Source organism: Dyella sp. (assembly GCF_035685805.1).
In the GTDB taxonomy this organism is placed as follows: Bacteria; Pseudomonadota; Gammaproteobacteria; order Xanthomonadales; family Rhodanobacteraceae; genus Dyella_A.
Genome location: NZ_DASSAB010000036.1, coordinates 1 through 54,605 on the forward strand (window position 1 = coordinate 1; position 54,605 = coordinate 54,605).

Annotated in this window: 45 protein-coding genes; 21 read left to right on the plus strand and 24 right to left on the minus strand. The window is 69.2% G+C overall.

Features of this window, described 5'->3' with window-relative positions:
- A partial coding sequence (locus VFG40_RS09450; RefSeq protein ID WP_324897100.1) for a hypothetical protein occupies positions 1-601 on the plus strand: 601 nt, incomplete at its 5' end.
- 285 nt (positions 602-886) lie between these two features.
- Here VFG40_RS09450 and VFG40_RS09455 read toward each other — a convergent pair.
- The 3 genes from VFG40_RS09455 to VFG40_RS09465 all read right to left on the minus strand — a co-directional run bounded on the left by VFG40_RS09455 (position 887) and on the right by VFG40_RS09465 (position 4,249).
- Entirely contained in the window at positions 887-2,092 is a 1,206-nt protein-coding gene (locus tag VFG40_RS09455) for an HD-GYP domain-containing protein (RefSeq protein WP_324897101.1), read from the minus strand.
- A gap of 407 nt (positions 2,093-2,499) precedes the next feature.
- Positions 2,500-3,813: a PQQ-dependent sugar dehydrogenase gene (locus VFG40_RS09460; protein ID WP_414649280.1), complete on the minus strand. Its 1,314-nt coding sequence runs from the start codon at positions 3,811-3,813 to the stop codon at positions 2,500-2,502.
- Positions 3,806-4,249 (minus strand): DUF2231 domain-containing protein, encoded by a 444-nt coding sequence (locus VFG40_RS09465; RefSeq protein ID WP_324897102.1) that lies wholly within the window; start codon positions 4,247-4,249, stop codon positions 3,806-3,808. The genes VFG40_RS09460 and VFG40_RS09465 overlap by 8 nt, the downstream gene beginning before the upstream one ends.
- 377 nt (positions 4,250-4,626) lie before the next feature.
- Here VFG40_RS09465 and VFG40_RS09470 point away from each other — a divergent pair, with 377 nt between their 5' ends.
- Positions 4,627-7,548: a ligand-binding sensor domain-containing diguanylate cyclase gene (locus tag VFG40_RS09470; protein WP_324897103.1), complete on the plus strand. Its 2,922-nt coding sequence runs from the start codon at positions 4,627-4,629 to the stop codon at positions 7,546-7,548.
- Positions 7,549-7,576: 28 nt separating this feature from the next.
- Here VFG40_RS09470 and VFG40_RS09475 read toward each other — a convergent pair whose 3' ends face one another.
- On the minus strand, positions 7,577-8,899 hold the full coding sequence (locus VFG40_RS09475; protein WP_324897104.1) for an MFS transporter: 1,323 nt from the start codon (positions 8,897-8,899) through the stop codon (positions 7,577-7,579).
- A 178-nt stretch (positions 8,900-9,077) separates the two neighbouring features.
- Here VFG40_RS09475 and VFG40_RS09480 point away from each other — a divergent pair, with 178 nt between their 5' ends.
- The gene (locus tag VFG40_RS09480) at positions 9,078-11,024 is read left to right on the plus strand and encodes a M61 family metallopeptidase (protein ID WP_324897105.1); all 1,947 of its coding nucleotides are present in this window, start codon (positions 9,078-9,080) and stop codon (positions 11,022-11,024) included.
- Between the two features lie 61 nt (positions 11,025-11,085).
- On the opposite strand, the gene VFG40_RS09485 is transcribed toward VFG40_RS09480, so the two are convergent.
- From VFG40_RS09485 to VFG40_RS09505, 5 genes are all read right to left on the minus strand, one after another.
- Entirely contained in the window at positions 11,086-11,220 is a 135-nt protein-coding gene (locus VFG40_RS09485; RefSeq protein ID WP_324897106.1) for a hypothetical protein, read from the minus strand.
- Positions 11,221-11,475: 255 nt separating this feature from the next.
- On the minus strand, positions 11,476-13,275 hold the full coding sequence (locus tag VFG40_RS09490; protein WP_324897107.1) for a tetratricopeptide repeat-containing diguanylate cyclase: 1,800 nt from the start codon (positions 13,273-13,275) through the stop codon (positions 11,476-11,478).
- Between the two features lie 22 nt (positions 13,276-13,297).
- Positions 13,298-13,582 (minus strand): hypothetical protein, encoded by a 285-nt coding sequence (locus VFG40_RS09495; RefSeq protein WP_324897108.1) that lies wholly within the window; start codon positions 13,580-13,582, stop codon positions 13,298-13,300.
- A gap of 75 nt (positions 13,583-13,657) precedes the next feature.
- The gene (locus VFG40_RS09500) at positions 13,658-14,500 is read right to left on the minus strand and encodes an SAM-dependent methyltransferase (RefSeq protein WP_324897109.1); all 843 of its coding nucleotides are present in this window, start codon (positions 14,498-14,500) and stop codon (positions 13,658-13,660) included.
- Between the two features lie 126 nt (positions 14,501-14,626).
- A complete protein-coding gene (locus tag VFG40_RS09505; RefSeq protein WP_324897110.1) occupies positions 14,627-15,172 on the minus strand; it encodes a peroxiredoxin in 546 nt (181 codons plus the stop codon).
- A gap of 253 nt (positions 15,173-15,425) precedes the next feature.
- Between VFG40_RS09505 and VFG40_RS09510 the strand changes: the two genes are divergently transcribed.
- Positions 15,426-16,241, plus strand: a complete 816-nt coding sequence (locus tag VFG40_RS09510; RefSeq protein WP_324897111.1) for a polysaccharide deacetylase family protein — start codon at positions 15,426-15,428, stop codon at positions 16,239-16,241.
- Positions 16,242-16,268: 27 nt separating this feature from the next.
- Here VFG40_RS09510 and VFG40_RS09515 read toward each other — a convergent pair whose 3' ends face one another.
- The 3 genes from VFG40_RS09515 to VFG40_RS09525 all read right to left on the minus strand — a co-directional run bounded on the left by VFG40_RS09515 (position 16,269) and on the right by VFG40_RS09525 (position 19,728).
- Complete coding sequence (locus tag VFG40_RS09515) at positions 16,269-17,180, minus strand: class I SAM-dependent methyltransferase (RefSeq protein ID WP_324897112.1); 912 nt, start codon at positions 17,178-17,180, stop codon at positions 16,269-16,271.
- 92 nt (positions 17,181-17,272) lie between these two features.
- Positions 17,273-17,731, minus strand: coding sequence for a hypothetical protein (locus tag VFG40_RS09520; RefSeq protein WP_324897113.1), 459 nt, complete (start codon positions 17,729-17,731; stop codon positions 17,273-17,275).
- Between the two features lie 188 nt (positions 17,732-17,919).
- Complete coding sequence (locus VFG40_RS09525; RefSeq protein WP_324897114.1) at positions 17,920-19,728, minus strand: DUF885 domain-containing protein; 1,809 nt, start codon at positions 19,726-19,728, stop codon at positions 17,920-17,922.
- 167 nt (positions 19,729-19,895) lie between these two features.
- Here VFG40_RS09525 and VFG40_RS09530 point away from each other — a divergent pair, with 167 nt between their 5' ends.
- Positions 19,896-20,657, plus strand: a complete 762-nt coding sequence (locus VFG40_RS09530; protein ID WP_324897115.1) for a tetratricopeptide repeat protein — start codon at positions 19,896-19,898, stop codon at positions 20,655-20,657.
- A gap of 32 nt (positions 20,658-20,689) precedes the next feature.
- Here VFG40_RS09530 and VFG40_RS09535 read toward each other — a convergent pair whose 3' ends face one another.
- Positions 20,690-20,998: a hypothetical protein gene (locus VFG40_RS09535; RefSeq protein ID WP_324897116.1), complete on the minus strand. Its 309-nt coding sequence runs from the start codon at positions 20,996-20,998 to the stop codon at positions 20,690-20,692.
- An 84-nt stretch (positions 20,999-21,082) separates the two neighbouring features.
- On the minus strand, positions 21,083-22,678 hold the full coding sequence (locus VFG40_RS09540) for a tryptophan halogenase family protein (RefSeq protein ID WP_324897117.1): 1,596 nt from the start codon (positions 22,676-22,678) through the stop codon (positions 21,083-21,085).
- Between the two features lie 123 nt (positions 22,679-22,801).
- Here VFG40_RS09540 and VFG40_RS09545 point away from each other — a divergent pair, with 123 nt between their 5' ends.
- Complete coding sequence (locus VFG40_RS09545; RefSeq protein ID WP_324897118.1) at positions 22,802-23,287, plus strand: YciI family protein; 486 nt, start codon at positions 22,802-22,804, stop codon at positions 23,285-23,287.
- A 23-nt stretch (positions 23,288-23,310) separates the two neighbouring features.
- Here VFG40_RS09545 and VFG40_RS09550 read toward each other — a convergent pair whose 3' ends face one another.
- Positions 23,311-24,198, minus strand: a complete 888-nt coding sequence (locus tag VFG40_RS09550) for an MBL fold metallo-hydrolase (RefSeq protein WP_324897119.1) — start codon at positions 24,196-24,198, stop codon at positions 23,311-23,313.
- A gap of 186 nt (positions 24,199-24,384) precedes the next feature.
- Between VFG40_RS09550 and VFG40_RS09555 the strand changes: the two genes are divergently transcribed.
- The gene (locus tag VFG40_RS09555; protein ID WP_324897120.1) at positions 24,385-24,780 is read left to right on the plus strand and encodes a hypothetical protein; all 396 of its coding nucleotides are present in this window, start codon (positions 24,385-24,387) and stop codon (positions 24,778-24,780) included.
- A gap of 88 nt (positions 24,781-24,868) precedes the next feature.
- A complete protein-coding gene (locus tag VFG40_RS09560; protein ID WP_324897121.1) occupies positions 24,869-25,417 on the plus strand; it encodes a hypothetical protein in 549 nt (182 codons plus the stop codon).
- A gap of 9 nt (positions 25,418-25,426) precedes the next feature.
- Here VFG40_RS09560 and VFG40_RS09565 read toward each other — a convergent pair whose 3' ends face one another.
- The gene (locus VFG40_RS09565; RefSeq protein ID WP_324897122.1) at positions 25,427-26,086 is read right to left on the minus strand and encodes a glutathione S-transferase family protein; all 660 of its coding nucleotides are present in this window, start codon (positions 26,084-26,086) and stop codon (positions 25,427-25,429) included.
- Positions 26,087-26,325: 239 nt separating this feature from the next.
- Here VFG40_RS09565 and VFG40_RS09570 point away from each other — a divergent pair, with 239 nt between their 5' ends.
- From VFG40_RS09570 to VFG40_RS09580, 3 genes are all read left to right on the plus strand, one after another.
- Positions 26,326-31,260 carry an alpha-2-macroglobulin family protein gene (locus VFG40_RS09570; RefSeq protein ID WP_525931240.1) on the plus strand — a complete coding sequence of 1,645 codons (4,935 nt, stop codon included), beginning with the start codon at positions 26,326-26,328 and terminating at the stop codon, positions 31,258-31,260.
- Between the two features lie 358 nt (positions 31,261-31,618).
- On the plus strand, positions 31,619-33,997 hold the full coding sequence (gene pbpC, locus VFG40_RS09575) for a penicillin-binding protein 1C (protein ID WP_324897124.1): 2,379 nt from the start codon (positions 31,619-31,621) through the stop codon (positions 33,995-33,997).
- Positions 33,998-34,349: 352 nt separating this feature from the next.
- Positions 34,350-35,846 (plus strand): amidase, encoded by a 1,497-nt coding sequence (locus tag VFG40_RS09580; RefSeq protein ID WP_324897125.1) that lies wholly within the window; start codon positions 34,350-34,352, stop codon positions 35,844-35,846.
- Between the two features lie 4 nt (positions 35,847-35,850).
- Here VFG40_RS09580 and VFG40_RS09585 read toward each other — a convergent pair whose 3' ends face one another.
- A complete protein-coding gene (locus VFG40_RS09585; protein ID WP_324897126.1) occupies positions 35,851-36,462 on the minus strand; it encodes a hypothetical protein in 612 nt (203 codons plus the stop codon).
- 46 nt (positions 36,463-36,508) lie between these two features.
- Between VFG40_RS09585 and VFG40_RS09590 the strand changes: the two genes are divergently transcribed.
- Positions 36,509-37,153: a glutathione S-transferase N-terminal domain-containing protein gene (locus VFG40_RS09590; RefSeq protein ID WP_324897127.1), complete on the plus strand. Its 645-nt coding sequence runs from the start codon at positions 36,509-36,511 to the stop codon at positions 37,151-37,153.
- A 3-nt stretch (positions 37,154-37,156) separates the two neighbouring features.
- Here VFG40_RS09590 and VFG40_RS09595 read toward each other — a convergent pair whose 3' ends face one another.
- The 3 genes from VFG40_RS09595 to VFG40_RS09605 form a co-directional block, all read right to left on the minus strand.
- Positions 37,157-38,119: a zinc-dependent alcohol dehydrogenase family protein gene (locus VFG40_RS09595; RefSeq protein WP_324897143.1), complete on the minus strand. Its 963-nt coding sequence runs from the start codon at positions 38,117-38,119 to the stop codon at positions 37,157-37,159.
- Positions 38,120-38,280: 161 nt separating this feature from the next.
- A complete protein-coding gene (locus VFG40_RS09600; protein WP_324897128.1) occupies positions 38,281-39,159 on the minus strand; it encodes a hypothetical protein in 879 nt (292 codons plus the stop codon).
- Positions 39,160-39,252: 93 nt separating this feature from the next.
- Positions 39,253-40,329 (minus strand): DUF1615 domain-containing protein, encoded by a 1,077-nt coding sequence (locus tag VFG40_RS09605; protein ID WP_324897144.1) that lies wholly within the window; start codon positions 40,327-40,329, stop codon positions 39,253-39,255.
- 243 nt (positions 40,330-40,572) lie between these two features.
- On the opposite strand from VFG40_RS09605, the gene VFG40_RS09610 reads away from it, so the two are divergent.
- The 6 genes from VFG40_RS09610 (at position 40,573) to VFG40_RS09635 (ending at position 47,485) form a co-directional block, all read left to right on the plus strand.
- Entirely contained in the window at positions 40,573-41,370 is a 798-nt protein-coding gene (locus tag VFG40_RS09610) for an SAM-dependent methyltransferase (protein WP_324897129.1), read from the plus strand.
- A gap of 173 nt (positions 41,371-41,543) precedes the next feature.
- A complete protein-coding gene (locus VFG40_RS09615) occupies positions 41,544-41,861 on the plus strand; it encodes a hypothetical protein (RefSeq protein ID WP_324897130.1) in 318 nt (105 codons plus the stop codon).
- Between the two features lie 51 nt (positions 41,862-41,912).
- On the plus strand, positions 41,913-43,691 hold the full coding sequence (locus VFG40_RS09620) for a tetratricopeptide repeat-containing diguanylate cyclase (protein WP_324897131.1): 1,779 nt from the start codon (positions 41,913-41,915) through the stop codon (positions 43,689-43,691).
- Positions 43,692-43,844: 153 nt separating this feature from the next.
- On the plus strand, positions 43,845-44,111 hold the full coding sequence (locus VFG40_RS09625; protein ID WP_324897132.1) for a DksA/TraR family C4-type zinc finger protein: 267 nt from the start codon (positions 43,845-43,847) through the stop codon (positions 44,109-44,111).
- 115 nt (positions 44,112-44,226) lie between these two features.
- Positions 44,227-46,623 (plus strand): glycoside hydrolase family 3 N-terminal domain-containing protein, encoded by a 2,397-nt coding sequence (locus VFG40_RS09630; RefSeq protein WP_324897133.1) that lies wholly within the window; start codon positions 44,227-44,229, stop codon positions 46,621-46,623.
- A 226-nt stretch (positions 46,624-46,849) separates the two neighbouring features.
- Positions 46,850-47,485: a glycosyltransferase family 2 protein gene (locus VFG40_RS09635; RefSeq protein ID WP_324897134.1), complete on the plus strand. Its 636-nt coding sequence runs from the start codon at positions 46,850-46,852 to the stop codon at positions 47,483-47,485.
- A 25-nt stretch (positions 47,486-47,510) separates the two neighbouring features.
- On the opposite strand, the gene VFG40_RS09640 is transcribed toward VFG40_RS09635, so the two are convergent.
- The gene (locus tag VFG40_RS09640; protein WP_324897135.1) at positions 47,511-47,969 is read right to left on the minus strand and encodes a TspO/MBR family protein; all 459 of its coding nucleotides are present in this window, start codon (positions 47,967-47,969) and stop codon (positions 47,511-47,513) included.
- A 504-nt stretch (positions 47,970-48,473) separates the two neighbouring features.
- On the opposite strand from VFG40_RS09640, the gene VFG40_RS09645 reads away from it, so the two are divergent.
- A complete protein-coding gene (locus VFG40_RS09645; protein ID WP_324897136.1) occupies positions 48,474-49,796 on the plus strand; it encodes a carbohydrate-binding protein in 1,323 nt (440 codons plus the stop codon).
- A 179-nt stretch (positions 49,797-49,975) separates the two neighbouring features.
- Positions 49,976-50,902, plus strand: a complete 927-nt coding sequence (locus VFG40_RS09650; protein ID WP_324897137.1) for a DMT family transporter — start codon at positions 49,976-49,978, stop codon at positions 50,900-50,902.
- On the opposite strand, the gene VFG40_RS09655 is transcribed toward VFG40_RS09650, so the two are convergent.
- Both VFG40_RS09655 and VFG40_RS09660 read right to left on the minus strand, forming a co-directional pair.
- Positions 50,883-51,260 (minus strand): DUF5329 family protein, encoded by a 378-nt coding sequence (locus tag VFG40_RS09655; RefSeq protein WP_324897138.1) that lies wholly within the window; start codon positions 51,258-51,260, stop codon positions 50,883-50,885. The genes VFG40_RS09650 and VFG40_RS09655 overlap by 20 nt on opposite strands.
- Positions 51,261-51,292: 32 nt before the next feature.
- The gene (locus tag VFG40_RS09660; protein ID WP_324897139.1) at positions 51,293-52,867 is read right to left on the minus strand and encodes a phospholipase D family protein; all 1,575 of its coding nucleotides are present in this window, start codon (positions 52,865-52,867) and stop codon (positions 51,293-51,295) included.
- A 132-nt stretch (positions 52,868-52,999) separates the two neighbouring features.
- Between VFG40_RS09660 and panE the strand changes: the two genes are divergently transcribed.
- A complete protein-coding gene (panE, locus tag VFG40_RS09665) occupies positions 53,000-53,941 on the plus strand; it encodes a 2-dehydropantoate 2-reductase (RefSeq protein ID WP_324897140.1) in 942 nt (313 codons plus the stop codon).
- A gap of 198 nt (positions 53,942-54,139) precedes the next feature.
- Here the strand turns inward: panE and VFG40_RS09670 are convergent, their stop codons facing one another.
- Positions 54,140-54,466 carry a hypothetical protein gene (locus VFG40_RS09670; RefSeq protein WP_324897141.1) on the minus strand — a complete coding sequence of 109 codons (327 nt, stop codon included), beginning with the start codon at positions 54,464-54,466 and terminating at the stop codon, positions 54,140-54,142.
- Positions 54,467-54,605: the final 139 nt, after the last annotated feature.

Here is a 54,605-nt window from a genome sequence, read left to right on the forward strand (position 1 = left end):
CACTCGCTCCATGAGTGTCGGCTGCGGCTACTACCCGGCCAGCGTGGGCTACTACACCCCCACCAACCGGCTGAGCATCCTGTGGAGCAACAGCGCCAGCGACCTTTATCTGTGGGACGACCTTGACACGAAGGTGCGCGCATACCACTTGTCCGGCCTGCTGACCAAGCTCGGCGTGGGGTCACCCAGCCAGGCCAACATTTGGGCGTTTGGCGGCGGCTACGCCGGCAAGGGCTTGGGCATCGAATGGCTCGACGCATCCACCGGCGTCGGTTTCGGTGCATCGTTCGACCGCAGCTTCGGCGCCAACGGCCTGCAGAGCGGCGCAAGCACCTCCCTGCTCTGGGGCGGCAATGTCTCGATCGTCAATCCGGGAGCGGGTGGATATCTGATCAGAGGGGCGACGGTGAATGGGACCTCCCTCTACACCATCGATCAGTCCACAGTGTCCATAAGCAACGGTGGCCTGCTGAGTACGAACGGTGATGCAAGCCAGGCAGGAAGCGCTCCTAGCCCCACAGGGGGGCTCTATGACTATGTCGATGGCTGGTATGTCGTGGGCGCAACGGCCAACGGAGCTGCGCCGTTGCCCTGGAAGTAACTCGCCTCTCCGGCGCGATGGCCCTATCGCGCCGGAATTGGCATCAGGGCACGTCAGGGGTTTTTCTTTGGAGCGGAATGTCCGCGGTCAACCCATCACGGATCTCACCACCGCTGCCGGCACCACGCTGATTGGCATTGGGGACCGTTGACGCGCCGGTCGTTTGCTATCTCGTCCGCCTCCTCCGTCGAGCTACCGGCTCTGGCCCGGCATTGGAGACACTGGGCAGCGGCTCCTTGCCCGCCGCAGGAGCATGGGCGGCCCGGTTCCTGCTGGCGTCGGAATCTACTGCCGCAGCACGTTCGGAATGTGCAGGTCCCACGCGGTGGGATCTTCAATGCCCACGATGGTGTCGTCCGACTCCTGCAGATCCAGCACCACCGGGTCCAGGTCGTCGTTCGAAGGCAACGCGCGCAGCACGCGCACGATCGGATTGAGCGAACTGCTGTTGCCCTGCACCAGCACCACCGCGAGCCGCTCGGACGACAACCGCACCAGCGTGCCGGTGGGGTAGATGCCGATCAGCTTGACGAAGGCGTGGAAGATGTCGCGGTCGAAGTGGCCGTCCTGCCACTCGGCCATGCGCCGGATCGCCTCGGCCGGCTCCCAGCCGCGCTTGTACGGCCGGTCGGAGGTGATCGCGTCGTACACGTCGCAGATCGCGCCCATCCGGGCGGCGCGGCTGATTTCGGCGGCGGGCAGCTTGTCGGGATAGCCGCTGCCGTCGGTCTTTTCGTGATGGTGCAGGCACACATCCAGCGCCACCGCGCTGGCCGCCGACTCGCGGCTCAGGATGTCCCAGCCGATCTGCGGATGCAGGCGCACCGAGGCCATCTCCAGCGGGCTCAGCCGGCCCGGCTTGTTCAGCACCGCATCGGACACGCCGACCTTGCCGATGTCGTGCAGCAGCCCGCCCACGCCCAGCTCCTTCAGCTCGTCCCCGTCGATGCCCAGGCGGCGGCCGAGCGCCATCATCAGCGCCGAGACGGCCACCGAATGCAGGTAGGTGTAGTCGTCCTTTTTCTTCAGTCGCAGCACGCTGAGCATGGCCGCGGTGTTGCGGGTGATGGCGTTGTTGATCTCTTCCACGATGCCGGCGGCCGCGTCCATGCTCAGCGCCTTGCCCATGCGTGCATCGCCGAACATGGCCATGACCACGGCCTTGGCGCGGTCTCGGACGGCCTCGGCGTGGGCGATGTCGTCGCCGAATGCAGTGCGCGGGTGGGGTGGCAGTGCCGCCACGGCGGGTGCCGGCTCGAGCACTGCCGCGTTCGCCGCCACGGGCGCGGCAGCCGGCACGTCCAGGCCCCGGTCGGTATCGATCCACACCTCCTGGTTGCCCAGCGAGCGCAGCGTGGCCAGGGTCTTGGCGTCCTCGACCGCGAACGAACCTTTCCAGAACGGGTGGTCGAGCCACTTGCCGCAGATCTTGTGCACGTACATGCCCCGGGTGACCTGGGCGATGGTGATTTTCTTCAGCGGCGAGCTCATGGTGCTGTCGTGACGCCTCTCGTCGGTGCGTGCGGCCATCCGTCCCCGCTGTTCGTGTTGCCTCGCCCCGGACCGGTGCGGGCGCTCAGGTGCTGCCCGCATCGACGGGCGGCGCGCGCAATGCGTTCACTGTCATCGGCGGGGTGGGGCTGAACTTGAGCGGTCTCGAGCATGCCGTTTTGACGGGACGCCGCAAGCGGCGGCGCGGGTCCCGCAGCCGGCGGATAGCCGCCGGGGCCAGAGCCGCAATGTGCCAGGGAGCTTCGCTTGCTACGGCAATACGGCGAGGGCGTGCGACAGCCCGATCATGACAACCAGCACGCTGGAATGGGCGCAGACGGCGTCTGAGCGCGCCCGCAGGCACGGGTTACTGTCTGCCAGCGCCCCGAGGCGCTGGCGCGCGGTCGCTACGGCGTGGCGCTGGTAACGCGCCAGACGGTATTGCCCACGTCGTCGGCAATCAGGATGGCGCCGTCCTTGTCCTGTGCCAGCCCCACCGGCGCGCCGTACAACTGCTCCTCGTCATCCGAGTGGAAGCCCGTCACCACCGGCACCGGCTTGCCGACTGGCCTGCCGTCGCGGAAGGCCACGTGCACCACCTGGTATCCGCTCAGCGGCGAGCGGTCCCAGCTGCCGTGCTCGCTGACGAACGCACCGTGCTGGTAGGCCGGCGGCAGCGCGTTGGTCTCGGAAAACAGCAGGCCCAATGCAGCGACATGGGAGCCAAGCGCGTAGTCCGGCGCGATCGCCTTCTTCACCAGGTCCGGTCGCTGCGGCTTGACCCGGGTGTCCACGTGCTGGCCGTAGAAGCTGTAGGGCCAGCCATAGAACGCGCCTTCCTTCACCGAGGTGAGGTAGTCCGGCACCAGGTTGTCGCCGATCTCGTCGCGCTCGTTGGCGATCGCCCAGAGCGTGCCGGTCTGCGGCTCCCATTGCAGGCCGGTGGGGTTGCGGATGCCCGAGGCAAAGATGCGGCTTGCGCCGGAGGGCACCTCCACCTCCAGCACGTCGGCGCGCCGGTACTCCACCGCCATGCCGTTCTCGGTGATGTTGCTGTTGGAGCCCACGCCGACGTACAGCTTGCTGCCGTCGGGGCTGGCCAGCAGCGCCTTGGTCCAGTGGTGGTTGATGGTGCTGGGCAGGTCGGCAAAGTCGGTGGCCGGCGCGGTGATCTGCGTCTGCCCGGTGACGTAGGGAAAGCTCACGATGCCGTCGGTGTTGGCCACGTACAGCGTGTTGCCGATCAGCTGCACGCCGAAGGGCGAGTTCAGGTGTTCGACGAAGAGATGCTTGTCCCAGCCGCCGCTGGCATTCCTCCGCAGCAGGGTAATGCGGTTGCCGCCCTTGCCACCCTTGCCGGATAGGTTCTTCACCTTGCCGGCGATCAGCTGCTTGGGTGTGGTTACCGGTTCGGTACCCGGCCCGTTGGCCTCGACCACCAGCACGTCGTCGTTGGGCAGCACGTAGAGCTGGCGCGGATGCATCAGGCCATCGGCGATCTTCTCGATGTGCAGGCCAGCGGCGACTTTCGGCGTCTGCCCCTGCTTCCAGCGGACCCCGTTCGGAACCTTCATCGGCGGCACGAGGAAATCCTTCGGCTGGGGCAGCGGCGGCGTCTGGCCGGCCTGCTCCACGGGGCTCATCGATGGCTTGTCGCTGCAGCCGCCCAGGACGGCCGCGAGCGTGAGTGCAAGTGCGCCGCGGCGCAGGAACTTATTCATGGACAACACTCCGCGGGGTGGAAAGATCGACGGCCAGCACGACCCGGCCGATGGCCAGCAGCAGCACCGTGCACGCTGACAGCCACACCCCGGCCGGCACCACGCCATAGGCATCGCGGCTGTGCACCAGCGCATTGAAGATCGCCGCGATGATCGCCAGCAGGTTGAGCCAGAAGTCGACGTACTCGCCTCGCGGCGTGATTCGTCGGGAGGTGATCCACACCTGCACCAGGTTCACCACGCGCGGCACGATGGCGAACAGCAGGCCGATCACGATCAGCCACGACGACGCCTTGGTCCAGAGGATGGTGGCGGTGTTCACATAGAGGATGTCGAAGATCAGCGCGGCGACGAAGCAGCCGAACGGGATCGGATTCAGCAGGCCGTAAACGGCATTGGCCACCGCGGAGCGGCGGGGGTCGGCTCGATAGCTCATGGGCGGCAATCTCGATGAGGGGAGGCAGGACGGCGCCAATGCGCGGGGTGACCGGAGGGGCCGTCAACACGACCCACGCTAGTGGCGGTGATGTCCATGGCGCGTCAGCGGCAGGTGGTCGTGGCCTGGCGGCGAGACGTTCCCGAGCCCGGTGCCGCTCCACCGCGGCTGCCGCGCCGGTCATGGCGCCGGCAGCGGGCGGTCGCGAACCGGGCACGAGGGCGCCGCGGCGCTAGGTGGCAACCGCCCTTCGTGTCAAAGTATTCGTTGGGGCGTGGGGTGAGACAGCGATGAGCACAGTACGGGTGCCGGACGGGGGTAGGGCGCGCTTGCGCGCGTATTTGCGCGCGCGCCGCCCGGGGCTGCGAAGCATCCTGATGACCCTCGCGCTCGCGCTGATCGGCCTGCCGGGTGCGCACGCATTGCCGCTGGCGGACCGGTTCGTGGAGGTATGGACCACGCGTGACGGGCTGCCGCACAGCACCGTGCACGGCATCGGCCAGACTCCCGACGGGTTTCTCTGGCTGGCCACGTGGGAGGGGCTGGTCCGGTACGACGGCCACGACTTCCACCTCTATCGCCGCAGCGACATCCCGGGCCTGCTCGACGACGGCGTGCGCGCTCTGCACATCGGCGCCAGCGGCGACCTGTGGGCGGGCAGCGCCCGCGGCGGCATCGTGCGCTGGCACGCTGGCCACTGGCGCGCACTGGCGCCCGTGCACAGCCTGGTCACCGATCTCCTCGATGCCGGTGACGGCACCCTGTGGGTGGCTACCCTGCACGATGGCGTGGTGCGCATCGACGGCGCGGGCCGGCGCAGCGCCATCACCGTGGCAGACGGCCTGCCTGGCGAGACGGTCAATGCGCTCGCCCGCGACAGCGCCGGCCAGATCTGGGCCGGCACCAGTCAGGGGCTGGTGCGGATCGAGGGCGCACTGGCGCGGCCCGAGGGCGTCGGCAGTCTGCCGGCGGGCCCGGTGTTCTCGCTCAAGGCGATGCCCGACGGGCGGCTGCTGGTAGGCACCGAGCACGGCGCCTATGTCGGTGGTGCGCGCGGCTTTTCTTCGCTGCACCCGGCGCTGGCCGCGTTCGCGATCACCCGCCTGTGGCGCGACGCCGATGGCAGCGTGTGGGCGGGCACCAACAGCAACGGCCTGGCTCGGGTCGTTGGTGACCGGCTGGAATGGCTCGACACGGGCAAAGGGTTGCCGAACAACCGCGTGCTGGCGCTGCAACGCGACCGCGAGGGCAGCCTGTGGGTGGGCACCAACGGCGGCCTGGCGCGCGTGCGCGTGGCGCCGATCCACACCTATACCCGCGCCGACGGCCTGGCCGACGACTTCGTCCGCACCACCCTGGTGGACCGTGCGGGGCAGCTGTGGATCGGCAGCGGCCAGGGGCTGGACCGGCTCGATCCGCGCACCGGCGCCATGGGCCGCGTCGACCTCGGCGCCCGGCTGGCCGATGTCTCAGTGCTGTCGCTGGCGCAGGACGCCGGTGGCGACGTGCTGGCGGGCACCTTCCACGATGGCCTGCTGCGCCTGCATGAGGGGCGCCTGGTGGCCACGCTCACGATGCGCGACGGCCTGCCGGCCAACGAAGTGCGGGCGATCCTGCCGGCGCGCGACGGCCGGCTGTGGATCGCCACCAAGCAGGGCCTGGTACTGCGCGACGGCACCCGCAGCCGCACCTACACGACGCGCGACGGGCTGCCGTCGGACTTCGTCCAGGCGCTCTACGAGGACTCTGACGGCACGGTCTGGGCGGGCACCGCGGCTGGCGCGGTGCGCTTCGTGCGCGATGTGCCGCGGGCGGTCGACATGGGGCGCAGCGATGCGCTGTATGTCTACGGGTTTCTGCCGTCGGTGGATCGCCAGGCGCTGTGGCTGGCCACCGACCGCGGGCTGGTGCGGGTGCCGCGGCAGGGCGACGGCCCGGCCGTGCCGGTGGGGCGCGAACAAGGGCTGCCGTTCGAGAAGATCTTCAGCATCGTTGCCGACCCGCACGGGCGCCTGTGGCTCACCGGCAACGAAGGCGTGGTCGGGCTGCGACTGGCCGACATCGAGGCGGTTGCGGCCGGCCGCAGCGCCTCGGTGGAGGCGCGGCTTTATGGCCGCGCCGACGGCATGGTTTCGGCGCAGGCCAACGGCGGCTCGATGCCCGCGGCCAGCCTTGATGGCGATGGCCACCTGTGGGTGGCGACCGCGCAGGGCGTGGCCAGGCTCGATCCGACGACCCCGGTGTACCCGCCCGTCCCGCTGCCGGGAGTGAGCGTGGAAAGCGTGGAGGTGGATGGACGCGCGGTGGATCCGGCCGTGTCACCGTTACTGCCGCCGGGCGAGCACCGCATCGTGGTGCGTTTCGTCGATCCGGCGCTGCTCAGTGCGCCGCGGGTGCGCTATCGCTACCGGCTAGGCGGCGCGGGTGCATCGTGGATAGAACTCGGCACCAGCCGCGAGGTGCAGCTCACCCACCTCGACCCGGGCCGTTTCACGCTGGAACTGCAGGCCTGGCTGCCCGGCGAGCCGGGCCGCTCCAGCACCCGGTTTGCCTTCACCCTGCAGGCGCACTGGTGGCAGCGGCCCTGGGTGTGGGGAGCGCTGCTGGCCGCGCTCGCGCTGATGATATATGCCGCGTTCCGCATACGTGTGCGCCAGTTGCGGCGCAGCGAGCGCCGGCTGCGCGCACAGGTGGAAGAGCGCACGGCCGAGCTGCAGGTGCAGACGCAGATCGCCGAGCAACTGGCGCGCACCGACACCCTGACCCTGCTAGCCAACCGCCGCGCCGTCGACCAGGCGCTGGCCGCCCATGCACAGCCCGGCCGCGAGCCGGACCCGGTAAGCCTGATCCTGCTCGACGTGGATGGCTTCAAGCCGATCAACGACCAGTTCGGACATGCGGCCGGCGACATCGGCCTGCGCCACGTGGCGGAAGTGCTGCGCGAACATGCGCCGCATCCGCATCTGGCGGCGCGCTGGGGCGGCGACGAGTTCGCGGTGCTGCTCGATCAGTGCGATCTGGCACAGGCCGTGGCGTTGGCCGAGGCGATCCGCGCGGCGGTGCAGGCGATCGACTGCAGCGCATTCGCGCCGGGCATCACCATCACCGCCAGCCTCGGCGTGGCGTGCGCCGAGCCGCAGCGGGGCGATCGGTCGCTGGCCACGCTGGTCGCGCGGGCCGATCGTGCCGTCTACCAGGCCAAGCACGAGGGCCGCAACCGGGTGCGCGCGGCGGCGCCACTGGCAAGCCCGGAGGCCTCACACGACCTGCCGGCGAACCCGCGGGCGATCGACGCCTGAGCGCCGCCGCCGGGGCGCGCCGTGCGGCTCAGCGAGCCAGATCCGCAGCGCCTTGATCGTCGCTGGAGCGCCCTCCGGGCGTGGGCCGGGTCTCCGGCATGCGCAGGAACACCGGCAGCACCGCAAGCGCCACCACCGCGATCATGGCGCCGGGTACCGAGCGCCAGCCGGTCTGCCCGACCAGCAGTTCTGCCAGGAACGGGGTCAGCCCGCCGAAGATCGCGGTAGCCATGGTGACTCCCAGCGCCAGCCCGCTGAGGCGTCCCTCGCCGGGAAACTGTTCGGCCGTGGCGGGCGCGCCGACCGCGCTGACGCCGCCGGCCAGGCACGCCAGCACGAGCGCACCCACGCCGATGCCCAGCCCGCCGCCCCGCGCCATCAGGCCGAACATCGCCAGCGGCAGCAGCACGGCGGCGACCGCCAGCCAGACCAGCAGCACCTTGCGCCCGGTGCGGTCCGACAGCGCGCCGGCCAGCGGCGTCACCAGGATCACCGCCACCGCGGCCAGCGTCGACATCCACAACGAGCGCCCCTCGGCGAGGATGCCGGCCGAGCTCAGGAACGCCGGCACGTAGGTGATGCCCACGTAGTAGGTGATCGAGCCCAGCGCGGAGATCGCGAAGGTGCGCGCCAGCGCCGGGCGGTGGTGGGTGAGCGTGTATCGCAGCGGTGCCTCCGGCACGCTCTGGCGCTCCAGCTGGCGCAGGAACTCCGGCGATTCTTCCATGGTGGAACGGGCCAGCCATACGCCCCCGGCCAGCGCCGCACCAACAAAGAACGGAATACGCCAACCCCAGGCGTCCAGGTGCGCTGCGCTGAGGGCGCCAACGGTGAGCGCAGAGATCGCCACTGCCAGCAACGCACCGACTTCGCTGGCCGCCGAGGCCAGCGAGGTGATCAGGCCGCGCCGCTCCGCCCGCGCCCCTTCGAGCAGATAGGCCACCACGCCGGTGTACTCGCCGCCGACCGAAAACGCCATGAAGCAGCGCAACACCATCAGCAGCACGCCGGCGGCCGGACCGATCGTGGCGAAATCGGGCAGCAGCGCCGTGGCCAGCATCGCCAGCGTCATCAACATCATCGAGAACAGCAGCGTGCGCTGACGCCCGATGCGGTCGCCGATATGGCCAAACACCACAGCGCCGAGCGGACGCATGGCGTAGGAGATGGCGAAGCCACCCAGCGTCGCCAGCAGCGAATGCGCGCCGCCGCCGAAGAACACCCGCGAGAGCACGGTGGCGAAGTACAGGTACAGGGTGAAGTCGTACCACTCCACCACCGTCGACAGCGCGGCGACCGCCATCGAGGTGCGGGAGATCTCGGGAGTGTGCGCGGTGTCGCTCGAACTCATGCGGCAGAAGGTCCGTCAGCGTGCGGACGCCCATCCTAGCGAGTTCGCACCGCCAGGTCGGTCCGCTGCGCAGGCCGCTGTCCTGCGTTGCACCTGCCGAGCTTGCCCATGCGGGCGCTCTGCCGGCGAGGGTTCCCGGTGCTAAGTTGACGGTTTCCACAATCAGCCGGAGCCCGCCATGTCCCGTGATCCCTTGCCCAAGCGGCCGCTCACCCTGTGCCTGCGCGCATCCGTGGCACTGGCGTTGACGTTTGGCTTTGCGACCGCGGCGGCAGCACGCGGCAACGACGGCGCACAGGTGCCGCCGCCGCGGGATGCGGCCTACCCGGGCAAGTTGACCCTGCACGTGGACGCCAGCGATACCGGGCAGGGCATCTACCGTGTGCACGAGACGATTCCCGTGCAGCCGGGCGCACTGACCCTGCTTTATCCGCAGTGGATACCGGGCGACCACTCGCCCACCGGGCCCGTCGCCATGCTCGCCGGCCTCACCGTGCGCGCCGGCGGCAAGCCGCTGCGCTGGCACCGCGACGCGTACGACGTCTACGCGTTCCACCTCGACGTGCCCGCCGGCGTGACGCAGCTGGACGTGGACTTCCAGTACCTGTCCGATCGCCGCGGCGGCTTCGAGATGACCGACCGCATGCTCGACCTGGAGTGGAACAAGGTGGCGCTGTATCCGGCCGGGTATTTCTCACGCGGCGTCACCGTGCAGCCCAGCGTGACGCTGCCGGCCGGCTGGCAGTTCGGCACGGCGCTGGAGCCGGTCGCCGCATCCGGTGGCCACACCACCTTCAAGCCGGTGCCGTTCAACACGCTGATCGATTCGCCGATCTACGCCGGCCGCTACTTCAAGCGGGTGGACCTCACGCCGCCCGGCGGCGCACCGGTGCACCTGGACGTGGTGGCCGATGCACCGAAGTATCTGCAGATGACGCCGGAGCAGGTGAGTGCGCATCGCAATCTGGTGCAGCAGGCGACCACGCTGTTCGGCTCGCACCACTACGACCATTACGACTTCCTGTTCTCGCTGTCGGACCAGCTCGGCGGCAACGGCCTGGAGCACCATCAGTCGAGCGAGAACGGCCTGGGCGCCGACTACTTCACCGCATGGAAAGATGCCGCGCCGGGGCGCGATCTGCTGGCGCACGAGTACGCCCATTCGTGGAACGGCAAGTTCCGCCGCGGGGCCGATCTCGCCACGCCCAACTTCAACGTGCCGATGGGCGATTCGCTGCTGTGGGTGTACGAGGGCCAGACGCAGTACTGGGGCTACGTGCTGACCGCGCGTGCCGGCCTGTGGAGCGCCCAGCAGTTCCGCGATGCGCTGGCGATGGTTGCCGCCAACTACGACCGCAATCGCGAAGGCTTCCAGTGGCGCACGCTGGAGGACACCACCAACGACGCCACTGCCGCACGCCGCGCTTCGCTGCCGTATCGCAGCTGGCAGATGAGCGAGGAGTACTACAGCGCCGGCCAGATGATGTGGCTGGAGGTGGATGCCAAGATCCGCGCGCTGACCGGCGACCGCAAGTCGCTGGACGACTTTGCCAAGGCGTTTTTCGGCATCGACAACGGCAGCTACGTCACCCGCCCCTACACCTTCGACGAGGTGGTCGCCGCGCTGAATGGCGTGGCGAGCTACGACTGGGCCAGCTTCCTGCACCAGCACGTGGACACGCTCGATCCGCCGCTGCTCGACGGGCTGCAGGGCACCGGCTGGAAGCTCGTGTACACCGACCAGCCGAGCGACTTCGAGCAGCAGTACAACAGCCGGCCCGAGTCGCCGCGGCACCTGTACAACTTCACCTGGTCGATCGGCCTGACCATGGGCCAGGACGGCGAGATCAACGACGTGCGCTGGAACGGCCCGGCGTTCAAGGCGGGCGTCAGCACCGGCGCCACGATCGTGGCGGTGAACGGGCAGGACTACAGCGACGAGGTGCTCAAGCAGGCGATCGGCGCAGCAAAGAAAGACACTGCACCGGTGAACCTGCTGCTCAAGTACCAGGGCGGCTTCCGCACGGTGGCCGTGGACTACCACGGCGGCCTGCAGTATCCGCACCTGCAACGGGTGCCGGGCACGCCGGACTATCTGAGCGAGATCATCGCGGCCCGGCACTGACGCGCCGCGGACGGCTGGCGCCCGCCCGCGACCGGGCGGGTGAGGCCGGGGCGGGCCTCGATCAGGCGCTGGCGGATTCCTTCATCATGTCGCCATGGGGCACCACGCGATTGCGGCCGTCCCGCTTTGCCTGATAGAGCGCGGCGTCGGCGTCGGCGTCGGCGCGCTCGCGCGAAACGGGCGGCAGGCCAGCCATAGCACCGCGACCAGCGCTGCAAACGACCACAAGGGGCCCCTGACGATCACCACCGCGGCGCCTCGTGCTTACATCGGGATCCGCTGCCACCGCCTGGCGACCGCGGCAAACAGAGCCGCGGCATCGCTCTCGACGGGGCTGCATGGTCTTCGTGGCCCACCTCATTGCTGGCTTGTGCATGAAACGTCTGTCGGGAGCGTGCGGACGCCGCGCCAGAAGATTCAGGGCGAGACGCGTCGCGCCCCGGGGCAGCAATCAAGCGAGCGCGAACTCACTGTCCTCGGCATCCGTCATTACGCGATTACGTCCCGCCCGTTTGGCCCTGTAGAGCGCCGCGTCCGCATCCATGCAGAGGTGCTGCAGCCCAAAGCCGGAGCGGCTGGTACAGGCAAGGCCCACGCTGGCAGAAATCCAGATGGTTTTACCATCGCGTTCGATGGGAGTTTCGCCAATGGCCTTCCTTAGGCAGTGAGCGATCTCCAGCGCCTGCTCGCGGGAGCACTCCTGCAACAGAACGCCGAACTCCTCCCCGCCCAGGCGCCCGAAAAGGTCGCTCGCGCGCAGCTGCAGCTGGCAGATGCGCACGGCTTGCTTTAGGACCTCGTCGCCCATGGCGTGCCCGTAGGAGTCGTTCACCTGCTTGAAGTGGTCCAGGTCGATCGAGACCAGGCTCAGATCGAATCCCTTTTTCTCGGCCAGGCGCAGCAGTCGTTCGGCCTCTCCCATGAAACGCTGATGGTTGAGGATGCCGGTGAGGCCGTCGTGGTTGGCAAGCTTCTTGAATCGCATCTGCAGACGCATGCTGCGCACCAGCCAGAGTGCGATCACCGCGACGAGGATAATCAGCAGCGTGATGTAGAGGCGACTCGTCTCGGCTGCCTTGGCATCCAGCGCCTGCTGCAGGGTGAGAATGCTGTTCTGCTTGCTCAGCTCTTCGGTCTCGAGTTTGCGGGTCAGGACCTGCTGTTGCACGGTCTGGTACGCCATGGCTTGCGCGGCAGCGTCGTCGACCGCGCTCTTTTGTTGCGCCACGTAGTGCTCGTAGTAGTTCAGCGCCGACGCAGCGTCTCCGTCACGCTTGGCGATCCTGTAGAGCAGCAGGTCGGCTTCGGCGAGAAAGTTGTCGACGTCGTTCGGGGCGGCCATGGCCAAGGCGGCGAGGGCAGTACGCTTGGCGTCGTCGTCCCTGCCCAGTTGTTCGTAGGCCTGTGCCCTCTGTACCTGCGCCGAGAGGATGTGCGGGTAGTACTGGTTGCTCCGGATCTGCGGAGTGATTCGATCCACGAGGGCGAGCGCCTGCGCGGGACGCTTTTCCTCGAGTAAAAGCGTGCTCAGGATCAGTTCGGCCGCCGCCTTGACGATAGGTTGCTTGGCCTCTCCGCAAATCGCTATGGCCTGCTTCAGGTCATTGTCAGACGAGTGCAGGGCCTTCGCGCTGTAACGAATGGCCAACAGGGCAACGCGTGGGGTGCAAAGACTGGCGCCCGCAGGCGCAGACTTCTCCATCATCTTTGCGTACTGGATTGCCAGATCAGTTTGTCCGGCGAGATTCAGCATCTGGGACAGGTAGCTGAGCACCTGAAAGCGCACTGGTCGGTCCTGAATCTGCGGGAGTTCGGCCGTGAGCTGGTGGGCGATCGTGAAAGCCTTCAGGTAGCTACGCTGAATGGCCAGGTTGTGCATGAGCAGCGCCGAGGCCTTAGTGACCAAGAGTGGGTCGTCCGCGTGGTCGATCACCTGTTGCAGCACATCGTCGGCGCGGGCATAGCTGCCCTGGAGCGAGGCTTCAAGCGCGTCCAGATAGCGCAGCTTCCAGCGCAGCGCTGGGCTCAGCGCAGGCGCCTCGCGGTGGATCTGCGCCAGCCGGCGCGAGAACTCGGCGTGATTGCTTACGCGGACTTTCTCGATCTGGTCGAGAAAGTCGGCCGGATCTTTAATGGTGAGCGCCTCATTAGTACGATCGGGAAAGGCAAGAACAGGGCCCTGCATCCCGAGGAGCAGGCACGCGGTCAGGCTCGCCAGTGCGAGCAGTGACCGTGCGCCTGCCCTGCTCATCGGATCGGCTCCACCAAGTTGATCAGTGCTTCAGGGTCTTGACGGGCGGCGCTTCGCGCGCGGGGATTTCCTCCTCTTCCTCCTGCTCCTCTTCCTCATGCGCCGGCGTGTTGAACACCTGGGGCGCCTGATTCATGCGAGAGCCCAGTTCGGCAGACAACAAAGCACGATCGTCGGCAGCCACCGCTGCCCTCAAAGCCGCCGATGCGCCGGCGTGCTCAAGAGCGGCAGTGAGTTCGTCTTTGGCGGCATGACGCAAGGAGGCGTTCTTGCCGATGGAGTCCAGCAGTTCGATCGTATCCGACATGTTTTCTTTCCCCTGTAAGTGCGTGATTCTCGCGTGTTCGACCGACGAAACTGCGACGGCCTAAGCGCGACGCCGTCACGTTGCGGCGGAAATGGCATCAAGCGCTGCGAGACGCTTCCGAATCGCGGCATTCTGCTTCAAAGGCTCGGCCGGGGGCAGTACTACGGTCTCCTCCGCGGTCAGTTCGACCTGCGGCAGGTCCCCGAGCAGTAGGTGCCTGATTCGTGGCCGCTCAATGGGCAGCGTGGCGGCACGGTAGACAATTACCCCATGGCTCAGCGGATAGTCCTCACTCAACAGGTCCACGAGCACCTGCCGGTATGCCGGGCCGGTGCTGAACTTCTTGAGTGACAAGTCTCCGACAAGCCCCACCTGCCACAACATCAGGTACCCGCTGGCGTCGATGCGGCGCTTGTAGAACAGCAGCTGGCTCGCCTCGAAGTGCTGGCAGCCGAAGCGGCCGGGATCGATGCCCAGGTCGGCGTACAGGCAGTCCTCGGCCGAGATGCCCGGCTCCATGTGCGCCTGGAAGCCTTCCGCCCGTGCCACCTCGATGATCTTGTGGGGCGACCACGCAAAGACCCCGGGGTGGCCATAGAACACGCCGCAGACCTTCTTGCCCGCGCGCACCTCGGCCATCATGACGTCCACCCATTCGCGGTAAGTGGTCAACCGCGATTTGCCCTCGGCGTAATAGCCTTGCAGGCTGCGCACGTCCGGGTGCATGCGTTCCAGCCACATCTCGACGATGCCGTCGGAGAGGGCGGCAAAGACCACGTCAGCCTGCTCGATCTGGCTGCGTGCGAGCGGCGTGAGGTGGGAGCCCAGGGTCATGCCGAGGCCTACGCATGCAATGCGCCCCCGCGCGGGGGGCGCAGCGGGGGCGGGGGCGTCGGGCGATCCGGTCGTAGCGGTCATCACGCGATCTTAAGGTGAATCGGGGGTGGATGTCCCCGTGTGTGCACGACTTCACAACATGGATCCAAAAAAAAGGGCGGCGCACCGTTTCCGGCGCGCCGCCCAGGCCGCAACGGCCGGGCCTGCTTACTTCTCTAGCGCCTTCACCGCGGCCAGGGTCTCCTCGACGTGCTTGGTCGGGCTGAGATCCGAATAGACGTGGGTGATCTTGCCGGACGGAGCGATCACGTACGAGGTGCGGTCGGACCAGCCCGGCCGCATCATCAGCGTGGCGTCGTACTGCTTGGCGATCTTGGCGCCCTTGTCGGCGGCGACCGGGAACTTGCCGCCGCAGTGCTCGGTTTCCTTGGAGAAGTCTGCCAGTTCGTCCAGGTTGCCGGCGGTGACGCCGATCACCGTGGCGTGCAGCGCCTTGAACTGGTCGATGGCCTCGGAAAACAGGTGTGCCTCGACGTTGCAGCCGGACGTGTGCGGGGCGGGAAAGAAGTACACCACCACCGGGCCCTTCTTCAGCGCGTCGGCGAGGTTGAAGTTGAAGGCGTTGCCGGCGAGATAGGCCGGCGCGGTGAAGTCGGGCGCCTTGGTGCCTTCCTTGAGTGCGGCAAAGGCGGGCGAGGCCAGGGTGGCGGCACCGGCGAACGCGAGTGCAGCGAGCTTCATCGAAATCTTCATGGGCAGGTTCCTGGGTGGCGGATCAGCAGCAAGCTTATACGCCCCACGTGCCCGAACGGATGCCTGGCCCATGCCGCTGCGCGCGATACGTCCGCGATGCCGCGGGGGCAGGCGCCGCCGCAGGCCTGCCCGGCGGCTGGTCCGCGCGAGCGCTGGCACCAGCCCATGCGGTGGGAGAGCGTGGCCGGGTGCGGGCGCTTGAGCTGGCAGCGCCAGCAGCGCAGGATCCGGGTTCGGACCCGGAGGACGATCGATGAGACATCTGCTCGTGGCGGTGGTGCTGGCCTCCTTGTTGGCCGCTCCGACGGCGCACGCTACCCAGTGGCCGAACGGCGCGCGGGCGGCGGTCGTGTTGACCTACGACGACGCGCTGAGCTCCCAGCTTGACCACGTCGTGCCGGTGCTGAACCGGGCCGGTTTCAGCGGCACGTTCTTCCTGTCCAACGTGAAGCGGGCCGACGTGGCGCGATGGCGACAGGCCGCCGCGCAAGGGCATGAGCTGGCCAACCACACCGTTTTCCACGCCTGCGCCGCGGCGCAGTTCCCGGCCGACCCACGCTACACCACCGAGGCCTACACGCCTGCCAGCATGCTCACCGAGATCGAGCAGCAGAACGTGTTGCTTACCGCCATCGACGGGCGTGCGAGGCACGGTTTCGGCACCCCTTGCGGCAAGACCCTCGCCGGTGGCGTCGACTACCTGCCGGCACTGCGCAAGGCGGGACTGGTGAGCTACGTGCGGGCGCCGCTCGATTCGCTCGACGATCTGGGCGCAGACGTGTCGCGGATCGATCCGATGCACGTGCCATCCAGCGACTTCCCGGACGGCGTGCAGCGCAGGCCGCTGATCGCGTTCGTGCAGCGGGCGGTGGCCGGCGGCGGCATGGCCGTGCTGGTGTTTCACGGCGTAGGTGCGGACTACCTGCAGGTATCGGACGCCGAGCACCAGGCACTGATCGACTGGCTGATCGCGCATCGTCATGAGGTCTGGGTGACTACCCTGCAGGACGCGCTGGACTGGGCGGCGAGCCATCCGGGTGTGCCGCGACCGGCGTCCTCCAGCAGGTGAAGCCGCCCGCGGCGGACCGCGGCATGACTATCGACGCGCCGTGTTGCGCCTCGTACCGAACACGCCGTCCAGCGCCAGTTCCGCAGCAAAGCCCGCCTTGGCCAACCGCTTTGCCACCTCGCGCGGCACATCGCGGCCGCTGGTGAGCTTGTTCGGGCTGCCGGTGTAGTGGAACAGCCGCCCGCCGGGACGCAGCACGCGGGCCAGCTGGTCGTAAAAGGCCTGCGAGTAAAGCTCGCCGGCGATGCCGAAGCGCGGCGGATCATGCAGCAAGGCGTCCACCGACGCATCGCCGAGTTGCCCGATCGCCTCGGACACATCGGCGTGGGCAAGGCGCAGGCGACCGCCGTGCTCCGGCGCTTGCGGATCCGGCGACCACGGGTTGAGTGTGCGCAGCCACAGCACGTCGCCGTTCTTCTCGAACGACTCGATACATGCCGCGCCGGCTTCCAGGCAGCAGGCGGCGAAGTAACCGAGCCCGCCGCAGGTGTCGAGCACCCACTTCCCCCGCGGCTCGATCAGCGCCACCTTGCGGCGCGCATCCTCGAACGGTGACGCCTGCGCCGTGGGCAGCATCTTGATGCCGTCGATCTCGAAGGTCGGTGCGCCCCATTCGGTGGGCACCAGCTTGATCAGCGAGCCGGAAAAACGCGACGCGGGGGCGAATTCCTCGCCGTCCCACCAGTAGATCGTGCGCTCCTTGAGCTTGCCCGGGTAGGCGTAGTGCCGGCCGCGCCACAGCCACCCGTCGGCCTGGAGCAGGGCCTCGTCGGTGGAGCGGCCCAGATCCAGCGAGCCCCGCCACGCGGCGTCGCCACGAGCGACGGCGCCGAGCAGCGCCGTGCCGGTATCGCGGGTCAGCAGGGGGCCGGTGTAATGCGCCAAGAAAAAGCTCCGCAGCCGTGGGCCGGCCGGTGGTGATCCGGAAGGGGCCGGCATGTTACCGCACGGCTTGGCATCTCCCGCTCGCCGCCGCGGATGCGAAGGATCCCGCCAGTTTCCCGCGGGATGTCGTCAAGCGACAGCCGGGTCTACCGCAGGGACCTCGGCGAGCCGAGCCGACGTACAGCTGCCAGCGTGTGCACCAGTTCGCGATAGCTGGCGGCGAGCTGGTCGTAAAGCGTGGCGGTGGCGCGCCGCCCGGCGTCGGCCACGCCCTGGTAGGCGGCGCGGCCGATGTCGATGTAGTAGCCCACGCTCACGCGGCGGCGTTCGGCAACGTCGGGAAACAGTCCCGCGACGAGCAGGCACCGGTCGCCCACGTCGCGCAGGGCATCACCGCGGGCGGCGCCGACCAGTTCGAGCGCATCCAGCCAGTCGACGCCGTGGGTGTGGGCGAGCAGGTGCGCGTCGCGCTGGAAGCGCAGCAGCACGAAGACCAGATAGCTCTCGCGCGTTTCATCGAGCGGATGTCCCGCGCGCTGGCCCGCTTCGTGTACCAGTGCCTGCCACAGTTGTACCGGTGTGCCGTGCTGGATCGTGTCGATCATGTCGCCTGAACCCCCTGCTGGTCGTCGACGGCGCCAGCCTAGCGCGGCATTTCGCGCAACGCGCGGCAGCCGGGCAGGCGGAGTGCTGACAGGGGCCTCGGATACGGCCAGACTCGTTGCTGCCCGCAAAAAGACGAGGGGCGCCCCGGCAGGAGGCGCCCCTCGCATCACGTGCAGCGTCGGCCGGATCAGTGCGCGGCGGTGCTGGCCGCCGCGGCGGGCTGAGTCCGCAGCTTCGCCTCCACCGGGCCGCCCAGCATCTGCGCACGCACCAGCGGGATCGGCGGGCCGCCGTAGCTGAGGAACTGGTCGTGGAAGGCCTTCAGCGCGTCGGCACCGGGATGCTTGGCGACCCAGTCCTGGCGCAACTGCATGATCATCAGCTTGCCCAGCGTGTAGTTGAGATAGGCCGGGTCGTAGGTGCCGCGGGCGGCCTGCTGGCGCGCGCTGCCGGGGTCCTGGAAGGCCTTGTCTTTGAACATCTGCTCGGACTGCGCCATGGTCATACCGCCGGTGTGCAGGCCGATCGCGGACAGGTAGCGCACGTCGCGCAGCAGGGCATTGGTGAGCTGGCCGATGTGCACTTCGGGGGTGGCGCCATCCACGCCCTGGTCGAACATCATCTCCTCGGCGTAGTGCGCCCAGCCTTCGGCAAAGGCATAGCCAACGAACAGGCGCCCGAACATCCACTGCGCCCGGTTGGCGTGTAGGAACTGCAGGAAGTGGCCCGGCCACACCTCATGCGAAGAGACAAATTCCAGCGCCGCCTTGCCGGGCACGTACGCGGCCTGGTCGGCCTTGCTCCAGTTCGGGTCCGGCGGGGCGATGTAGTACACCGAGGGCAGGTTCTTCTCGTACGGCCCGGGAATCTCGATGTAGGCGAAGTTCCAGCGGTTGAACGGCGGGGCTTCCTCCACCTTGGCCTGCTCGGTGCCGGGGATGGTGACCAGGTTCTTGTCCGCCACGAACTGGCGCAACGAGGCGAGCTGCTTGCGCGCACCCTCCACCGCGCCGCCTTCGGGCTTGTCGGCCGCTTCCTTGGCCACGCAGTCGGCCAGCGATTTGCCGGGGGCGAACTGGTCGCAGGCGGCCTTCAGCGCGTCGAGGTTGCGTTGCAGGTCGGCCTCGCCAATCGCCTTGAGCTGGTCCAGCGGCACGTCCACGCGCTCGGTGGCGTGGAGCATGGCGGCGAACTTGTCCGCGCCCAGCGCGTAATCCTGCGTCGCCTTTGGCTGCTGCGCCTTCAGCCAGTCGGCCAGCTCCTGCGAGGCCTTGATCGCCGCGGCATTGGCTTTATCGAACCGCGCCTGCAGGGCCGGGTCTTTCACGCTGGCGAAGATCCCGGGTACGTCGTTCTTGAAGAACGCTGCAAAGCCGCCGAACGAGTTGATGCCCAGGGTGAGGTACGAGGCCGGCAGCGGCGTCTTGAGGTTGGCCTTCACCTGGGCCAGCGCCTTCGGCAGCGCTTCCTCGTAGGTGACGAAAGCCGCCATGCGGTCGGCCAAAGGGGCGTACGGGCGGGTCAGGTACATGCTCGGCGAGAGGTCGCCGGTGTAGAAGGCCGGGTTGGAATACGGGAAGCCCGACTGCTCCAGCCAGAACAGCTGGCCCTCGATCACGGCCAGCACGTAGTCGCGCTGGAAACGCCCTTGCGCATCGAGAGCGTCGTCGCCGAAGGCCGCGAATGCGTCGTGCTGGGCGTGCAGCCAGTCGGCCGTTGCCTTGAGCCCTTCGGGACTGTAGTCGGGCAACTTGCCGTCGTACTCGTGCTTGCCGGCGTTGGCGGCGAACACCGGGTTGTGCTCGAACATGCCCTGGATGAAACCATCGACCGCCGTGCCCAGCGCGGCGGTCTTGTCGGCGTCGTGCGCCGCCGCGGTGGCGGCTGGCGCGGGAGTCGCCGCGTCGCCTGGCGGTGCGGCCTGCTCCTTGGAGCAGCCGGCCAGCAGGGCGGCGGTGATGACGGCAGACAGCGTGAGAACGCGCAGCGATCGCATGGGTCGACTCCCCTCGTAGACAGAGCGTCGAGAGTAGGCGTTGCCGTGACGGCGGGCAATCCGCGGGCACGGTCGCTCGCCGGGGCTTGCGGATGCGCCGCCGCGCTGGCATACCGCGGACGGGGCCCGGCACCGCGGCGGAGCCGGCGCATCGGGAGAACGACGGGATGAGGATGTCCAGAAAGACGGTGCTGCTGGGTGGGCTATGGATGCTGCATGGCTGCGCCAGCGCGCCGGTGACGCAGCCACGCCACGAGGTGCGGATCGTCCAGCCGTCTCCCGAAGAGGCGGCGCGCGAGGCGGCCGATGTGCAGCGCGTGGTGGAAGGCGTGCGGATGATCCAGCACGGACAGATCATGGCGGCCATTGATGGCCCGTTCGATGAAGTGGCGCGCCGCTACGAAGCGCAGTACCGCGGCAGCCCGCAGGTGATCTTCAGCGCGCGGGGGATGGCCGACGCCCTGCTTTACTCGACCACGGCCGCCAGAACCAGGCCCGGGGTGGCGACCATGGTGATCGGCCCGGCCTGGGCGATGGCGTACTGGGGACGCGGTTACGCCTACAACGAGATGGCGCGCTACGACGACGCCATCGTCGCTCTGGACAAAGCGCTCGCGCTGGCTCCGTTCGACGCGCAGTACAACATCGAGATCGGCTTCGCCTACCAGCGCAAGTCGGCCTGGCAGGAATCGCTGGGGCACTACGAAACCGCCGAGGCCTTCGCCAGCCTGACCACCGACGAGAAGGCGGTGGCCGACGTCACCTGCAAGGCACTGCGCGGCAAGGGCTACGACCTGGTCGAGCTGCACCGCTACGACGAGGCGCGCGCCGCGTATCGCGGCTGCCTGAAGCTGGTGCCGGACGAGCCGAAGTCACTGGACGAGCTGAAGTACATCGATCGGGTGGTGCAGCGGGCACCAGCCGGTTAGGCGTCGCGGGCTCGGCGCTCCGCGCTCCGCGCTCAGCGCCGGCGCTTCCAGCGGACCCAGCGGATCCAGCGGCGTTCCGCCCAGATCAGTCCACGACGCACCGGGCGCCGCAGGAACGGCAGATCCTGTGCCAGCAGCAGCAGGCCCAGCGGCAGCATCCACAGGCCCAGCACGGGTAGCACGCTGAGCAGGCCGCCGACCACCAGCATCAGCCCCAGCGGAATGCGCAGCCAGGCCGCGCCGGGCGCACGCAGCCACAGCAGCACGCGATGCAGCCGTGCCGGCAGCGCCCGCTCCAGGCGATCCAGTTGATGATTGAGCCGTTGCTCGTCGCGGTTCACGGTGAGGTCCTTTCGATACCGGCAACGAGGTTAGCGGTTACAGCTTTATCGGTGCCGAACGCGTGGCGGGCGTCGATGGGACCCTCACCAGAAATAGACCTGCAGCGATTCCTCCCGCGGCCGCGGCGGGATCGCGTCGAGCAGCTCGCGGTGGTCGGGGAAGTTGAGCGCGCTGCGCTGGATCAGGTTGTCGATGGCCGCCACGCTGTGCGGTGGCTGGCCGGGCGGGCGAAGTTCGCTGTCGTGAGGGAACAGTCCCATGCCGGCCAGCAGGCTGTACCACGACATCACCGGGTAGCCCTGTCCGAATGTGCTCTGCTGGATGCCGCCCACCAGCGGCCGGCGCGCCAGCCAGGTCTTGAGCAGGCGGGTGAGCGGTTCGGACAGATGCGTGTTGGCGGCGTTGGCGCGCCAGTAGTCGGTGTCGGTGCGGGTGTTGGTCTTGTAGTGCGCCACGATGTAGTCGCGGGTGCCGTCGAACTGCGCGTTCACCGCCGCGTTGAGGGTGGCCTGCGTCGACGCGCCGAGGTCGCCCTTTTCCAGCGCGTCCACGAACAGGCTGGCGGTGCGCTGCACCAGCATCAGCGCGGTGGCTTCCAGCGGCTCGATGAAGCCCTGGGCCAGCCCCACCGCCAGACAGTTGCGATGCCAGTGCCGCTCCACGCGGCCGGTGCGCATGCGCAGGTGCTTCGCCGGCACGTCGGCGTCGAGCAGGCCCAGGTGGGTTCGCAGTTCCGTCTCGGCCTGCTCGGGCGTGCAGTGCGCCGTGCTGTAGACGTAGCCGTTGCCGTAGCGCTGGGTGAGCGGAATGGTCCACGCCCAGCCGTGGCGCATGGCGGCGGAGATCGTCTGCGACATGATCGGCCCGTCCAGCGGCGTGGGCATCGCCACCGCGGCGTCGTTGAACAATGCATCGGCGTAGGAGACGTAGGGCGTTTGCAGGGTCTGCTCGATCAGCAGGCCGGCGAAGCCCGTGCAGTCGACGAAGAAATCCGCGGCCAGCGTGTCGCCGCCTTCCAGTTGCAGCGCGGCAATGTCGCCCCGCGCGTCGCGCTCCACCGCCACCACGTGGCGCGGCAGATGCCGGATGCCGCGCTCTACCGCCTTGCGCTGCAGGAACGTGCCCAGCAGCACCGAGTCGAAGTGGTAGCCGTACCAGACGTCGAACGGGAATTCGCGCCGCGGCCGCGGCGCACGGCACTCGCGAGCCAGCCGGGTGGCGAGGAAGTAGCGGTCCGGATGGGCATCCACGTCCTCGCCGTCCAGCCGCCGATGCACGTGGTCGACGAACTGGGTCATGGTGAGGTTGTCGAGCATCGAGGCGAAGGCGTGGAAATAGCTTTCATGCCCCGGCCGCGTGGACCAGCCGTCGAAGCGGATGCCGCTCTTGTAGGTGGCGTGGCAGGCGGGCATCCATTCGGATTCCTCGATGCCCAGCTCCTCGAAGAACCCGCGCAGCCACGGCGTGGAACCCTCGCCCACGCCGATGATGCCCACCTGCGGCGACTCCAGCACGGTGACTTTGAGCCGCTCGCCGTAGCCGGAATGCGCCAGCAGCAGCGCCGTCATCCAGCCGGCGGTGCCGCCCCCGACCACCGCAATGTGTTTCACCGGCGGCTCGCGGTCGATCGGGGGACGTGCGGCGCTGCGGCCGCGATAGACGGTGGCGGTGTCGGTCATGCGCGGTGGCTGCCGGCGAGGAGGGAGCGGGCAGGTTAGTGCGGCCCTTGGCGGCGTGCTACCGGCGCCGGCCATCCGGCATCCGGCGTAGCCTGTGGCCACCATTGCTGCGGAGAGTGCGCCATGAAAGGTCTGCTGTGTCTTGCCATCGCATGCGGCGCGCTCACGCTTGCCGGCGTCTCGCGCGCGGGCGAATCCACGCCGGCGCCGTACGACGCGGCGTTGGCCAACCGCCTGGGCGCGGATGCGCGCGGCATGCGGCCCTACGTGCTGGTGATCCTGAAAACCGGGCCGAAGCACGTGCCCGAAGGGAAGGCGCGCGATGCGATGTTTGCCGGGCACTTCGCCAACATCCAGCGTCTGGCCGACGCGGGCAAGCTGGTTACGGCGGGGCCGTTCGACGATGCGGGCGGCGACTGGCGCGGGCTGTTCCTGTTCGCCGTGGAGTCGGTCGACCAGGCCATGGCGCTGGTGGCGACCGACCCGGTGATCGCCCACGGCGAGATGGTGGCCGAGTACCACCGCTGGTATGGCTCGGCGGCAGCGATGATGCTGCCGCAGATCCATCGCAGCCTGACGGCGCCGGTACCCGGCAGCACCGCGCACTGAGCGGGTGCTGCGGTACCGCGGCCTTACTGCGGCCAGGCCATGTCGCCCTTGACCACCCTGGCGCCCAGCTCCAGCCAGCCGCGCTCGGGCAGGTCGGGGTAGGCCGTTTCCATGGCGGCGACCAGCGCCTCCGCAGTGCCTGCCTTGACGGCCTGGGCATCGAACGTGGTGAGGTAGTCCGCATTGAAACGCACGGCGGCGAGCCCGGCCGGCGCCAGGCCCAGGTAATGCCCGGGCACCACGCGCACCGGCTTGAGCGCCTCGATGGTCTTGAGCGTGGCCTGCCACTGCTGGCGCGACGCGGCGGTCGGCGTGTCGGCGACCCACACGTGCGAGCCGCTGAACACCACCGCCCCGCCGAGCACGGTCTTCAGCGAGGGAATCCAAACGTAGCTGCGCGCGGGCGTGGGGCCGTCCAGACCCTTGATCTGCAGGCGATGGCCTTCCAGTGTGAGATGGTCGCCCTGGAGCACCTGCGGCAACACCAGCGCCTGCGGCTTGTTGTCCTTCAACTGCGGACCCCAGAACTCGAGCTTGCGTTGCATCAGCGACTTCATCGCCGCGACGGTCGGGGCGGTGGCGACAATGCGTGCGTCGGGGAAGGCCGCGTGGATGACGTCCAGCCCGAAGTAATAGTCCGGATCGCTGTGGCTGATGTAGACGGTGGTGAGGGTCTTGCCGCTGGCACGGATGGCCTCCACCAGCGCCTGGGCGTCGTTGCGCTGGAACTGCGCGTCGATCAGCACGGCGTCGTGCGCACCGCTGATGATCTCGGAGGACACCGGAAACATCGACCTGGCGCCGGGGTTGTAGACCTGCAGCGTGAGCGGCGCAGGCGCAGTGGCTGCGATGGCGGTGGTGGCGCCGAAGCACGCGAGCAGTGCGAAGACCAGAGTAGTGCGACGAAGCATGGTGACGATTCCTGATGTGCGCCCGGGCGGCGACAACGGCCACGATAGGAAGCCCCCGGCGATGGAAAAACCTCACGCGAGAGGACGGTCTGTTGCGTCATCCGTCGCAATCGCTGGCGCAGGCGTTGCCGGCCCCGCGGCGGGCCCGCTACGCTCGCGCTTCATTCCAATCAGGCAGGGCAGCGCGTGACCGATCCGGCATCGACACCGCAGCAGGAGTCCAAGGCAGGAGCCGATGACGCCGTATATCGGCAGGGCTGGCGCGCCGGCGTGCTGGCAGGGGCGGCGGTGCTGCTGTTTCTGGTGCCCTGGTGGCTGCAGCGCGAGACGTCGTCCGGCTGGATCGTTCCCGCCTACGTAGGCCTCATGGTGTGGCCGTTCGTGGTGTTCTGGGCCGGGGTCGAGCTGGCGGCCGGCGCCGTCGTCTACATGCGCCGTCGCGCCGGGCGTCCCTGTGACCTGGCGCGCGCCCGGCGCATCGGGCTTCTCGTGATGTGTGGCCTGTCTGCGGCGCTGGTCGCGTGGGGAATGGCGCTGGACCATGCGTACCTGGCGATGCCGTTTGCCCCGGCGAGTGGCTGATGCGCGGGCACCGCGTTGCGGTCCCGCGGCCATCGGCGCTTAATGGGTCTGCGCCCGCCGCGCATGACATGACCCGGAGGATTCCGCCATGAAATCGCTGACCACCCTTGTTGCAACCGCCACGCTGGCCCTTGCCAGCGCTGCCGCCGGCGCCGACTCGATGTCGCTGACCCATTTCCGCGAGCACGTACTGCCGGTGTTGGTAAGGGTCGACGCCCATGGCAAGGTGACCGATCTGTCTCCGGCCGTGGAACTCACCCCCGCATTTACCCGTCTGTTGCGGCAGACGGTGGATCAACTGATCACCGGCCCTGCAACCGACCATGGCAAGCCGAGGTCCAGCCAGTTCGTGATGAAGCTCGGCCTTCAGGCCACCGCACGCGCCGATGGCAGCTACGATACGCGCTTCATTTATCTGTCCAGCGCGCCGGTGCCTTCAGGGCGATGGTTCTGGCAGAACGAAGACGGGCATCGCCTGGCGCTGGTGAGGGCGGACGGGTTGAACTACCGCAGCTCGCGCGATCGTCGCCACGACCTTCCGACCTGGCGCGAGCCCTGGAGCCACGAGCGCTCGGTGCGCGAGGCGCCACCACCCGCGCCGGGGCAGGTTGCACCCAGCGGCCGCCACGGCCGCTGATCGCGCCGCTCAATCGCGGTCGGGCGCACCCAGCGGGAAGTAGTGGCGATAAGGGCGCGCCTCATCCACCGCGCGGGCGAACGACGGCCGCGCCAGCAGGCGCCGCCGGTAGGCGTGCACGTTGGCAAAGGTGGCGTCGATGGGGTGCGTCCAGTCCGCATAGAACAGGAACGGCGCGGCTCCGCAGTCGGCCAGGCTGAAGCGCTCGCCGACCGCCCAGGTGCGCCCGGCCATGCGTTGATCCAGCCACGCGTAGGCGGTGTCGAGCATGGCGCGGGCCTCGGTGACGCCGTAGCGGTCGCGCTGGTCTTCGGGCCGGATGCGGTCGAGCACCACCTTCTGCTGCGGCGTGGAGATGTAGTTGTCGAAGAAGCGGTCGAGCATGCGCACTTCCAGCACGGCGTCCGCGTCGTCCGGCAGGAAGCGGGTGGCGCCGGGGTAGTGCCGGTCCAGGTGTTCGATGATGCAGGTCGCCTCAAGGATCGTGCGCTCGCCGTCGACCAGCACCGGAAAGCGCTTGATCGGCCACCGCGCGGCCAGCTCGGCCTGCGCCTGCGGGTCTTCCAGCGTGCGTAGCTCGAACGGCGTGCCGTTTTCGTAGAGGGCCACCAGCACCTTCTGGCAGTACGAGGAGAACGGGTGGGCATAGAGCTGGGGCAGGGCGGGCATCGGTGCGTTTCTCCAGGAGGGTTTCGCTGACGACGAGCGGCGGCGTTCCGGATCGACGCGGATCGATGCGAGCGTTCCCGGTCATGTCAGAATTTCCGGCGCAGCGCGCCCCGCGGCCGCCATCCGGCCGCCACGAATGGCCGCCATACTGTTGCCATATCCAGGGAGAGGTTCTCATGTCACGTCTGTCGAATTCGCGGCGCCGGCCAGTCCGGTGGCTGCGGCCGCTGCTTGTCCCGATGGTTTGCCTGGTGCTGCTCGCCGCCTGTGGGCGCAGCGAGGGTGACAAGCCCGCACTGCAGGGCGCACCGGCCGGTTCCTCGACCACTGCCCGGGCCGGCGACAAGGCCGGCTTCATGCTGATGTCGGGAAGCTCCTCGGTGCGCAACGACCGCACCCAGCTGGAGCTGGTGTTCAACGCCAAACTGGCCTCTGCGCAGGCCTTCGACGACGTGCTTGCGGTCACCGGTCCCTCCGGCGAGCCGGTGAGCGGCAGCTGGGGCCTGAGCGACGACGGCACCACGCTGAGCTTTCCCTACGTGGCGCCGAACACGCGCTACGCCGTGGCGATCAAGCCCGGTCTGCTTGCCGCGGACGGCCGCACGCTCGGCCATGCGGTGAAGCGCGACATCTACTCAGGCAATCTGCCCGGCGCCGTGGGCTTCGCCTCGCACGGCAGTGTGCTGCCGGCGCGCGGCACACGCGGCCTGCCGCTGGTCTCGGTGAACGTGCACGACGCCGACGTGGAATTCTTTCGCGTGCACGAGGACGCGCTGTCGGACCTGTTCTGCTCCTACCCGCGCAACGGCCACCGCGACAGCTACGAGCTGGACCACGACCCCTATACCTACGATGCCTGCGGCCCGAACGGCAGCCGCAGCAAGCGCGCGCTCACGGACATGGCCGACTCGGTCTATGCCAACCACTACGCGCTCAAGGGCGGGCCGAACGAGCGCACCGTGACCTACCTGCCGGTGCAGAACATCCGCGAGCTGGCCGAACCCGGCGTGTACATGGCGGTGGTCAAGGCCGCCGGCACGTTCAAGGGCGGCTACGACACGGCGACCTTCTTCGTCAGTGATCTCGGCCTGCACCTGCGCGTATACCGCGACAACGTGCTGCTGCACGTGGCCTCGCTGCGCGACGGCGCGCCGGTGGGCGGGGTCGCCGTGGAGATCCGCGACGAGGCCGGCAACCCCACGCTCAAGGCCACCACCGACGATGCCGGCAACGCGCTGATCGCCTACAAGGTTCGCGATTCGGACGTGCTGGTGGCGCGCCACGGCAAGGACATCTCGGTGCTGCCGTTCAACCGGCCGGCGCTGGACGTGTCCAACTTCGACATCACGGGGCGCAAGCAGGCGCCGTTCGAGGTGTACGCGTGGTCCGGCCGTGACCTGTATCGCCCCGGCGAGACGCTGCGCGCCTCGGCGCTGCTGCGCGATGCCGACGGTCAGCCGATGAAGGCCCAGTCGCTGTTCGTGCGCGTGCGCCAGCCCGATGGCCGCACCTTGCAGGACACCCGGCTGGAGCCCAAGCAGCTCAACTACTTCGAACTCAGCGAGGCGATTCCGGCCGATGCGCCCACCGGCCTGTGGCAGCTGGAGTTCCGCCTCGACCCGGCCAGCAAGGCCTCGGTGCAGGCGTTTCCCTTCCACGTCGAGGAGTTCCTGCCCGAACGGCTGAAGGTGACGCTGGACAGTCCGCAGCCGCGCCTGGCGCCGAATGAGCCGCTGCAGCTGAAGGTAGCCTCGAGCTATCTCTACGGTGCGCCGGCCGACGGCAACCGCTTCACCGCCAAGCTGCTGGTGGCGCCGGAGGTGCATCCGGTGGACGCCATGAAGGACACCTTCTTCGGCGACCCCACGGTCGATCTGCCCAAGTCCGCCGACGACGTGATCGACGCCACGCTCGACGCGCAGGGCCAGCTCGCCCAGGACGTGCCGCTGCCCGATGACGTCAAGCCGGTGGCCCCACTGGCGGTGACGCTGTCCGGCAGCGTGTACGAGAGCGGCGGTCGCGCGGTGACGCGCCTGCTCAAGCGCACCTACTGGCCGGCCGACGCGCTGGTCGGCGTGCGGCCGGAGTTCGATCCCAAGCAGGGCGCGGAGAGCGAGAGCCCGGTCGGCTTCGAGATCGTGCGCGTGGGCGCCGATGGCAAGCGCGTCGCCGGCAGTCACCTCAAGGTGCGCCTGCAGCGCGAGCTGCGCGATTTCTACTGGCTGTACGAGCGTGACGGCGGCTGGAAATCCGACGCCAACCAGCGCCTGCAGCTGATCGACGAGAAGGACGTCGACGTCAGCGCCACTACCAACACCCGGGTCGAGTTCCCGGTGGAGTGGGGCAGTTACCGCGTCGAGGTGTACGACGCGGCTACCAAGCTCACCACGGTGTTCCCGTTCTTCGCCGGCTACAGCTGGGACGACGAGAACCTCGGCAAGGAAGCGCGCCCGGACAAGGTGAAGCTGGCGCTGGACAAGGCGCGCTACCGCGCCGGCGACACCATGAAGGTGACCGTCACCCCGCCGCACGACGGTCCCGGCGTGCTGCTGGTCGAGTCCGACCATCTGCTCTACACCAGGAACATCGACGCCAAGGCCGGCGCCACGTTCTCGATTCCGGTCACCAAGGACTGGGAGCGCCACGACGTGTACGTGGTGGCGCTGGTGTTCCGTGGCGGCGAGGCGGTGGAACACACCACGCCGGCACGCGCGATGGGCGTGGAATACGTGGCGATGGATCGCAGCGGCCGCCGCATCCCGCTCACCCTGAAGGCGCCCGCGCTGATGCGCCCGGGCAACCCGCTGGATGTCACCGTGCAGGCGACCGGGCTGGCGGGCAAGCAGGCCTACGTGACGGTGTCGGCGGTGGACCAGGGCGTGATCAACATCACCGACTACGCCGTGCCTGATGCCTGGTCGTGGATGTTCGCCAAGCGTGCGCTGGCCACCGAGGCCTATGACCTCTACAGCCGCCTCATCGAGGCGATGGACGGCGATACCGCGCGCCTGCGCTACGGCGGCGACATGAGCGGCGATGCGCTGCCCAAGGCCGCGCGGATCAACCCGAAGGTGCAGATCGTCGACCTGTTCGCCGGCCCGGTCGCCTTCGACGCGCAGGGCAACGCGCAGGTGCACCTGGCTGTTCCGGACTTCAACGGCAGCCTGCGGGTTAGCGCGCTGGCCTATACCGACAGCCGCTTCGGCAACGCCGATGGCGCGGTCACCGTGCGCGCGCCGCTGGTGGTGGAGCCGAGCACGCCGCGCGTGATGGCCGGCGGAGACAAGGCGGTGATCAGCCTGGATCTGAAGAACCTCTCCGGCAAGGACGGCACGGCCAAGGTGCGCGTCACCGGCACCGGCCCCATCCGCATTGAGCACGGCGAGCAGGCCATCGCGCTCAAGGACGGCGGCGGTACCACGCTGACCTTGCCGGTGACCGCCGGTGCCGGGGCGGCGGTGGCGGGCGTCGACATCCACGCCCAGCTCAACGACTACCAGGTCGACCGCCACTTCGAGTTCGCCGTGCGCCCGGCCTGGCCGGAGGTGCTGCGCAACCAGCCGCTGGCGCTGGAGGCGGGCAAGGCACTGAGCATCGGCAGCGAACTGCTGGCCGGGCTCATCCCCGACACCGTGCGGGCGCGCCTGAGCCTGAGCACGCTGCCGCCGTTGCCGTACGGCGCTGCGCTGCGCGACATGCTGCGCTATCCCTACGGCTGCATCGAGCAGACCACCAGCAAGGGCTACGCCGCGCTGATCATGGACACCGCCACGGCCAAGGCGCTGGGCGTGACGCCGATGGACGATGCGGTGCGCAAGGCCGCCGTGGACAGCGCGATGGATCGCATCGCCTCGTTCCAGGCGAGCAACGGCCACTTCAGTTTCTGGGGCGGCACCAGCCCCATCGTCACCTTCACCACGCCGTACGTGGTCGACTTCCTGCTCGACGCGCGCGACGCCGGCTTCGCCGTGCCGCAGGACGTGCTGCAGAAATCGCTGCAGCGCCTCAGCGACGATCTGCTGGGCGGCGGCCACGCGTATTACAGCTACGAGCACCACGACCACATGCGGCTGGCCGACGAGGCGTATTCCGGCTTCGTGCTCGCCCGCGTCAACCGCGCGCCGCTGGGCACGCTGCGCGCGATCTTCGACAACGAGCGCAGCAAAGTGGTGGCGCCGCTGCCGCTGGTGCACCTGGGCGTGGCGTTCAAGCTGATGGGCGACAACGAGCGCGCGCAGAAGGCCATTGCCGAGGCCTTCGCCTGGGACAAGGAGCGCCCGTGGTACGTGGGCGACTACGGCTCGGACCTGCGCGACCTCGCGCTGATGGTGGCGCTCACCCACACCTACGGCCTCAACAAGCCCGAGTACGACGCCAAGCTGATCGACTGGGCGCGCAACGTGGACAGCCACGTGCGCGAGCGCCAGAAGCAGGACGCGCTGTACCGCTGGTCGTGGTCGTACCTCAGCACGCAGGAGCAAGCCGCGATCGCCCGCGTCGCCAAGGCGTTCGGCGCGGCGGAGGCCGCGCCGCTAGCCGCCACACTGAGCGTGGGCGGCAAGACGGAGGCCTCGCCCGATCGCCGCGTGTGGAGCCGCGACCTCACTGCCGCCGAGCTGAAGTCCGGGGTGAGCCTGCAGTCCACCGGCAGCGCGACCATCTTCGCCACGCTCGACGTCGCCGGCGTCACCCAGCAGGCACCGCCCGCCGACGACAGCCAGATCGACGTACGCCGCAGCTGGTTCACCACTGACGGCAAGCCGTGGGAAGGCGGCACGCTGAAGGAGGGCGAGACGCTCATCGCCGAGCTCACCATCGAGGCGCGCATGGACATCCCCGACGCGCTGGTCACCGACCTGCTGCCGGGCGGGCTGGAGGTCGAGAACCTCAATCTCTCCGGCGCCCAGCAGTGGTCCGGCGTGGTCATCGACGGCATCGACATGGACCAGCACGATTCCGCCGCCAACGTGGTGCACGAGGAATATCGCGACGACCGCTACGCCGCCGCACTGAAGCTCGAGCGTGGCGACGCGGCCCACGTGTTCTACCTCGTGCGCGCCGTGACGCCGGGCATCTACGCCGTGCCGCCACCGCTGGTGGAAGACATGTACCGCCCGGCCCTGCGCGGCATCGGCAAGGCCGAGCCGGTGAAAGTCACCGTGGTGGAGCCGTGAGATGAGCGCGGTGCGTCCACGCAGTCGCCGCGCGCGCCCGCGTTTTTCGGTCGCGCGCAAGGAGTGGCTGGCACCGCGTTCCAAATGTCCGCGTTCCAGACGTTGTTGAATCATCCGTATCCGGACGTATGCGCAGCATGCTCACGCCACCTCGCCGTCATTCCCGCGAAAGCGGGAGGCGCCTCTCAACGGCGGATGCCGGTCATCCACCCTGCAATGATGCAAAGGCAACATGGATCCCCCCTTTCGCGGGAATGACGGCGTTGGAGGTTTCATTGCGCGGCGGCGCCCGCGCCCTGAAGCGAAATCGGGCGATGGTGTATGCGCTGCCTCCTCACACTGAGCGCATCGATCAACGATGACTGGCACGTCCGCAAGCCCACCATCCACGCGTCGTTTCCGCCTTCGGCGCTGGTCTCGCCGCAGCGCCATCGCCCTGGGCGTACTTGCACTGCTCGCGCTCGCGCTCGACCGCCTGTTTCCGCTCCACCTGCCGCCCCCCGACGGCGGCAGCACCGTGGTGCTGTCGCGCGATGGCACGCCGCTGCGCGCGTTCGCGGACAGCGACGGCGTATGGCGCTATCCGGCCACGGTCGACACCGTGTCGCCGCTCTACCTGAAAGCGTTGCTGGGCTACGAGGACCGATGGTTCTACCGCCACCCTGGCGTGAATCCGTATGCGCTGGCGCGCGGCATGGCCGGCGGCCTGTTGCACGGGCGCATCGTCTCGGGCGGCTCCACGCTCACCATGCAGGTGGCGCGCATCATCGATCCGATCCCGCACACGGTGGGTGGCAAGGCGATCCAGATCCTGCGCGCGTTGCAGCTGGAAGCGCATCTGAGCAAGCGGCAGATCCTCGATCTGTATCTCAACCATGCGCCGTTTGGCGGTCCGATCGAGGGCGTGGAGGCGGCCTCGTGGGCGTACCTCGGCAAGCCGGCGAAGAACCTTTCGCGAGCCGAAGCGGCGCTGCTGGCGGTGCTGCCGCAGGCGCCGAGCCGGCTGCGGCCGGATCGTCATCCCGAGGCTGCTCGCGCGGCCCGCGACAAGGTGCTCACACGCCTGCGCGACGAGGGTATCTGGACGGCCAAACAGGTGCGCGATGCGCGGATCGAGCCGGTGGTGGCCCGTTCGCTGCGCGCACCGCTCTCCGCTGCGCTGCTGGCCGAGCGCCTGCACCGCGAGCAGCCGACCGAGCGGCGCATCACCACCACAATCGACGCCAACCTGCAGCGCGCCGCCGAGGATCGCGTGAGCGGGTATCTGGCGCGCCTGCCGCAGCACACCAGCGCCGCGTTGCTGGTGGTTGACAACGCCAGTCACGAGGCGCGCGTCTACCTGGGCACCAGCGACTTTGCCGACCCGGATCGGCACGGCTACATCGACATGGTGCAGGCGCCGCGCTCGCCCGGCTCCACGCTCAAGCCCTTTCTGTACGGTCTGGCGCTGGACGACGGCCTGATCACCTCCGAGAGCCTGTTGGTGGACGCGCCGCAGGATTTCGGTGGTTACCGCCCGGGCAATTTTGACGAGGCATTCTCCGGCCCGGTGGGCGTAGCTGAGGCGCTGCAGCGTTCGCTCAACGTGCCGGCGGTGGACGTGCTCGACCGGGTAGGGCCGAACCGCTTCGTGGCGCGACTCGCCGCCGGTGGTCTGGACCTGGGCCTGCCGGCCGGCGCGCAGCCGAACCTGTCGATCATCCTGGGCGGCGCCTCGACGCGGCTGGAGGATCTGGTGGGCGCCTATGCCGCGCTGGCCAACCGCGGCGTGGCGGTGGCGCCGCGCTACACGCCGCAGCAGGTGGCGCAGCCGCGCCGTCTGCTGTCGCCGGGCGCGGCGTGGATCATCCGCGACGTGCTGGCGCACAACCCGGCCGACGTGGAGGGCGCGCCGCTGGAAGGCGCGGTGAACCGCCACGCGGCGGTCGCCTGGAAAACCGGCACCAGCTACGGCTACCGCGACGCTTGGGCGGTGGGCGTCACCGACCAGTTCACCATCGGCGTGTGGATCGGCCGCCCGGACGGCACGCCGTCGCCCGGTCAGTACGGCGCGATCACCGCGCTGCCGCTGCTGTTCCAGATCGCCGACATGCTGCCCGCGCGCGGCCCGGCAAGCCGTTTCGCGCAGCCGGCGAGCGTGCGCTCGGTGGAGATCTGCTGGCCGCTGGGTGGCGCGCAGGCGGCGACCGATCCCGCCCTGTGCCGCCAGCACCGCAGCGCCTGGGTGCTGGACGACGCGCTGCCGCCCACGTTCGCCGAGCGCGACCTCAGCGCGTGGTCGGCCGGGCTGGTGACGCTGCGCGTGGACGCGCAGGGCCGGCGACTGAGCGCCACCTGCCACGGCACAGGCGAGCACGCGGTGCAGCTGGCGCGCTGGCCGGCGCTGGCCACGCCGTGGCTGAGTCAGGACGACCGCGCCGCCTCCGCGCTGCCGCCGCTGGCGCCCGGTTGCCCGGCCGACTCGCTGGACAACGCCAGCGCCATCCGCATCGCCGGCCTCGCCGATGGCGTGCGCCTGCGCCGCGCGCCCCACAGCAGCCAGCCGCTGCGCGTCACGCTCAAGGCGCTTGGCGCCACGGGTACTGTGCAGTGGCTGCTGGACGGTCGACTACAGGGCAGCACCGAGGACGCACACTCCATCGCGCTGGCGCTGGAGCAGCCGGGCGAGCACACCATCACCGCGCTCAGCGCACGCGGTGCGTGGAGCTCGCTGCGGGTGAGCGTGGCGGGGCGCTGAGTTCTGCCTCGCTGCCGGGAGGCGCAGGCGATGGAGGGCGTGCGTGCAGCGCCGATGGTTGGTGCGGCCGTCGGCTGATCAACGCGCGGAACCATCACCAAACCGTGCCGCATCGACTCCGTCGCCCCGTCGGGGAGAGCCGGGAGCCGGCGACGCTGCAGACCTTGCTGTCGGCTCCTCTCCACCTTCCGGTCAGCCCCGCCCCTTTCAACTCAATCCTCTCCTCCGAGGGGAGAGTAGGCATCGCGAACGCAGGTGGTGAGCCGCACCGCGCGGGACGCGTTTTGCCTTGGCGTCGTCGACCGCACGCGCCCCTATGATGGCGACTGCTCCCTCACGCACGGGTCCATCGATGTTCGCCGAGTACTCGCGTTACGACGCCACCGGACTGGCTGCCCTGATCGCCCGCGGCGAGGTGAGTGTCGGCGAGGTGTTGGAGGCCGCGCTGGCCCGTGCGGCGCAGGTGAACCCCGCGCTCGCGGCGATCTGCCTGCCGATGGAGGCGGTCGCCCGTGAGCGCGCCGCCGGCCCGCTGGCCGGCCCGTTCGCCGGCGTGCCGTTCCTGCTCAAGGACATGGGGCAGGACTACGCAGGCGTGCCCAGCCCGTCCGGCAGCCGCGCGCTGCGCGACTGGGTGCCCGACCGCCATGCGGACATCGTGCGGCGCTTTCTCGATGCGGGGCTGGTGGTGTTCGGCAAGACCGCCTCGCCCGAGTTCGCGCTGAAGGCGGAGACCTCGCCGCAGCTGTGGCCGCAGCCCACGCGCAATCCGTGGGATCTGGCGCGCACGCCCGGCGGTTCGTCCGGCGGCGCGGCGGCCGCGGTGGCCGCGGACATCGTGCCCGTGGCAGGAGCGTCCGACGGCGGCGGCTCGATCCGCATCCCGGCCGCGTATTGCGGCCTGTTCGGGCTGCGCCCCTCGCGCGGACGCGTGCCCTGCGGCCCGGCCGATGGCGAGCACTGGGAGGGCGCCTCCAGCCAGCACGTGATCAGCCGCAGCGTGCGCGATTCCGCGCGCCTGCTCGACGCCATCGCCGGTCCCGGGCACGGCGCGCCCTTCGTCATCGCGCCGCCGGCGCAGACGTACGCCGAGGCGATCGCGCGACCGCCTCGGCGCCTGCGCATCGGCTTCAGCACGCGTTCGCCGCTGGGCACGCCGGTGCATGCGGAGTGCGTGGCCGCGGTGCAGCGTGCCGCTGCCGTGCTGGCCGACCTCGGCCACGCGGTGGAGCCGGCCGAGCCCGCGGTGGACGGCCGCGCGCTGGCGCGCAGTTTCATCACCATGTACTTCGGCCAGGTGGCTGCCGGCATGGCGCACGCCCGCGCGCTCACCGGCGCGGGCGAGGATGCGTTCGAGCTGGAAACGCGCGTGCTCGGCCTGCTCGGGCGCACCATCAGCGCGGGTGAGTACGTGGCCCGACACGCGCAGTGGAACGGCTACGCACTGGCGATGGCCGACTTTCACCGGCAGTACGACCTCTACCTCACGCCCACCACCGCGCAGCCGCCCAACCGCATCGGCGAGATCGACACGCCCCCGGGGCAGCGAGCGCTGGCGCGCGCGGTGCTGGCGCTGGGCGCGGGCCGCCTGTTGCTGGCGACCGGCATGGTCGACGAGCTGGTGGAGACCAGTCTGGCGCGCGTGCCATTCACCCAGCTGTCCAACCTAACCGGCACGCCGAGCATGTCGGTGCCGCTGCACTGGGCGGCGGTGGAGCAGGGCGGGCCGGAGCTGCCGTTCGGCGTGCAGTTCGTGGCGCCGTTCGGCGACGAGGCGAGCCTGCTGCAGCTGGCCGCCGAACTGGAGCAGGCGGCGCCGTGGGCCGAGCGCCGTCCGCCGCTGGCGTGAGCGATCAGTCCGGCACGTTCTCGCCGCGGCGCGCCGCCGCGCGCTGGACCGCCTCGACGAACGCGCGCTGGTAGAGGATGGCGCCGGCGAACGGCTGGCTTTCGCCGGCCGGCGTGGCGATCAGGAACCAGTCGTCGGTGGACCAGCTCACGGCCGGCGCATGCGCGCGCGGCGGACGGTGGCGCTCGTCGTCGGGCGCGCCGTAGCGCGTGGTCAGCGCCTGCACCATCGCGGGCATGCTTGGGGCCGGCAGGCCGTACGCCTGCACGATCACCGTGCGCCCGTGCGCAAAGCTCACGTACACCACGCTGTCACCGGCTTGCGCGAACGGCTGATCGGCGATCACGCACTGCTCGGTGATGTCCTCGGCGTCCACAGGCTTGCAGTGCGCGCCGGCAAATCGCGCCTGCACCGAGACCAGCGTGTCGCCGAGCCGGATGCCGGCCACGTCCGGCTCGGCGCGCGGCGGGTGTGGTGGCAGCGGACCGGAGGGCAGCTCCGCCGACTGGCAGCCGGCCAGCAGGGCGAGGCTGCCGAGGAGACAGGAAAGGAAAAGATGCCGCGCAGTCATCCACGCAGTGTAGGCAGGCAGCGCGCCGCGGCCGCTGCCGCGCATTGCCGCATGGCGCGGGTAAGCTCGCGCTTCCCGCCCGGAGATCCCCATGACCGCCACGCCCTGCCTGATCGGCCGCAGCAGCTCCCACTTTACCCGCGTGCCGCGCATGCTGGCGCTGGAGCTGGGTATCGACTGCGCGTTCCAGCCCGTCTACGACCTGGGCTCGCGCCGCACCACCGACTACGGCGGCAACCCGGCGATGAAACTGCCGGTGCTGCGCCTGGGCGACGGGCAGGTGGCCTTCGGTGCCGAAAACATCGCCCGCACACTGGCTGAGCTCGCGCCGGGCCGCATCGACGTGGTGTGGACCGAGCAGCTGCCGGGCCTCGAGGCGCGCAACGCGCAGGAGCTGGTGTGGCACGCGATGGCCGCGCAGGTGCAGCTGGTGTTCGGCACGCAGGCGGCCAAGCTGCCGGCCGACAACCTGTATTTCGCCAAGGCCGCCGACGGCCTGGCCAACGTGCTGGCGTGGCTGGAGGCGCGCATCGAGGCGGTGCTCGCCACGTTGCCGCCGGCGCGCCACGTGAGCCTGCTCGAACTCACGCTGTTCTGCCTGATCGAGCACCTGCGCTTTCGTCCCACCGTGGCGCTGGACGCGTATCCGACGCTGGCACGCTTCACCGACACCTTCGGCCAGCGCCCTTCGGCGAAGCAGACGACGTACCACTTCGATACGCCGCCGGCCGCGTAAGGACTAGAACTCCAGCACGATCTTGCCGAAGTGCTGGCCCGAGGCCTCGTGCCGGAACGCCTCGGCGATGTCGGCCAGTGCAAAGCGGGAGTCGATCTTCGGGCGCAGCCCGCCCGCGTCGATGGCAGCGATCATTTCCTGCTGGTGGGTGCGGCTGCCCACGATGATGCCCTGCAGGCGCGCCTGCTTGGCCATCAGCGCCGCGGTGGGAATCTCGCCGCCGCGGCCGGTGAGCACGCCGATCAGCGAAATGTGCCCGCCGATGCGCACCGCCTCGATCGACTGCGGCAGCGTGCCCGGGCCGCCGACCTCGATCACGTGATCCGCCCCGCGCCCGCCGGTGAGTTCGCGCACGCGCCGACCCCACTCGGGCTCGCTCTTGTAGTTGATGACGTGTTCGGCGCCCAGCGCCGTGAGTCGTTCGAGCTTGGCGTCTGACGACGAGGTGGCGATCACCCGCGCGCCCATCAGCCGGGCGAACTGCAGCGCGAAGATCGACACGCCGCCGGTACCCAGCGTGAGCACGGTGTCGCCCGCCTTGAGTCCGCCTTCCACCACCAGCGCGCGCCAGGCGGTGACCGCGGCGGTAGTGAGCGTGGCGGATTCGGCGTGGCTCCATCCGCGTGGAGCGTGGGTGAACCAGGTTGCCGGTCGCACCACCGCCTCGCGCGCATAGCCGTCGATGCCGTCGCCGGGCGTGCCGGAAAAATTGTCGATGCGTGCGGGCCCGTCCAGCCAGTGCGGGAAGAAGGTCGACACCACGGCGTCGCCCACGCGGAATTCCTCCACGCCCGCACCCACGGCCTCCACCGTGCCGGCGCCGTCTGCCATCGGGATGCGTCCGTCGGCGGTGGGGATGAAGCCGGCCACCACCGCGTAGTCGTGGAAGTTGAGCGAGTTGGCATGCAGGCGCACGCGGATCTCGCCGGGGCCGGGCGCACCCGGATCGGCGGCGTCGTCGCGCATGCGCAAATGCTCCAGCCCGCCGGGCCGGGCCAGCACGATCTGTTTCATGGGGCTTCCTGTTTGTTCGGTCTGCAAGTCAGGTGCGGGCATGCGGGGCCATCGCCAAGGGGGCAGGCCCTCGGTGACGACCGCCTCGCAGCGTGCCGCGACCGGCAGTGCGCTCAGTGTGCTGGCGCGGCGGGCAGCGGTGTGGCGGGTGCCGCGGCAGAACCGGTGAAGCTCGCGCCCTCCACATCCGCAGCCTGCCAGCCGCGGTCGCGATCCATGCCGGTGGTTTGCCACTCGTGCGCGGGAATCCGGATCGGCCCGCGCACGCGCTCGTCGAAGCGCACGGGCAGGGTGAACGGACCGAGCTTGCGGTAGGCGAGGAAGGTGGTGTCCACATGCGCGCCCTGGGTGGTCTCGAAGCCGTTGAGGGTGAGGTGCACGCGGTAAAGCAGGTGGGTCTGCGGGTGGATCCACAGCACCACCTGGTCGTTCGACGCTTCGCCGAAACCCGGTGACACGGTCGCCAGCAGGCGGTAGTAGCGCTGGCCGTTTTCCTGCGCATCGGACAGGCGGCTGATCGCGGTGGCGCGCGATTTGATGAAGCTGGGGCCGAAGTGGAACAGCGCGAACGCGTCGTTGGTGAGCGCAGTGGCCCGCAGCTTCACCGGGTCGGTCTCGCGCACGCCGTTGTAGTAGACGGTGAGGCCCTGGGGCGTGCGGATCACCTGCTTGTCGCCCAGCGGGCCGTGATGGTGCACGGCATAGACGCCGTCGCGCGGGCGGTAGCGTTCCTGCGAGGTGACACGGAAGCCGGCGTCGCTGATCACCGGCTGGATGCGCTGGATCAGCGTGTGCCAGTGGCCGTCGGTGGCAAGGTTCAGGTCGCCGCGATAGTCGCGCATGTCGCCGCCGTGCGCGGCGAGGCACTCATCGAAGATGCGTGCTGCGGTGAGGCCGTCGTCGAAGCGCGCATCGGGCGTGGCCGAGGGAAAGTGTGCGCAGCCGGCGAGCAGCAGGAGCACGGCCGGGATCAGGCGGAACAGTCGGCACATGGGCAGGCACTCCGTGAGAGACGGTACAGCCTAACCCGACCTGCCAGCTGGCCCGGCCGCCCAGCCCTGCGGCGCGATGGCGCAAGGCCCGGATCAGCGCATCCGCGTCATGCAGCTGCGGTAGCGGCTGTCCACGCGACGGGCAAACCAGGCGGTGGTGAGCTTGCGGCTGATCTTGGGGCTCTCCAGCCGGATCGTCGGCAGCGTGGCCCGCGGCAATGGCTTGCCCTGCAGGCGATCGGCCAGGGCGAACACGCGGGCGTAGGTGCGGGTCGCGGCGAAGGCTGCCGTCTCGCCCCGCGAGAGGTCGCGATGGATCTCGCCGTCATCCAGCTTCAGCCGGTCGGCGAGCGTGCGCACGGCCAGCTCGGTGTTGCTGCGTTCGCCCAGGCTGTAGCTCACCAGGTCGCCGTCCTGCGCCAGCGGGATGCCCGATGCGCGCGTCACGGCGGCCTGGAACGCCGCATTGCGGCTGGCATAGAACCCCGCGTTGTAGTCGGCGAAGCGATACAGCGGCGAGGGGTAGTCGGCGGGATAGCCCAGCAGGTGCGCGATGCCGAAATAGAGGCCGCCGCGGCGACTGAACACCTCGTGGCGGATCGAGCCGTCCACCGGGTAGGGATAATCGTGCTCGCGTGCATAGTTTTCTGCGAACGCCACACTCACCTGCATCGGGCCGCCGGTATGCACCGGATTGGCATCGCCGAACAGCCGCCTGCCCAGCGGCACCATGCCGATGAAGTCCTCGTAGGCGCGGCTCAGCTCGCGCTCGGTGCGCGCCTGCGCGATGCGATCGGCATAGCTGCGACCGTCCGGCCCGTGCAGCGCGAGCGCACCGCGTACCAGCAGTTGCGGGATGTGATGGGCGGCAGCGCGGCGATTGATCTCCGCACGGGCGATCCGGCCCAGGCCGGGCACGGCCGGATCGGACTGGAAATTCGATTCCTGCCCGGCCACGGCCAGCGCTGCGCACAGGTTCGACCGGTTGGGTTCGATCTGCTGCGCCGCGAAGGCGGCGGTGATGTCGCGCGCCCAGCCCGCGCGGTCATCGGCACCGGCGGGCAGCGCGTGGATGATGCGCGCCTGCACCTTGGCCGGATCGAGTCCGGGCGATTCCACCGTCTGGGTAGCGCAGCCGGCCACCAGCGCAATCAGCGCGGCGAGCCACAGCGATCGCGCCCGCCCGCCCGTGCCGGGGCGGCAGGCGGCATCGCCGCGCGGAGGCAGGTGGAAGTGGTCAGGCACGGGCAGCTCCGCAGGGCAGCGAAAACGCGCATGATCGGGTATCGCGCATGTCGACAGCTTGAATGGCCGGACGCGGGATGGCCCGCGTGGTGCCCGATCGGCAGCGATCGACGCGGATGCGGCATGCTCTGCGCGCGCCGGTCCGCTTCCGGCACAGGGGGCTCCACAGTGAATGCAGCAAACACCGGCAGCCTGGTCTGCGTGGGCGTGGGGATGATGCTGGGCGCCCATCTGGGGCCGCTGGCGCGCAGCCACATCGAGCAGGCCGAGGTGGTGTTCGCGGCGGTTTCCGACGCCCTGGTCGAGCGCTGGCTCGGCGGCATGAACGCCGACGTGCGCAGCCTGCAGCCGTTCTACGCCGAGGGCAGCTCGCGCATGCGTACCTATCGCGCCATGGTGCGGGCGATGCTCGCCGAGGTGCGCGCGGGCCGTCGCGTGTGCGGCGCGTTTTACGGCCACCCGGGCGTATTCGCCTGGGTGCCGCACGAAGCGATCCGCGTGGCGCGGGCGGAGGGGTTCTTCGCCCGGATGGAGCCGGGCATCTCGGCCGAAGACTGCCTGTACGCCGATGTCGGCATCGATCCGGGCCGGGTCGGCTGCCAGCATTTCGAGGCCACGCAGTTCATGCTCTACCGGCGGCGCATCGATACCGCCGCGTGGCTCGTGCTGTGGCAGATCGGGCCTGCGGGCGACCGCACGCTTACCCGCTCCATCACCGGCGCGGCGCATCGCGAGGTGCTGGTGGAGGTACTGGCGCGCGATTACCCGCTGGAGCACGAAGCGATCATCTACCGGGCGGCCACGCTGCCGATCCACCGGCCGCGGATGGAGCGTTGCCGGTTGGTCGACCTGCCGGGCGCGCAGGTCAGTGCCGAGGACACACTGGCCATCCCGCCCTGTCGCGCGCTGGAGATTGATAAGGCGCTGGCTGCCCGTCTCGCCGTGCTCGACGGCGCCGTCCGGTAGTCCGCCACCGGGCCCGTGGTGCCCGCCGATCAGGGAGGGCAGGGACGGGCCGGCATGCACAGGCCGCCGCCGGGGCATTGTGCGCGTGCGGGCCACCCAATCCGTGGCGGGAAAGCTATGATCACCCAAGGACACGCCTCCGCGGCGGCGTCCACATGTCGCGGGGGCGAACCATGTCAGATGCAGTAGAGGTGCTGGAGGCGCTTGGCCGGGATGCGCGTTTCCATACCGGCTCCGGTGATGCCGTCGCCGACGAACTGGCCGCGCGCGAGGTTGATGCACAGATCCAGGCGGCCATCCATGCGGTGGCACGCGGCGAAGATCCGCACGCGCTGCATGCGCTGCTGGGGCTGACGCCGATGGCGGCCCTGATCATGCCCGCCGAAGAAGAGGAAGAAGGCGAAGGCGAGCGCGAGCCCGAGGACGTGCCGCGGCCGGAGACGCCACCGGCGGCCGTTCGTTCGCCCGATCTGCCCGGACCGCTGCAGTGATCCACCGCGACCACCCAACCACCTGACGCTCGAATCACACCGGTGGCAGGCATGGCTCGAAGGACTCGGGTAATTCTCCTGGCAGGGCTCTGCCTCGCCCTGGTGCTGGGTGCGTGCGGCGTGCAGGCCTTCCAGGCCGGCACGAGCGGCGATCCGGCACCGCTGTTCGAGCGGGCCGAGCCGCTCAAGTCCGCCGACAACGCGGCCTTCCGCGCGCTGGTGGCGAAGCTGGACGCGGAGCAGGCGGCGCTGAGCCCGCTCCAGCGCTGGCATCTGCGTTATCTGCACGCGTGGCAGAAGGACTACGACGGCGACATCGCCGGCGCCACGGCGCTGCTGTTGTCGATCGTTAACGACAGCGGCGATGTGACACTGCGCTTCCGCGCGACTGCGACGTTGATCAATATCCTGGCCGTCACCCACCACTACGAGGAAGCCTACGAGAGGCTCAACGAGCTGGTGGCACAGTTGCCGCAGATCGACGATGCCGCGGCGCGTTTTCAGGGGCTGGGCGAAGCCTCGCAGTTGCTCACTGCCGCGGGCCAGTACGATCTGGCACTGGATTATGCGCGGGCCATGCTGGTGACCGTGCCGCCCGGCGAAGGGGTCTGCCGGGCGCGCTTCTGGGCGCTGCACGCGCGCTTCAAAAGTGGCGTGGCGAAGTCGTCCGATCCCGAGTTCGAGCAGCTCATCGACACCTGCGAGCGCGGCGGCCAGCCGCTGTTTGCCCACGCGGTGCGTGCCGACATCGCGGACATGTACCTGCGCGAAGGCGCTCCCGCGAAGGCGGTCGCGCTGTTGCGCAAGCACTATGACAAGCTCACCCGGCTGCGCTACGGCGCGCTTATCAGCCAGGTGGACGTGGTGCTGGCGCGCGGCTACCTGGACCTCGGCAAGCTCGACATCGCCCAGTCGTATGCCTCCGATGCCTTGAGGCTGAGTGACCGCAGCCAGTTCACGCAGCCGTTGAGCACCGCCTACGAGGTGCTTTATGCGGTGGCCCTGAGGCAGGCCGACTACCACGCGGCGCTGCAGTGGCACGAGAAGTACATGGCTGCCGACAAGGGCTACTTGAACGATGTCAGCGCGCGCGCCCTCGCATACCAGCGGGTCAAGCAGCAGGTGGCCGCACGCAAGCAGCAGATCGACGCGCTGAACAACCAGAACAAGATCCTGCAACTGCAGCAGGCACTGGACCGCAAGGCAGTCCAGGCGAGCCGGTTGTCGATCGTGTTGCTGCTTACGATCCTGGCCTCGATCGGGTTCTGGCTGTATCGACTCAGGCGATCGCAGAAGCGCTTCATGCGCATGGCGCGGCACGACGGACTTACCGGCATCTTCAACCGCCAGCATTTCGTCGAGCAGGCCGAGCGCCTGCTGGCGTCGGCACGTCGCGAGGGTCTTCCGGTGTGCCTGGTCCTGCTTGATCTGGATCACTTCAAGCGCATCAACGACACGCACGGGCATGCGGTGGGCGACCTGGTGCTCAAGCGTGCCGTGGGCATGTGCCACGACCAGCTGCGCAAGCACGACATCTTCGGACGCCTGGGCGGCGAGGAGTTCGGCATCCTCCTGCCGGGCACCTCGCTCGCACGGGTAGGCCGGCGCGCCGAGGCGATCCGGCAGACCATCGCCAGCACCTCGCCTGAGGAAGACACCGCCGGTGTCACGGTGTCCGCCAGCCTCGGCGTCGCCTCGACCGAGCAGGCCGGGTACGACCTGCGCCAGCTGATGGCCGACGCAGACGACGCGCTCTATCGCGCCAAGGACGCCGGCCGCAATCGCGTGGTGCTGGACGGCCTGGAAGCCGTCGCGCCGGGCGCCGCGTGAGCGGCCGCCGGTAAAGCGGACGCCACCGGGCGGCGCCGATGCCGGCTTGAGATGTGGCTGCCTTGCTGCCATATCTGTTTGATACACATGTCTTTGCGTCCGCGCCCTTTGGCGCAATCGTGCCGTCGCAGGGGCCTCAGCGGAGTACATGCCATGGCAACGGGTTGGGCCGGAGACGGCGCCGTGCAGGATCAGATCGACGCCACCGTCAGCGATGCGGTGCAGCGCGCGCGCCAGCAGCTGCGCGCAGGGCCGGGGCTGGAGCAGTGCGAGGAGTGCGACGCGCCGATTCCCGCCGCGCGCCGCAAGGCGGTGCCCGGCGTGCGCCTGTGCGTCGCATGCCAGGAACTCGAGGATGCCGAGCAGCGCAACGGCTCGCTCTACAACCGCCGTGGCAGCAAGGACAGCCAGCTGCGCTGATCGCGGCGCGCCGTATTGCGGCGTGCATTTACGACGGCGCATGTAAACGTTTACATTCTCCCGGTCCCCGATCCGGAACGCGCCATGGCGCTTCCGCCGACCCTGTGGAGAACCCATGCGATCTTCGTCCTGCCCCGGCCTGCGTCCCCGTCTGTTGAACCTGTGCGCGGCGATCGCCTGCACGCTGGCGTTCGGCGCCATTGCCGCGCCCGCTGCCCCCGCCGCTCACACCACGCCGGCGGCGCCCAATCCCCAGCTGGCGTCCGCGGCACTGGAGCAGCGGGTGAACGCGCTCCTGCAGAAGATGACCTTGGCCGAGAAGATCGGCCAGCTGATCCAGTACAACGACCAGGGCTCGTCCGCGCCCACCGCGGTCGACAGCGACACCGCCATTGCGGTCAATCCGGAAACGCGCGATCAGGTGGACGCCTACGCGCTGGCGAAGCAGGGCCAGCTCGGATCGATGCTCAACGTGATCGGCGCCGAGAAGACCCGCCGCTTCCAGGAAGCGACGATGCACAGCAGGCTGGGCATCCCGATCCTGTTCGGCGCCGACGTCATCCACGGCTACCGCACCATCTACCCGGTACCGCTGGGCCTTTCCGCCTCATGGGATCCGCAGCTGGTCGAGGAGGTGTCCCGCATGGCCGCGGCCGAGGCCACCACCGCAGGCGTGAAGTGGTTCTACTCGCCGATGGTCGACATCTCCCGCGACGCACGTTGGGGCCGCTCCACCGAAGGAGCGGGCGAGGACGCCTACCTGGGCTCGGCGATGGCGCGCGCCTACATCCGCGGCTACCAGGGAAGCGACCTGTCCGATCCCCGCAGCGTGGCCGCCTCGGTCAAGCATTTCGCCGCCTACGGCGCGGCTGAGGCCGGGCGCGAATACAACACCACCGACATGTCCGACATCCGCCTGCGCCAGGTCTACCTGCCGCCGTACAAGGCCGCAGTGGAAGCGGGCGCGGCCACGATGATGAGCTCGTTCAACGCACTCAACGGCGTTCCGGCCACCGCCGATCCGTACCTGATGGACGAGATCCTGCGCAAGGAGTGGGGCTTCGACGGCTTCGTGGTGAGCGACTACACCGCGGTGATGGAACTGACCCACCACGGCGTCGCGCTGGACGCGGCCACTGCGACGGCGAAGGCACTGAAGGCCGGCGTGGAAGTGGACATGATGAGCCACTTCTACGACACCCAGATCCCCAAGCTGCTCGAGGACGGACGTCTTTCGATGGCTACCGTGGACGAGGCGGTGCGCCGGGTGCTGCGGGTGAAGTTCGCGCTCGGGCTGTTCGAGCATCCGTATGCCCGCGGCACCGAAGTGACGCAGGCGGTGGATGCGCACCGCCCGTTGGCACGCCGCGCGGCGGAGGAATCGTTCGTGCTGCTGAAGAACGGTGGCGACGGTGACGGGGCCGCGCCGGTGCTGCCGCTCTCCGGCGGCGTGAAGAAGCTGGCGCTGATCGGCCCGTTGGGCGACGACGCGGGCGAAATGCAGGGCGCCTGGGGCGGCGCGCAGCATCTGCCCGACGTGGTGACGCTGCGCGATGGTTTGGCCGCCCGCATGGAAAAGCGCGGCGGTGCATTGCTGTATGCGAAAGGCACCGACGTGCTGAGCGATTCGCAGGCGGGTTTTGCGGAGGCGAAGCGAGCGGCGGAACAGGCCGACGTGGTGGTGATGGCGCTGGGCGAGTCGTCCAGCATGAGCGGCGAGGCGGGCTCCCGCGCCCGGCTCGACCTGCCCGGCAACCAGCAGCAGTTGCTGGAAAGCATCGTCGCCACCGGCAAGCCCGTCGTGCTGCTGGTGTTCTCCGGCCGCCCGCTGGTGCTGGACTGGGCCGCCCGGCACGTGGGTGCGATCATGGAAACCTGGTTCCCCGGCACCGAGGCGGGTAACGCGGTGGCCAATGTACTGTTCGGCGACGTGGCGCCCAGCGGCAAGCTGACCATGAGCTTTCCGCGCGCGGTCGGTCAGGAGCCGCTGTACTACAACCAGTTCCCGACTGGCCGCCCAGCCGGCGACGCTGACCTAGCCAAACCTCCGGCGGGCGACACGCGGTTCATCTCGCGCTATATCGACGTGCCCAACGACGCGCTGTATCCGTTCGGTTACGGCCTCAGCTACACCACCTTCGCCTATTCGGACATCCACCTGTCGCGGAATGCCGTGCCGCTGTCCGAGGCCAGGCAGCGCAACGCAGCGGATCTGGTGACCGTCACCGCCACCGTCAGGAACACCGGCTCGCGCGAAGCGACCGAGGTGGCGCAGCTCTACGTGCGCAACCTCGGCGCCAGCGTCGAACAGCCGGTGCGCAGCCTGAAGGGCTTCACCCGGGTGACGCTGAAGCCCGGCGAGTCACGGCAGGTGAGCTTCCCGCTGGGCTTCGCCGAGCTGTCGTTCTGGAACGTCGCAAGCGAGCAGGTGGTCGAGCCGACGCACTACACCGTGTGGGTCGGCGGGAGCTCGCTGGCCACCGGCCAGGCGGAGTTCGACGTGGTGCGCTGAGTCACGCCACCGGCGCAAGGCAACGTAAAACGGCAGCCCCTGTGGCTGCCGTTTTACATTGCCGCGCCGGTCGGCAGGGCGCCGCCGATTGCATCGCCAATGCGCGGCGCACGTGTGCGTTGGCGCGAGCGGGAGCGGCGTCGAAGGCGACGCCGTTCTTGCGCGCAGGATGTGGCCGAGCGCCGCATGGCCGCTGCAGCGCGACATCCGCCGCTAGCATGCGCCGGTGCCGCGCCCCCTCTTCTCGATCCTCATGCCCACCTACAACCGCGCCGCGCTGCTCGATCGGGCGCTGGCGTCGGTAGTCGCGCAGACGCAGCCGGACTGGGAGCTGCTGGTAATCGACGACGGGTCCATCGACGGCACCTGGGCGAGCCTGTGCGACTGGCGGCGCAGTGATCCCCGCATCCGCTGCTGGCGACATGCCAATCGCGGGCAGGTGGGCAGCCGCAATGCCGTGCTCGCCCATGCCGGCGCGCCGTGGATCGTGTTTCTCGACAGCGACGACGAGCTGCAGCCGCACCATCTCGAACGCCGCTCGCGGGCGATCCAGGACCAGCCGCACGTGGACGTGTGGATCTCGCCGATGCACGTGGTGGGTAGCCCGCTGGTGCCGTGCATGCACCTGCCCGGCCAGATGGTGCACGTGGACGACTGCGTGGGCGTCGGCATGCTCACGGTGCGGCGCCAGACCATGGTCGCGGTGGCCGGCTTTCCCGACGTGGACTACGCCGAGGAGGCCGGCCTGCTCGAGCGGATGGTCGGCGCCGGGGCCGTCGTGCAGCCGCTGGAGGAGCGCTCTTACGTATATCACCGCGGCCATGCCGACTCGATCACCCATCGGCGCCAAGGGGCCGGCTGAGCGCATCACCGCGTCGTGGCTCGATTCATGCGCCCGGGTTGAGGTGCCACAGCGCCGCGTTCAGCACGCTGGCAAACGCCACCCAGGCGATGTACGGCACCATCAGGCAGCCGGCGGCGCGATCGCGTCGGAAGAACGCAGCCGCGGTGAGCACGATCAGCACCAGTAGAGCCAGGATGTCGACCAGTGCCGCGGCCAGCAGGTGACGCCCGAAGAACAGCCATGACCACGCACCGTTGAGCACCAGTTGTGCCAGCCACAGGCCGATGGCCGCATCGACGCCGCGCTTGCGCCAGGCGCGCCACGCGGCGACCGCCATGAGCAGGTAGAGCACGCTCCACACGGGTGCGAACACGCTGTTGGGCGGATTGAACGAGGGTTTGGCGAGCGCTGCGTACCAGTCGCCCGGCATGAACCGGCTGCCGACGAAGCCGGCGAGTGCCGCCAGCAGTACAAAGCCCGCGAGTGACAGCCACTGGCGCATCCCGTCCGCTCCTGTTGCGAAAGCTCCGCAGGCTAGTGGCCGGTGCGGGCAGCGACAAGCGCAGGCTTCGCCGCCATCAGGCCCGTGAGGGCGCCGGCGACATGCGGCAAGCCGTCAGACATCGTTGTCATTAAATTAACCTGGCCGTGCTGCTTCACAGCATGCGTGCGGGCTCGAGCGTCGCGCCCCGGCGTTGCCGCCGCGGCTGGACGGGCCGCGGCCGTTGTGCGTCACAGACACCTCTTAATGCTGCTGGAGCAGCACGGATCAAGCCATCCAGAGCATGCCGTTGCCGACGGGGCTCCTTCACAGGCGAGCTCACAGTTTGGAAAAAGTCGCATAGACAACGTTGTCATCGAGGTCTAACAAAGGACATTCGCAGGCCATCACACGCGGTAACGCAAGGAAGCACCTGGACGAGGTATCCCCACCGGCCGACGGGATGCGGCCGCGGCGTCGTCCGGCAACCACCCGAAGCGATGACAACCAACCGGAGGTAGTCCCATGTTTGTGAAGCGATCAGCCCGCTGGTCCCGCCTGGTGCTCGGTACGCTGGGCAGCGCAGGCAGTACCGCACTCTGTGCGGCGCTCGCCAGCGCCTTGCCGATGCAGTCGGTACAGGCGCAGACGACGACCGCGTGCGCGGCCCCGTGGAGCGCCGGCACCGTCTACACCGGCGGCAACAGCGCCAGCGAGAACGGCACCAACTACACCGCCAACTGGTGGACCCAGGGCGACGACCCGGCCACCCACAACGGTGGCCCGGGTTCGGGCCAGCCCTGGACGGCCCAGGGGAGCTGCGGTGGCTCGACCACGCCGACCGACCCGCCGCCCACCGACCCGCCGCCGACCAATCCGCCACCGGCGCCCGACGGCCTGCTGTTCAGTCCGTACAAGGACGTCACCATCAATCTCAACTGGAACACCAACACGATGCGCACGGCCGCTGCCACCGGCTCGCCGATCCCGATCGTGGGAAGCGGCAGCCTGGTCTCCGGCTATGTGCCCAACCTCGGCGCGATCACGCTGGCGTTCGCCTCCGGCGAGTGCGGCAGCGAGAGCTGGGGCGGCATTCCCGCGGCGAGCTTCGCCAGCGCCAACGTGCAGGCGCTGGCCGACGCCGGGGTGAACTACGTGATCTCCACCGGCGGCCAGGCCGGCAGCTTTACCTGCGGCTCGCCATCGGGCATGGCGCAGTTCGTGGCGCGCTACAACTCGCCGCACCTGGTGGGCGTGGACTTCGACATCGAGGGTGGCCAGACGCAGGCGCAGATCAACAACCTGATCGCCGGTGCGGTGTACGCCCAGAACCTGTATCCCAACCTGCGCTTCTCGTTCACCCTGGCGACCCTTGCCGCCTCGGACGGCAGCTACGGCGGGCTCAACGGCACCGGCGACATGGTCGTGCGCTCGGTGCTGGCCTCGTCCCTGCAGCACTACACCATCAACCTGATGGTGATGGACTTCGGTGGCCCGAGCGCGGGAGTCTGCGTGCTCGCCAACGGCCGCTGCGACATGGGTCAGTCGGCGATCCAGGCCGTCACCAACCTGCGCCATACCTACAACGTGCCGGCCAGCCATATCGAGCTGACGCCGATGATCGGCCTCAACGACGTCACCAGCGAAACCTTCACCGCCGCCGACGTGGACACCGTGTCCGCCTACGCGGTGAGTGCCGGCCTGGCGGGTGTGCACTACTGGTCGCTCGACCGCGATACGCCGTGCGCCGGCGGCAGTACCGGCTATGCCTCGCCGGTATGCAACTCGATCGACGGCACGACGCGGCTTGAGTACACCAAACGCTTCCTGCACGACCTGGGTCGCTGATCGGGGCGCGGCTTGCCGCGCCACCCCGCGGGCCCGGTTCCCTCACCGGGCCCGCTTTTTTTGCGTTCTGGTCATCCGCGCACGTGTTCGACCAAGGCCGGATCGACAGCACATCGGCTGCTCGCTAGCGTTGAGGCGATGAACTGCTCCCTCTCACGCTGTCGCGTCGCTTCGCTGCGATGACCCCGCCGGGCGGTTCGGCGGGCGAGCCCGGCGCGCGCTATTTCGCCACGCTGGTGGCGGCCACGTTCCTGATGGGTTCGAGCTTCATCGCCGGCAAGATCCTGCTCGGACACGGCGTGCCGGCGATCCTGCTGGTCGGCTGGCGGTTCCTCATCGCCGCGGTGGCGACGTTGCCGCTACTGGCCGTGGCCGAGTGCCCGTTGCAACGTGCACTGTGGCCGCCGGGCATGGGCCGCCGGCACGTGCCGGTGGTCGCGGCGATCGGCCTGCTGCAGACCGCGGCGGTGATGGGCCTGCTGTTCGTCGGGATGCGGCACATCCCGGCGGCCGCCGCGGCCATCCTGCTGTTCAGCAATCCGATCTGGGTAGCCCTGCTGGGGCGATTGTTCCTGCACGAAACGCTCGGCCCGGTGCAGATGGCCGGGATGGCGCTGGGCATGACCGGCGTGGCGCTGGCGATCGGGCCGTCCGCGCAGGTGGCGCAGGACGCCGGCGCGCTGGCCGGGGAGCTGTGCTGCCTGGCCTCGGCGTTGTGCTGGGCCATCGCCACCACGGTCAACAAGCGCGCGGCGTTGCCGATCGGTGGCTGGGCGCTCAATTTCTGGCAGATGCTGATCGGCGCGCTGGCGTTGCTGGCGCTGGCCTACGCCAACGGCGAGCGCTGGCCGGCGTCGCTGGAGGCCGATGGCTGGGCGTGGTTCGCCTGGCTGGCGGTGCCGGCCTCGACGGGGTCGTTCGGCCTGTGGTTCGTGGCGCTGCGCCGCGGAGGCGCCACGCGCACCAGCGGCTGGCTGTTCCTGGCGCCGCTGTTCGCGGTGCTGCTGTCGTTCGCGCTGCTGCACACGCAGCTGGCGCCGCTGCAGTGGGTCGGCGGTGCGCTGATCGGCCTCGGCCTGTGGTTGGTCAACCGGGTGCGGGTGTAGAGGCAGACGGGCGATACGCGGCAAGACGCTCGTGCAACCACTGCGCCGACGGCTCGCTGTGGCCGTCGGCGAATCGGATCAGGTACGGCGTGCCGGACATGGACGAGCCGGTAGCGCACAGGCGGATGAAGTCCTCGGCGGTCTGCACCCGGTCGCCGGCGTAGCGCAGCTTCATGCGCAGGTGGCTGACTGCCTTGTCGGCACCGTAGTCACGGCCGTTGCGCACGAAGCGCGCGTCGTGCAGCTGCGCGACCGAGTCGATCAGGTAGTCGATCCGTCGCTGTTCGGCCGGGGCCGCGGCGTGGGCGATGCCCACGAGCAAGGTCATCAGCAGCAGGGTCTTGATTACAGTACGCATGGGGACTCCCGGGTGGCGGCGCAGGGCGGGGTTCACAACAGGCCTTCGATCGGCAGCAGCTTGATCAGGTTCACCTCGACCTTGCGCCCGGTGGTGGCGCCCGGGTCGCTCTCGCGGGTGACTTGCCGGCTGCCGTCGCGGGCACGCCACTGCAGCGCGGCGTGGGCCGGATCCTCGCCCGGTTCGAGCATCACGTGCCAGGCGCTGGAGGGTGCGGTGGCGGTGTCGAAAAAGCGTTCCACCGCCTCGGCCAGTGGCGCCGAGTCGACGATGATGCCCATCTCGGTGTTGAGCAGGCGGGAGCGCCCGTCCATGTTCATCGAGCCGATGAATACCTTGCGCGCATCCACCACGATGGCCTTGGCGTGCAGGCTCACCCCGGACGACTTGCCGGCGTCTGTCGCCGGCTGTTTCGCGCCCGGTTCCGGGCGCAGTTCGTACAGCTGCACGCCGCCGCGCAGCAGCGGCTCGCGATAGCGCGAATAGCCCGCGTGCACGGCCGGCTCGTCGGTGGAGGCCAGCGAGTTGGTCAATACGCGTACGTCCACGCCGCGCCCGGCGATACCGGCCAGGAACGCGGTGCCGTCGTCGCCGGGGATGAAGTAAGGCGAGATCAGCCGCACGTCGTGGCTGGCGTCGTCCAGCAGTGCCTTGATGTCCGGACCTATCCGCAGCTGGGCCGCCTCCGCGCCGGCCTCGATCTTTTCCGGCTGGTCCGCCACCAGCTCGGCCGGGCCCCAGAACCACTTGCCCGGACGATCGCCCGACGGACCGTGCGGAAGCTGCTCCAGCGTGGCCTGGGCGTAATCGCTCTGCGCAAAGCGACGCGCCTCGCGCCCCAGCTGTACGCGCAAGGCGGCCAGTTCGGCGTGCCCGGCGTGCGCGCCGCGGAACGCCTGCACCGGGTACGCCGCCTCGCAGTTCCAGTAATCGTCGAAGGCGACGGAGGCCTGCCGCACCACCGGTCCGATCGCGATCAAGTCCAGGTCGCGGAAGTGGGTGTCTTCGCCGGCATCGAAGTAGTCGTCGCCGATGTTGCGTCCGCCCACGATCGCCACGGTGTTGTCGGCAATGAACGATTTGTTGTGCATCCGGTGATTGAGCCGACTGGCGTTCATGACGAACTGCGCTGCCTTGGCCAAGGTGGAGCGGTCGTTGGTGCCGAACGGGTTGAACAGGCGCACTTCGATGTTCGGGTGCGCGTCCAGCGCATCGAGCATGTCGATCTGCTCGTCGACGTTGATGTCGTCCAGCAGCAGCCTCACCCGTACGCCACGGTCGGCGGCGGCCAGCAGGCGTTGGGCCACCAGCCGGCCTGTCGCATCGTTGGCGAAGATGTAGTACTGCAGGTCCAGCGTGTGCTCGGCATGGTCGGCCAACGTCACGCGGCTCATCAGGGCGTTGGTGCTGAAGGTGAGCAGGCGGAAGCCCGACTGCTGCGCGTGCTGCTTCACCTGCGCCTGCACGTAGCGCGTGCTTGGCGTGTCGGCGCGCGGCGCGACGGCGGTACTGAGGTGCCTGGGGAAATCCCGGCGCAACGTGGCGCAGCCGGACACGGCGAGCGTGGCAAGCATGAGGGCGGTCACTGCCGGCAGGGATGGGGCCATGTCGCTTCCTGTGTTACGTGTTTAGCGACGTGACGGTGCGATGAAACGCGTGAACGCGGCGCGACGCGTGCGCTCATCGCTCTGGCCGAAGCATCTATGCTGCCGGCCATTCCACGACAGGAGCAGTTATCCATGCGCATCCTCGTACTCGGTGCCGGCGGCACCGGCGGCTATTTCGGCGGCCGGCTGGCCCAGGCGGGCGCGGATGTGACCTTCCTCGTCCGTCCCGCACGCGCCGTACAACTGCAGCGCGACGGGCTGGTGATCCGCAGCCCGCGCGGCGATGCGAGGGTGGCGGTGAAGTGCCTGGTTGCCGACGAGCTTGCGCAGGAGGCCGCCACGCGTCCGTTCGAGCTGGTGCTGCTCAGCTGCAAGGCGTACGACCTCGACAGCGCGATCGATGCGATCGCTCCGGCCGTGGGGCCTCGTACGGTCGTGCTGCCGATCCTGAACGGGCTGCGGCACTACGCGGTGCTGGACGCGCGCTTCGGCGCGACGCGCGTGCTCGGCGGGCTGTGTTTCATCAGCGCGACCAAGGGCGAGCATGGCGAAGTGCTGCACCTGGGCAAGCCCGCCTCGGTCACCTTCGGCGAGCGCGACGGCACGACCGCGGGGCGTTGCGAGGCGATCGCCGCAATGTTCGACGCGGCAGGCGTCGACCATCGGCTGTCGCCGGACATCGCTCGCGACCTGTGGATCAAGTTCACCTTTCTCACCACGCTGGCAGGCGCCACGTGCCTGATGCGGGCGAGCATCGGGACCATCGTGGCCGCCGAGGGCGGACAGGCCTTCATCGAGGCCATGTACGACGAATGCGTGGCGGTGGCCGCGGCGGCGGGCCAGCCGATCCCGCGCGAGGCGCAGGATGACGCGCTGCGCATGCTCACCCAGGTGGGCTCCTCCGTAACCGCGTCGATGCTGCGCGACCTCGAATCGAACGAGCGCATCGAGGGCGACCACATCGTGGGCGACATGTGCCAGCGTGCCCACGTGGCGGGGCAGCGGGCGCCACTGCTGGATCTGGCGCGGGTACACCTGCGGGCGTACGAGCTTCGGCGCGCGGGTGGAGCGTAGCGGCCGCCTGTACTCGCAGGCCCACTGGCAGAGTCATGCGCATGTCCGAGCGGAGAAGATCAAGGGGCTGGTGCTCAAGACCTGTTTCCTGCGCAAGGCCTGATCGACGCCGGCAGCGGCCGGTTCACAGCATGCGGCGCAGCGTGTTGTCGCGTTTCACCAGGTGGTGCCACAGCGCTGCGGCCGGCTGGAGGCCAATTACCCGGTAGAGATCCGGCCGAGCGATTCGTGCAGATCCTCCACCCGCTTCCGCGCGGCGGGATTGGCGTGTACCCGCATCGGTAGCGCCACCCCCGACCACGGCAGCGTCACCGCTTCGCCTGCGTAGTTCAGCGCGAGGATCCAAAGGACCGGCCCCCCTGGAAGGAGCAGGTACAGCGCCGCGTGCGTGACGCCTGCCGCCAGCATGGTGAGGCGGCCGGGCGCGGGGGCGATGGGCGGCCGGTGGCCGCGCGCCACGCCGTGCCGATCACGCGCACCACCGGCAGGGCCAGCCCGCCGCTCCGGCAAGCGGGTGGCCTGCACGGCCAGCGCGCCCGGCGCAAATCCCGTCCCGACGGGAGCGGCGTTGACGCGGCCTCAGGCGTCTGCAGGGGGCGGCGTGCTGGACATCAGCACGCGGTTGCCGCCGCGGCGCTTGGTGGCGTACATCGCATCGTCGGCC

Excerpts from the sequence above, each read along its gene's own strand:
- VFG40_RS09455 (WP_324897101.1), bottom strand. The coding sequence starts at position 2,092 with ATGAGCTCGCCGCTGAAGAAAATCACCATCGCCCAGGTCACCCGGGGC.
- VFG40_RS09460 (WP_414649280.1), bottom strand. The coding sequence starts at position 3,813 with ATGAATAAGTTCCTGCGCCGCGGCGCACTTGCACTCACGCTCGCGGCC.
- VFG40_RS09465 (WP_324897102.1), bottom strand. The coding sequence starts at position 4,249 with ATGAGCTATCGAGCCGACCCCCGCCGCTCCGCGGTGGCCAATGCCGTT.
- VFG40_RS09470 (WP_324897103.1), top strand. The coding sequence starts at position 4,627 with ATGACCCTCGCGCTCGCGCTGATCGGCCTGCCGGGTGCGCACGCATTG.
- VFG40_RS09475 (WP_324897104.1), bottom strand. The coding sequence starts at position 8,899 with ATGAGTTCGAGCGACACCGCGCACACTCCCGAGATCTCCCGCACCTCG.
- VFG40_RS09480 (WP_324897105.1), top strand. The coding sequence starts at position 9,078 with ATGTCCCGTGATCCCTTGCCCAAGCGGCCGCTCACCCTGTGCCTGCGC.
- VFG40_RS09485 (WP_324897106.1), bottom strand. The coding sequence starts at position 11,220 with ATGGCTGGCCTGCCGCCCGTTTCGCGCGAGCGCGCCGACGCCGACGCC.
- VFG40_RS09490 (WP_324897107.1), bottom strand. The coding sequence starts at position 13,275 with ATGAGCAGGGCAGGCGCACGGTCACTGCTCGCACTGGCGAGCCTGACC.
- VFG40_RS09495 (WP_324897108.1), bottom strand. The coding sequence starts at position 13,582 with ATGTCGGATACGATCGAACTGCTGGACTCCATCGGCAAGAACGCCTCC.
- VFG40_RS09500 (WP_324897109.1), bottom strand. The coding sequence starts at position 14,500 with ATGACCGCTACGACCGGATCGCCCGACGCCCCCGCCCCCGCTGCGCCC.
- VFG40_RS09505 (WP_324897110.1), bottom strand. The coding sequence starts at position 15,172 with ATGAAGATTTCGATGAAGCTCGCTGCACTCGCGTTCGCCGGTGCCGCC.
- VFG40_RS09510 (WP_324897111.1), top strand. The coding sequence starts at position 15,426 with ATGAGACATCTGCTCGTGGCGGTGGTGCTGGCCTCCTTGTTGGCCGCT.
- VFG40_RS09515 (WP_324897112.1), bottom strand. The coding sequence starts at position 17,180 with ATGCCGGCCCCTTCCGGATCACCACCGGCCGGCCCACGGCTGCGGAGC.
- VFG40_RS09520 (WP_324897113.1), bottom strand. The coding sequence starts at position 17,731 with ATGATCGACACGATCCAGCACGGCACACCGGTACAACTGTGGCAGGCA.
- VFG40_RS09525 (WP_324897114.1), bottom strand. The coding sequence starts at position 19,728 with ATGCGATCGCTGCGCGTTCTCACGCTGTCTGCCGTCATCACCGCCGCC.
- VFG40_RS09530 (WP_324897115.1), top strand. The coding sequence starts at position 19,896 with ATGAGGATGTCCAGAAAGACGGTGCTGCTGGGTGGGCTATGGATGCTG.
- VFG40_RS09540 (WP_324897117.1), bottom strand. The coding sequence starts at position 22,678 with ATGACCGACACCGCCACCGTCTATCGCGGCCGCAGCGCCGCACGTCCC.
- VFG40_RS09545 (WP_324897118.1), top strand. The coding sequence starts at position 22,802 with ATGAAAGGTCTGCTGTGTCTTGCCATCGCATGCGGCGCGCTCACGCTT.
- VFG40_RS09550 (WP_324897119.1), bottom strand. The coding sequence starts at position 24,198 with ATGCTTCGTCGCACTACTCTGGTCTTCGCACTGCTCGCGTGCTTCGGC.
- VFG40_RS09560 (WP_324897121.1), top strand. The coding sequence starts at position 24,869 with ATGAAATCGCTGACCACCCTTGTTGCAACCGCCACGCTGGCCCTTGCC.
- VFG40_RS09565 (WP_324897122.1), bottom strand. The coding sequence starts at position 26,086 with ATGCCCGCCCTGCCCCAGCTCTATGCCCACCCGTTCTCCTCGTACTGC.
- VFG40_RS09570 (WP_525931240.1), top strand. The coding sequence starts at position 26,326 with ATGGTTTGCCTGGTGCTGCTCGCCGCCTGTGGGCGCAGCGAGGGTGAC.
- pbpC (WP_324897124.1), top strand. The coding sequence starts at position 31,619 with ATGACTGGCACGTCCGCAAGCCCACCATCCACGCGTCGTTTCCGCCTT.
- VFG40_RS09580 (WP_324897125.1), top strand. The coding sequence starts at position 34,350 with ATGTTCGCCGAGTACTCGCGTTACGACGCCACCGGACTGGCTGCCCTG.
- VFG40_RS09585 (WP_324897126.1), bottom strand. The coding sequence starts at position 36,462 with ATGCGCGGCAGCGGCCGCGGCGCGCTGCCTGCCTACACTGCGTGGATG.
- VFG40_RS09590 (WP_324897127.1), top strand. The coding sequence starts at position 36,509 with ATGACCGCCACGCCCTGCCTGATCGGCCGCAGCAGCTCCCACTTTACC.
- VFG40_RS09595 (WP_324897143.1), bottom strand. The coding sequence starts at position 38,119 with ATGCGCGACGACGCCGCCGATCCGGGTGCGCCCGGCCCCGGCGAGATC.
- VFG40_RS09600 (WP_324897128.1), bottom strand. The coding sequence starts at position 39,159 with ATGTGCCGACTGTTCCGCCTGATCCCGGCCGTGCTCCTGCTGCTCGCC.
- VFG40_RS09615 (WP_324897130.1), top strand. The coding sequence starts at position 41,544 with ATGTCAGATGCAGTAGAGGTGCTGGAGGCGCTTGGCCGGGATGCGCGT.
- VFG40_RS09620 (WP_324897131.1), top strand. The coding sequence starts at position 41,913 with ATGGCTCGAAGGACTCGGGTAATTCTCCTGGCAGGGCTCTGCCTCGCC.
- VFG40_RS09625 (WP_324897132.1), top strand. The coding sequence starts at position 43,845 with ATGGCAACGGGTTGGGCCGGAGACGGCGCCGTGCAGGATCAGATCGAC.
- VFG40_RS09630 (WP_324897133.1), top strand. The coding sequence starts at position 44,227 with ATGCGATCTTCGTCCTGCCCCGGCCTGCGTCCCCGTCTGTTGAACCTG.
- VFG40_RS09640 (WP_324897135.1), bottom strand. The coding sequence starts at position 47,969 with ATGCGCCAGTGGCTGTCACTCGCGGGCTTTGTACTGCTGGCGGCACTC.
- VFG40_RS09645 (WP_324897136.1), top strand. The coding sequence starts at position 48,474 with ATGTTTGTGAAGCGATCAGCCCGCTGGTCCCGCCTGGTGCTCGGTACG.
- VFG40_RS09650 (WP_324897137.1), top strand. The coding sequence starts at position 49,976 with ATGACCCCGCCGGGCGGTTCGGCGGGCGAGCCCGGCGCGCGCTATTTC.
- VFG40_RS09655 (WP_324897138.1), bottom strand. The coding sequence starts at position 51,260 with ATGCGTACTGTAATCAAGACCCTGCTGCTGATGACCTTGCTCGTGGGC.
- VFG40_RS09660 (WP_324897139.1), bottom strand. The coding sequence starts at position 52,867 with ATGGCCCCATCCCTGCCGGCAGTGACCGCCCTCATGCTTGCCACGCTC.
- panE (WP_324897140.1), top strand. The coding sequence starts at position 53,000 with ATGCGCATCCTCGTACTCGGTGCCGGCGGCACCGGCGGCTATTTCGGC.